Genomic DNA, 56,718 nt, shown 5'->3' with positions numbered 1-56,718 from the left:
CGGTTTGCGCGGGGCAGGCCAGATCACGCTTGATGGTGAACTCAACGCCTGGGGCGGTATTGTCGATATCCGTCAACAGCAGTTCGGCGCGATTGATGTGGCGACGTCCTTGCAAGAGGCCGATCCGACCCCGCACAACCGTTCGATCTGGATCGGTGAACATGCCTTGATCGATGTCGCCGGTCGGGCAGCGACCGCCGTCGATGCGCTGGGCCGCGTCTACGGCCTGGTTGGCAAGGGTGGCTCGATCATCGTCGGTGGCGAGATTGATGTGAAGAAAATCACGGCGACCGCTGCCGATGCTTACGTCATCGTCCGCCAAGGTGCGCGACTGGAAGCGTCCGGTGCGCAAGCCGTGCTCGATAGCGGTGGGCAAGGCCCCGCTCGTGTGGCCACCGATGGCGGACGGATCACCCTGAGTTCCTACAATGGTCTGTTCATCGAGGGCAGTCTGCAGGCCAATGCTGGCGGTGCAGGTGCGGCGGGCGGGCGTCTGGAGATCGCTCTTGATACACCGGCGTACGGTCCCGCGAACTTGAGCAATGCGGTGCGCGTGCCACGTGAAATGATCATTGGCCAAGGGCCCGCGCCGGCACTGCCGCAGCCGCTGCGAGCGGGTGAGGCTTCGCCACTTTTACGCTACGGGCGTACACGCTTGAGTGCCGATCAGCTGATGAGCGGTGGCTTCGACAGCGTGAGTCTGCTGAGCAACGGTCTGATGACGTTCGACGGCGATGTCGACCTGCACATGGGACAGGGCCTGAGCCTGTTCGCCGGTTCTCTTTCATTGGCCGAGTCGGCGAGTGACAGCGCCCGGGTCAACCTCAGCGCACCTTACCTGCGCCTGTCAGGGCTGGGCACCTATTTCAGCTCGGAAGTCAAAGTGCGTCCGCGGGTGATGAGCAATCCGACAGCGCAGTTGTCCGGCGCGCAATTCACCGCCAGCGCGAACCTGCTGGACGTGGGCAACTCGCTTTCATTCGGCACCGAAGGGACTCTCGTGCAATCGGCCGCACCGGCCCTGGCGGTCAGCCGCCGTGGCTTTGGTCTGGTCACGCTGGACAGCCAGGGCGACCTGCGCTTCCTCGCGCCAACCGATGAACAGCAGCGCAGCCGTCTGTGGACTGCGGGTGACATGCACATGCGGGCTGCGCAGATCTACCCGGCCAGTGGCGTCTCGGCTGAGGTGCGAGTGGGCTATCAGAGTATGGCCGGATCGGTGCCGGAGCATACGTTGCGTATCGGCAATCACGGGGCGGCGCCGACCGCTTTGCCTTACTCGGTGTTCGGCAGCCTGACACTCAGTGCGGGACAGATCGAGCAGGGCGGCGTCATTCGTGCGCCTTTGGGGCTGATATCCCTGGGTGATGACGTCATTGTCAAAACTCGCGAACTTCACCTTCTGCCGGGCAGCGTGACTTCAGTCAGCGCCGCCGGACTGGTCATGCCCTATGGAGGAACCACCGACGGTATCGACTATCGGTACAACGGTAAGTCGGTGATGTTGAATGGCGTTGCCGGAGCGACCTCCGGGGTCATCCTTGATGCGCAATACACCAATGTGCAGGCCGGGGCGGTCATCGACCTTTCGGGCGGCGGCGATTTGCGCGGTGCCGGTTTTGTCTCCGGACGAGGTGGCTCCACCGACGCGCGTTTCAATCCGCTGGTACGCAATGCCACCGATGGCACCTTCAGTTTGCCGGGGCTGGCCAGCAACCCCGTGTATGCAATCGTGGCCGGTGACCAGAGCCGCTATGCGCCGATGCTGGCCGAGGCCGGCGCGGTCGACCCGCGTATCGGCCAGCAGATCACCCTCGGGACCGGCGTTGCCGGACTGGCACCCGGCACCTACACCTTGTTGCCATCGACCTTTGCCTTGTTACCGGGCGCCTTCCGGGTCGAAATCAATGGTCAAGCGATTGCGGGGCCGATGGACAGTGCGTTGAAGTTGCGCAATGGCTCGTGGACCACGGCCGGACAGCTGTCGATTGCCAACACCGGTATTCGCGACAGTTTGCCCAGCCAGGTCATCGTGACGTCTGCCGATGTGCTGCGGCGCTATTCACAGTACAACGAAACCGGGTTCAGCCAATTTGTGCTCAACGATGCTGCCCGCCGCGGTCTGCCGCGCGCCCGCACACCGCTGGACGGCAACACGCTGCACCTGCGCATGGTCAGTGGCGGCGAGCACGACTCAGCCCTGGATTTCAACGGGCAGGTGCTGTTCAAACCTGCCAGCGGCGGGGTCATTGGTACGGCGGTCGTTCAGGGCGGTTATACCGGCGCAGAGTTTGAAATTCTCGGTGCCGGGCATACGCGAACGCCAGGGTTCGACGGTGTATCGCTGTACGCCGACACCCTCAACCGCTTGAATGCCGGACGTTTGACCATCGGTGGCACCCCAACCGTGTATTACGGTTCGGAGGGCGGCTCGATCAAGGTGATCGGCAATACCTCGGCGATTCGTCTGCGCGAAGGCGCGATCCTCTCGGCGCCAGAGGTTGTGCTGAGCAGTAACAGCGCCAATGGTGGCATCACCATCGATGCGGGAGCGGGCGTCAATACCTTGGGGCGAGGTAACGTTCCGTATGATGCCGCAGCCGGTTTCGTCTACGAACCGGGGCGCTCCAGCCTGCTGGTGGTGTCCAACGGCTGGACGCCGGTGCTTGCGCCCACCGAAGGCGGGGGCGGGAGCATTCGTATCGGCAACTGTCCGACGGCCGATTGCACCGCTGCGGCGTTGCTGTACTCCAACGGCAGCATCATCGCCGCCACTGACAAAGACTTCGAACTGGGCGAAAGCGTGCGCTTTGGCACTCGCCAACTCGGGCTTTCGGTAGGTGTGGTCAATGCCGGCAGTCCGCAAGCACTGGCCGCAGCCAGCGGCCGCACACCCGCGGGCCTGACGCTTAACCAGAACGTGCTGGATCGCCTGTTGCAGGGCGACACGCAATCTGGCGCCCCCGCCCTGGAAACCCTGAGTCTGGCGGCCCGCGATGCGTTCAACTTTTTCGGCAGCGTGACCCTCGACACCATTGATCCGCAGACCGGCCAGAGTCGTTTGCAGAATCTGGTGTTGGGTAGCCCGGCCATCTACGGCTCGGGCGCTGCCACCGATGTCGCGACGATCCGCACCCGCAATCTGATCTGGAACGGGGCGACTCAGGCCCCGGGTACGGTGGTCAAGGACGGCGCCGGCAACGGGCACGGCACGCTGGATATTCAGGCACAGCGGATCGAATTGGGTTATGGCCCGAACCCGCAGCCCAATGGCCTGGATCGCAATAACCGACTGGCCCTGGGGTTTGCCAACGTCAACTTCAACGCCAGCGAGCGCATCACCGCCAACCACAAGGGCAGTCTGGCGGTGTACGAATCCCAAGGAGCTTATGACGCGGTCAAGGGGTTCAGCTACAGCGGCGGCAATCTCAATCTGCGCACGCCATTGCTGACCGGCGAGGCCGCCTCGGTCAGTGAACTCAAGGCGGGCAACAACCTGACGCTGAGTGGTAGCGCCACAACGGCTGCCGCGGATGCCCTCGGTGCGCAACTGAGCCTGACGGCACGCAGTGTTGTGCTCGACAGTCGCATCGTCCTCGCCAGCGGCAAGCTGCTGGTCAATGCCGAGGATGATCTGCTGCTTGGCAGCGGCGCGCAGGTGGACATGGCGGGCCGGGTTCTGCCGTTCAATGATGTGCAGAAATACAGCTGGGGCGGCGACGTGTCGTTGCAGAGCAACAACGGCAATATTCGTCAGTTGGCGGGCTCGCGAATCGATCTGTCCGCCGTCAACAATCAGGCCGGCCAATTGAGCGTTGTGGCCCTGGCCACTGACGCTGGACAGGTTGATCTGCAAGGGCAGATTGGCGGCAGCAGCAGTGGCTATTACGACGCGGGCGGCACGTGGGTGCCGTACAAGGCCGGTGGCGTGGACATTCGCGCCCAGCGCCTGGCGGGTGATTTGAGCCAGGCCTTTGCCAGCCTTAACCTGCGCTTGAATGCCGGCGGGGTAGTGGGCAGTCGAAGCTTCCAGTTCAAGCAGGGCGATCTGCGTATCGGTAACGAACTCAAAGCGGGCGAAGTCAATGTCTCGGTGGACAACGGCAACCTGACCGTGGACGGGGTGATCGATGCCAGTGGTGAACGGGTCGGCAGCATTCGCCTTGCCGGCAAAAACGGTTTGAGCCTGACGGGCAACGCGCTGCTCGATGCCCATGGCCGCGTACTGCGCGTCGACAGCTACGGCAAAATCATCGACGCACCGAACCGCGCCATGGTTGAACTCAGTTCAGGTGACGGCGTGCTGACGCTGGCCGCTGGTGCACGGATTGATCTGCGTCACGGCACCGATGCAGCGCCTGGAAACCAGGCGGGACAACGCGATGACGTGTTGCGTGGGACGCTGGAGCTGAATGCACCGCGCCTGGGCGGCGGTGACATTGCGGTGGATGCCAGCGGTACGTTGAGTATTCAAGGTGCCCGCTCCATCGGGCTGAATGCCGTGCGAAGTTACAGTGACGCTGCCGATGGCACCGATCCGGCGGCCAGCGGTCGCCCGTATCAAGTGATCGATCAAGCCTACCTGGATCGCATTCACTCAGACAGCAGCGGCTTTATCGATGCGGCGCTGGGTAACAGTGATCTGCTTCAACGCAAACTGGCCGGCCTCAACAATGCGACCTATGCCGATGCGTTTCATCTGCGCCCGGGGGTGGAAATCGTCAGCAAAACCGCTGACGGCGATCTGGTGGTGCAGGGCGATCTCGACTTGTCCGGCTACCGTTACGCCAGCCTCAACCCACACACTCGCCGGACCTCGGTGTATGGCAGCGGGGAAGCGGGCAGCCTGTTGATCCGTGCCGGTGGCAACCTCGATATCTACGGCAGCATCAACGACGGTTTCGCACCGCCGCCGGAAACCGTGGACGACGCTGGCTGGAAACTGTTGCCGGGGATACAGCCTTTCGGCGGTGACCTGATCGTACCGGGCAGTGGTGTCAGCCTTGCCGAAGGGACGCTCTTTCCGGTTGGCGCCACCTTGAATTACGACCTGCCGATTCAAGCCGCCACACTGGCTGCGGGCACGGTGTTGCCGGTTCAGAGCACTTTGGCCGCACCTTACGTGTTACAGGGTGGAACGGTGCTGGCCGGCGATGTGCATGACGCGGCGGGTAACCTGATGTATGCCGCCGGCACGTTGCTCGACAACGCTGTGACCCTGCCGACCGGCAGTCGTTTGGGTGCAGGTATTCGCTTGAACAACGCCACCGCACTGCAGGCCCTGCTCTGGCCCAAAGGCGTGCCGCTGCCGGGTGCGGTTGATGCCGACAATAAAACGGTGGGTGTTGTGTTGAACGGAACGTTGGCGCTGTTGCGGGGTTCGCTGATCCCCTCCATGACCAACGTGAAGCTCGCCGATGGCACGGTATTGCTCGACCTGCGTCCTGCCAATGGCAACCAGCAAGGTCGAAACTGGGCGATCGCCAGCATGCTGCCGGCGGGCAGTGCGTCGTGGTCGATGCGCATGGTGGCAGGGGCCGATCTGACTGCGGCCGACAGCCGTAGCGTGAAACCTCAGGCCAGCGTTGGCAACTTGCAGATGGCCGACACTCACTATGGTGTGAGCATGATCGAGGTGGCCGGCAAACTGGTCTGGGCGGTGGATAACGAGTATGGCTTTACACCGTACGAACCGGTTCCCGAGGAATACCTTGTGCTCTGTGATATCGCTCCCGGTTCTTGCGCGCCCATGGCGCGCAGTGTGTGGGCGCCTGGCAACTGGATGGGCATGCCGGATTACACACCGATGAACGATGACGAATTGTTCTGGTGCTCCATCGACCCGGCACTGTGCATTGAAAACAATCCGAGCAAGAGCGCCCAGGCCCACACGCAGATGTTCAGCGTTTTGCGTACTGGCACCGGCGACCTGGATTTGATGGCGGCCGGTAACCTCAGCATGGCCTCACCTTTCGGCGTCTACACCGCCGGCACCCAATCGGCAGACGTCGACGCGCTTTATAACCAGCCCCGCGGAAGGCTGTCGGCTGATGGCTCGGTATTGGGCAGTGCTGGCAGCGATTACGAAAAATGGGTCGATGGCGGCAGTGCCAACCTCTATCAGGCCTGGTATCCGCAGATGGGCGGTAACCTGACGATCAATGCCGGCGGGTCTGTGTCGGGTGACGTGCTTGGCCGTCGCTCGGTCGCCACGGGCGACGGTACGCGGGAGCAGGTGCCGAGTGTGGCGGTGGGCAATTGGCTCTGGCGCCAGGGCACCGCCAACAACGATGTACCGACTGCCTGGTGGATCAATTTCGGCAGCTACGCCGCGCAGCCATTGCCAGCGCTGGGCGAGGAAACCAGACCTTATCTGGTGGGCTTTACCGGGTTCGGTACGCTGGGCGGCGGCAACATCAGTCTGAGCGCCGGCGGGGATGCCGGCATGCTCAAGGCCATGGGCGACGACAGGTATGCGTCGTACCCTCGCAGTCAGGGGTTGATCGTGGCTGTCGGCAGTACGGGCCGCGTGGACAGTGACGGGAACTTGCAACTGACCGGTGGCGGAGACCTGGATATTCGTCTGGGCGGTGTCCTTAATCCGTCTCTGCAGGCACGTGCCGGCCTGGCGGGTACCGGCACGCCGACGCACGACTTGCAGGGCGCGCTCATCAACCTGCGCGGTGCGGCGCAACTGACGGGCGCCGCGTTGGGCGGTATCAATCTGCAGTACGGCGCCTCGGCGCTGTTTCATGACCCACGGGAAACGCGCGCCTTCGACCCGTTCAACTCGACGGCCAGTAATGCCAGTGGTGGGCTGGTGCTGATTCCCGGTGACTCCGGCATGCGCCTCAACACCCGCGGCGATCTGGTGTTGGGTGGCGCCGCCGATCCGGGCCGCGTGAGGTTGCAGAACTCCACACCGTTTACCACGGCCGATGGCATTTACCATGCCGGTGGCGGTTTGAGTGGTTTCTCGCTGTGGACCGATCACACGGCCATCGATTTGTTCTCGGCCGGCGGCAACCTGACGCCCAGCACCCAGTTGATGGAAACCACCGGGCAGGACCCCGTCGCCGGGCTTAACGGGTCACCGACCGATGACCGCTTCGTCTTTCCTTCGATATTGCGTGCCGTGGCCGGCCAGGGCTCGATTTATGCGGGACCATCAGCGGCCTACGGCATAGGCAACCCGGCGCCGGCTCTGGCCTGGTCATTGCTGTTGGCACCTTCCAGCGCGGGGCAGCTTGAACTGATCGCTGGGGATTCGATCTATGCCGGCGGCTACGCCATCAACCAGTCAGGGGCCAGCCCGGCGGCGCTCGCCACACCGTTTGCACCCGCGTTCAATGGCTACGGCAACAACCAGTCCGCTCGGCCGATCACGACCAACGCCGGCAGCGATGGTGTGCTGGCGCAAACCAATTCGCGCTATCCACTGTTTGCCTTTGGTCCCGATAGCTACTCGGGGTTGAGCAGTGTTCAGGGGCCGGCGCGCTTCTATGCACTGACCGGTGACCTGGTAGGAATTCGAACGGGCGAAACGCTGGCGTTCGCGACCACGAAGCGCACCTGGTATGAATCGGCAGGCCCGGTGTGGATGGTGGCGGGGCGTGACATCGTGGCGTCCGGTACCAATTTGGGGCAACCCACGTTTGCGCCCGTTGGGGGCATGAGTCGCAATAACGAACAGATCGCGTCTACCGGCAATCTGTTCGTGCATAACGATGCGCGCGACATTTCGCGGGTTTCGGCCGGGCGAGACATTCTCTACAGCAGCTTCGACATTGCCGGCCCGGGTGTTCTGGACGTCAATGCCGGGCGCAATATCCTGATGGAGGATCGCGCCAGCATCACCAGCCTCGGCCCTGTCGTGGCAGGTGATCAGCGCCCCGGTGCGAGCATCGTGATGCAAGCGGGTGCGGGCGCGCAGGGGCCGGATTACTCACGGTTCATTGCGCGTTATCTGAACCCGCAAAACGTCGCGGATTCAGCGGTGGCCCTCAGCGCGCAGCCGGGCAAAGTGGTCAAGACCTACGTCGAAGAACTGCAGAGCTGGCTGAGCCTGGGTTATGGCTTCAAGGGTAGCGACGAACAGGCGCAAGCGTTCTTCGCCGCACTGCCGAGTACCGAGCAGGCGATCTTCGCCCGCCAGGTGTACTTCGCCGAATTGCGTGCCGGCGGCCTGGAATACACCGATGCCGACGGCCCGCGCACTGGCAGTTACCTGCGCGGTCGCAACGCCATTGCGGCACTGTTCCCGACCACTGATGTCGCCGGCAATCCGATTCGCTACGACGGCGATATCACGATGTACGGCGGCGCCGGGGTCAAGACGCTGTTTGGCGGCGATATCCAGATGCTCACACCGGGCGGTGGTCAGGTGTTCGGCATCGAAGGCGCGGCGCCGCCGTCGACGGCGGGGATCATTACTCAGGGTTCGGGCGACATTCAGCTGTATTCGCAAGGCAGCATCCTGCTCGGCCAGAGCCGGATCATGACCACCTTCGGCGGCTCGATTCTCGGCTGGTCCGCCGAGGGCGATATCAACGCCGGTCGCGGCTCGAAAACCACCGTGGTCTACACACCGCCAAAACGTGTCTACGACACCTGGGGCAACGTCACGCTGTCGCCATCGGTGCCGAGTACCGGCGCCGGTATCGCCACGCTCAACCCGATCGCCGAAGTGGCACCGGGCAACATCGACCTGATTGCGCCACTGGGCACCATCGATGCCGGCGAGGCGGGGATTCGCGTGTCGGGCAACGTCAACATCGCCGCGCTGACGGTGGTCAACGCCGCGAACATTTCGGTGCAGGGCAAAGCGACCGGCGTGCCGGTGGTGTCGGCGGTGAATACCGGCGCGATCACCTCGGCGAGCTCGGCAGCTTCATCCGCTACGCAAGCGGCGGAAGACGTCGCCCGGCAGCAACAGGCAGCGGCGCGGCAGAACCAGGCCTCGGTGTTCACCGTGCAGGTACTCAGCTTCGGCAACGAGCAACTGGCGCCGTCGCGTGATGGTGCCAGTCGCACGCCGGCGACGGGTTATAACCCGGACAGCCCGGTGCAAGTGCTCGGCGCCGGGGCATTGGATGAACAGGCGAAGCAGCAGCTGACAGAGGAGGAGCGCGGGCAGCTGACGTTGTAAAAGACTCTCGTGCAGTACGTTTGGGCGGCCGGTTGGCCGCCTTTTTTATGAGTGGTTATGGATATTTTTTACGGGCGTGCAACAAGGTCAGAATTTTGATGTGGTCTGTCACCCGATAGACCAGTAAATAATTCGAGTTAATGACCATTTCGCGAGTGCCCGGTATTCGGCCGGAGCGGAAACCATGCGGTATCCAGGAAAGCCTTCGCGCTGCGGCGCTGATCTTTTGGTGCAGTGCAACTGAAGCGACAGTGTTGCGTTGTTCTACGTAGTCGATGATGTCAGCCAGATCTCCAAGAGCCGGTTTACTCCAGCTAACCGGCAGCGCGTCGATTCTTGCGTCTCTCTTCCAGCATCTGACCTAGCAGCACCATTGCCTCATCATGGGGGATAGGCGGGCGTGGATCATCAAGTGCGGCTTGTACCTTGGCGCGATACCAAAGGTCGTATTCCGCAGCCTCTTCTTCGGTTTCGAAGTCTGAAACGATAAGTGAAAGTTCAGCGCTCATCATGACCTCCATGATCAATGTGAAGCAGTCTAAGGGGATGTGGGCTCGTTGTCGTCACTGGCGGGACGAGGGAGACATCATCCGCAAACAGACGATGCAAATCTGTCAGACGCTTCGCTTGTGATACACGTGAAGTCGATCAGCTCTGTAGTTCGATTCTGTAGGAAATCAGCTTTTGGTCATCGGGCTGACAGCCGCCGCTCAAAGCCGCGGCCACAGCCACGCTGCACTCAGTTACCGTCTGCAACCTTGCGCTCGATCTCATCGACTTTGCGCTGCAGCTCTTCAGCTTCCTGCTCTTTGACCCGAGTGGAAGACGGCGTGATGACTTTGTCTACGCCCTCGGTGGTGTTGTCGCGGTCTTGCAGGTCGCGCTCGACCACGTTCACCGGTTTGCCGCTGGCATCGGTGGGTGGGGCGTTGGGAGTTTTGTCGTCGTTGGGGTTCATGGCGCTGGCCTCCTGTGGGTGTACACATTGGAGACAGCGCGGCGGCAGACGTTCGAAATTTTTCAGCCGCGAGGCCCTCTCCCGCAGGAGAGGGCACAGCGGTTGTTTCAGTCCTTGAGAATGTCGCGATCCTTGGTTTCCGGGAGGAAGAAGGTGCCGAGTATCGCCGTCGCCACAGCAATGACAATCGGGTACCAGAGACCGTAGTAGATATCGCCAGTAGCGGCGACCATGGCGAACGCCACGGTCGGCAGGAAGCCGCCGAACCAGCCGTTGCCGATGTGGTAGGGCAGCGACATCGAGGTGTAGCGGATGCGCGTCGGGAACAGTTCGACCAGCCACGCGGCGATCGGGCCATAAACCATGGTCACGTAGATCACCAGCACGGTGAGCAGGAGCAGCATCATCGGGTAATTGATTTTCGCCGGATCGGCTTTTTCCGGATAACCGGCGTCTTTCAACGCCGCGCCGAGGTTGGCGGTGAAGGCGTCGTTGCGGGCCTTGAAGTCGGCGGCGGGGAGGGCGCTGCCTTCGAAACTTTCGATGACGCGATCACCGATGCGCACCTGCGCCACCGTGTTCGGTTCGGCAGCGACGTTCTCGTACGGGATCGCGCGTTTCGCCAGCAAGGTTTTGGCCAAGTCACAGGAACTGGTGAATCTGGCCTTGCCCACCGGATCGAACTGGAACGAGCACTGCTCGGGGCTGGCGATCACCTTGACCGGATTTTTCTCCTGAGCGACGAACACGTCCGGGTTGCCGTACTGGGTCAGCGCAGTAAAGATCGGGAAGTAGGTCAAAGCAGCCAGGATGCACCCGGCCATGATGATCGGTTTGCGCCCGATGCGATCGGACAGGCTGCCGAAAATCACGAAGAACGGTGTGCCGATCAGCAGCGATCCGGCGATCAGCAGATTGGCGGTCTGCGCGTCGATCTTCAATGTTTGCAACAGGAAGAACAGCGCATAGAACTGCCCGGTGTACCAGACCACTGCTTGCCCGGCCGTGCCGCCCAGCAGCGACATGATCACCACTTTGAGGTTGTCCCAGCGTGCAAAGGATTCGGTCAGCGGCGCTTTCGAGGCCTTGCCTTCATCCTTCATTTTCTGGAATACCGGCGACTCGCTCAGTTGCAGGCGGATGTACACCGACACGGCCAGCAGAATGATCGACAGCAGAAACGGAATCCGCCAGCCCCATGCCTCGAACGCCTCGTTACCCAGCGCCGTGCGGCAGGCGAGAATCACCAGCAAGGACATGAACAGACCGAGGGTGGCGGTGGTTTGAATCCAGGAAGTGAAAAAGCCACGGCGGTTGCGTGGCGCGTGCTCCGCTACGTAGGTTGCCGCGCCGCCGTATTCACCACCCAGCGCCAGACCCTGGAGCAGACGCAGGGTGATCAGAATCACCGGGGCGGCGACGCCGATGGTGGCGTAGCCGGGCAGGAGACCGACGATTGCCGTCGACACGCCCATGATCACGATGGTGATCAGAAACGTGTGCTTGCGCCCGATCATGTCACCCAGGCGTCCGAAGACGATGGCGCCGAACGGCCGCACCGCAAACCCGGCGGCGAAGGCCAGCAGGGCAAAGATGAACGCGGTGGTTTCGTTGACGCCGGCGAAGAAGTGCTTGGCGATGATCGCCGCCAGTGAGCCGTAGAGGTAAAAGTCGTACCACTCGAAAACCGTGCCCAGTGAGGAAGCGAAGATGACCTTGCGCTCCTCCTTGGTGATGCCGCCGCTGCGCGGTGGCGTGCCGGTGGATGCTGTGTCGATTGTGGCCATGGGTGTTCTCCGTCGTGCTTATTGTTGTAGGCCGGAGTCCCCCGTTACTGCCTGTCGCACTCTGGCCCGTTGGCATCTGCCGCCGTTGCTCTAGCGTGAAGCTTGCACAGTCTGACCGCCTCGCAGGGCTGCAAGGTTTCCTGAAGCATAATCAGCTTTTGCCAGATATCCACTCGGCCTACGCTTTGACCCAACGCTGCCGGCTCCAGGCGCTCAACCAATCAACCAGAAACACCAGCAACAGCATCGCCAGAATCACCGTACTGGCCTGGGCTTCCTGGAACAGGCTGAGGCTGACATACAGCATCTGGCCCAGGCCGCCGGCGCCGACGAAACCGAGCACGCTGGCCATGCGGATGTTGTTTTCCCAGCGATACAGGCAGTAGGCGAGCAGTTGCGGGGCGAGGTTCGGCAGGGTGCCGTAGCAGAACGCGAGAAGCGGATTGCCGCCCTGCAAGCGAATCGCCTCGGCGGGTTGCGGCGGGGTGTTTTCCAGCGCTTCGGCGAACAGCCGACCGAGTACGCCGGTGGTGTGCAGAGCGAGGGCGAGGGTGCCGGCGTTCGGTCCGAGTCCGGCGGCGAGCACCATCAGCGCCGCCCAGACCAGCTCCGGAATCGCCCGCAAGCCGTTGAGCAGCAGACGCGCCGCACTTTGCAGCGGCCAGCCGAAACGCCCGGCAGCGGGCAGCGCCAGAACAATGCCGAACAGCGCCGCAAGCAGGGTGCCCAACGCGGACATGGCCAGTGTTTCCAGCGAACCGTGAGCGATGGCTTTCAGATACCCGGCGCTCAAGTCGGGACTGAGGAAACGCTGCACATAGCTGCCCATCTGCTTGAGGCTGTTGGCGCTGCCGAGTTCGGCAAGATCCAGTTCCAGATAGGCAAAAGAGGCGACCACCGCGACCGCAATGGCGGCGAGCAGCAGCAGGTTGATCAGGCGCCTCATGTCAGCCTCCAGCGCAGCAAGCGGCTGAGTTGATCGGCGCACAGCACCAGCAGCAGGAATGTCAGCAACATGCTGGCGACTTCACCGCCGGCGAACATGCGGATCGACAGGTCGATCTGTTGCCCCAGGCCACCGGCTCCGACAAAGCCCATCACCACCGAGGCACGGATCGCGCACTCCCAGCGGTAGACGGTGTAGGAGAGCAATTCGGCGGCGACATTCGGCAGCGTGCCGTAGGCAAACGCCGCCAGTCGACCGCTGCCGGCCTGCAACAATGCGTGCGCAGGGCGTTGGTCGGTGGATTCGAAAATTTCTGCGTAGACCTTGCCGAGCATGCCGCTGTAGGTAATGGCGATGGCTAGCACGCCCGCCGCCGGGCCGAGGCCGACCGCGCGCACAAACAACAGCGCCCAGACGATTTCCGGCACGCTGCGCAGAAAGATCAGCAAGCCGCGCACCGGCCAGCGCAGCAAACGCCCGGGCAGGCTCGGCACGCCGCCCCGTGACGCCGCCGAGAGCGACAGCGCGCGACTGGCGATCAGGCTTGCCGGTACCGCCAGCAGCAGGGCCAGGGCCATGCCCGCTGTGGCAATCGCCAGGGTTTGCAGGGTGGCTTTGAGCAGCAGTTGCAGAAACGCCTGATCATGCGCGGGTGGCCAGAACGCCGAAACGAAACGGCCCATTTCGTTCTGGCTGTCGGCCTGAAACAGCACGCCCAGGTCCAGTTCGCTGAGCTGAATGCCCGGCCACAGCACGGCCAGCGCCAGCAGCGTCAGCAACAATCGCGGCCACGCCGCCGGGTCCCGTGAATCGGCCTTCAGCATCGCGGAATCTGCACAATCAGAGGCGCGACCGCTGGCGCTGGCGATTGCAGTTGTTCATTGGCGTACAGCGCATCGAGCTTGTCGCGGCTGACTTCATCAGAAGAACAGTCGAAAAGAATCTGCCCGTCGCGCAGGCCGATGATCCGTGGAAAGTGCGCCAGCGCCAGATCCACCGCGTGCAGGCTCGCCACCAGCGTGACGTTGTGCTCGCGAGCATGGCGCGACAGGATCGACAGCGTGTGGCCGGCGAGGACCGGGTCCATTGCTGAAACCGGCTCGTCGGCGAGCATTATTTCCGGCGCCTGATACAGCACCCGCGCAATGCCGACGCGCTGCAATTGCCCGCCGGACAATTGCTGGCAATGGGCGAACAGCTTGTCGCCCAGATCCAGTCGCGCCAACGCCGCGCGGGCGCCCGCCACATCCAGCGGATGCAGCAGGTTCAGCAGACTTTTGCCCAGACTCCACTGACCGAGCTTGCCGGCCAGCACCGCCGTAATCACCCGCTGACGCGGCGGAATCGGCGGCGCCTGATGCACCAGACCGATGCGCGCACGCAGGCGCTGACGCTGGCGAGCCGACAAGTGCCAGGCGCGTTCGCCGAGCACTTCGATGTCGCCACTGCTGGGCTTGAGCGCGGTGGCCAGCAGATTGAGCAGGCTCGACTTGCCCGCGCCGGAGGGGCCGATGATTGCGACCTGTTCGCCGGCACCAATCTGCACGTCGATGTTGCGAAGGGCATCGACGCCATTGGCGTGGCGCAGGCTGCCCTGGGTGAGGCGTAGGGTCATTTCAGCAGTTCGGCGGCGCGGGCGGCTTCCTCGATGCCCTTGTAGTTCTCGGGCTTGGTCTCGATGAAACGGCTGGCGGCCTGCAGATCGAGGATCTTCTTCTGCTCAGGATTGGCCGGGTCGAGGTCGAGGAAGGCTTTCTTGATTTTCGCGGCCAGCTTCGGATCAAGGGTGCCGCGCACGGTCCAGTTGTAATCGAAGTAGGTCGGGGTGGTGGCGAAGACTTTGACCTTGTTGGTGTCGACCTTGCCGGCGTCGACCAGTTTCTGCCAGACGCTGGCGTTCAACACCCCGGCATCGACCTTGCCGGCCTGCACCCAGGCAACGGTGGCGTCATGCGCGCCGGAGTAGGCGACGCGGCTGAAATAGCCTTCAGGCTTGATGCCGTCGTTCTTCAGCATGAAGTAACGCGGCATCAGGCTGCCGGAGGTGGACGACACCGAACCGAAGGCGAAGGTCTTGCCCTTGAGGTCGGCGAGGCTTTCCACGTTCGGGTCGGCGGTGATGAATTTGCTGGTGAACTGCGCGTCCTGCTCGCGCTGCACCAGCGGGATCACTGGGGTGGTGGCGTCGGTCTTCAAACGTGCCTGCACAAAAGTGAAACCGCCGAGCCAGGCCATGTCGAGGCGATCGGTGGCCAGCGCTTCAACCACGGCTGGATAGTCGGCGACAGGCACAAACTGCACCTTCATGCCCAACTGCTGTTCAAGATAGGCGCCCAGCGGTTCGAACTTGCGCAGCAGCTCGGTCGGGGCTTCGTCGGGAATCGCGCTGACGCGCAACACATCAGCGGCTTGCGTCATCAGGGCAGAAAAGGACAGCGCCAGACCGGCGGTGAGGGCGAGGGTACGCTTGAACATAGAATTCTCCGTTTCGTAAGCGTCAACATTCGAAGGGCCACCGGTAGTCAACGGCGCGCCACGTCAGGGTAGACGAAACGGCGAGGTTATACGCATTCGCGAGGAGATTGGCCAGCCTCCGTGCCGGCGCGGTGTGTCTGTTTGTGTAAGGTTGCAATCAAGCCGCCTCGGGCAGTTTGGCAATCACCTTGATCTCGAAATCGAAACCTGCCAGCCAAGTCACGCCGACAGCGGTGATGGTCGGAAACGGCGCTTCGCCCCAGAACTCCGGTACCACAGTCCAGATCGTTTCGAACCTCGAGTGCGGATCGACCATGAACACGGTGACATCCACCGCATCATCGAAGCTGCAACCGGCCGCAGCGAGGATCGCGTTGAGGTTGTGGAAGGCGGTGCGCACCTGATCGCGCAGATCGGCCTCGGGCGAGCCATCCTCACGGCTGCCGACTTGTCCGGAGACAAACAGGAAACCGTTGGAGCGAATCGCCGGAGAGTAACGGTGACGCTCATACAAGGCATGGCGGGCGGGTGGGAAAACTACATCGCGCTTGGACATGGGGCTGACTCCATCAGTGGGTTGATGGAACGACTTTAGGTATTTGCAGTGCGCGGATAAACGCGCAAGCTTGGCGTTCACTGTTTGCAAATCCCAAACAATCGAGGGGCGCGGATGGACCGGTTCGATGCGATGCAGGCCTTTGCCAGGGTGGTCGAGGCGGGCAGTTTCACCAAAGCTGCCGAAACCTTGCACATGAGCAAGACCACGGTGACGCAACTGGTGCAGCAACTGGAGGCGCGGCTGCGGGTCAAGCTGCTCAACCGCACCACACGCAAGGTCAACGTCACCGCTGATGGCGCGGCGTATTACGAGCGGGTGATCAAGCTGCTCGCCGATATGGACGACGCCGAAACCAGCCTGCCCGGTGCCGCCGCACGGCCGCGCGGGCGTTTGCGCATCGACGTGCCGAGCCCGTTCGCGCGGCACATTCTGGTGCCAGCCTTGCCGGATTTTCACGCGCGCTACCCGGACATTCAGATCGACATGGGCGTCAGTGACCGCATCGTCGACATCATCGATGAGAACGTCGATTGCGTGGTGCGCGGCGGCGAGCTGCTCGATCAATCGTTGATGGCGCGCAAGCTAGCAGATCTGCCCTTGGGTGTTTTCGCCGCGCCGGCTTATCTGGCCCGAGAAGGCACGCCTGAGCATCCGCTGGAACTGCAAGACTCCCATCACCGCGTCGTCGCTTTTCTCTGGGCTCGCACTGGTAAACCTCTTCCGTACACATTGCACAACGGCACCGAGCGCCTGCTGATCAAAGGCCGGCATGTGCTTGCGGTGGATGATGGCAATGCCTATCTGGCGGCGGGACTGGCCGGCATGGGGGTGTTGTGGTTGCCGACGTATATGTCTGATGCGCATGTGGCGCGGGGCGAGTTGGTGCAGTTGTTTGAAGGCTGGCAGCTTGAGCCGATGCCGCTTTATATGGCCTATCCGCCGAACCGGCATGTCAGCCTGAAGTTGCGGGTTTTTATTGATTGGGTGGTTGGGCTGATGGCGGCGGCAGCACCAATCGTGACGCACCAGTCACGGCCATGATTGACTCTTGAGCAGAACCGGCCAACTATCGCTCGCATAACAACGACCGATGGACCCGACCTTGATTGAACGACGTCAATTCAGCGGTGGCATGAAGGGCAAGAACCTTCGCTATCTGAATGAACAGAACCCCGATAACACCGGAGTGACCCGCACCGGTTTCCTCTTGCTCGAACATTTCTCGCTGCCAGCTTTTACCCAGGCGCTGGACACGGTAGTCACCACCAACCTGTTGCGCCCGGGACTGTTCTCGTCGCGCACCTTCGGCCTCGGCGATGGCGAGGTGATCAGCGATCTGGGCCTGGTCATCCGCCCCGATGCGCGCCTGGATTCTGCTGCGCTTAACGAGCTGGATCTGCTGGTGGTGTGCGGTGGTTATCGCACCGAACTGCGCGCCAGCGACGAATTCATCGGCTTGCTCAAGGCTGCAGCGGAGCGGGGCGTGAGCCTGGCGGGATTGTGGAATGGTTCGTGGTTTCTCGGCCGCGCCGGTTTGCTCGACGGCTATCGCTGCTCGATCCACCCGGAACATCGCCCGGCACTGACCGAAATCGCCAAGAGCACCCATGTCAGCAGCGAACCCTACGTCATTGATCGCGACCGCCTTACCGCCTCCAGCCCGTCCGGGGCCTTCCACATGGCGCTGGACTGGATCAAGGGCTTGCACGGCAAGGCGTTGGTCGAGGGCATCGAAGACATCCTCGCCTTCGAAGAGTCGCGCTACCGGCGCATCAAACCGGATGAAAACATCTGCGTCAGCGCGCCGTTGCGGGAAGTGATCAAGCTGATGGACGCCAACCTCGAAGAACCGCTGGAGCTGGAACAACTGGCGGTCTACGCCGGCCGCTCACGGCGCCAGCTCGAGCGCTTGTTCAAGGAACAACTGGGCACCACGCCGCAGCGCTATTACCTGGAACTGCGCATCACCGAAGCACGGCGCCTGCTGCAACACACCGAGCTGTCGCAGGTGGAAGTGCTGGTGGCTTGCGGTTTTGTATCACCGAGCCATTTCAGCAAGTGCTATAGCTCGTACTTCGGTTATAGGCCTTCGAAGGAAAAACGGCTGGTCAAATAGGACCAGCCGTTAATCACGCTGACTCCGGTCAAGAACGAAGCGCAAAAAAAGGGCGCCTTGTCGGGCGCCCTGTTTTATTTATGCTTGCGTGCTTGATCTACAGCCGATCAACGGGATTTCTTTGCGTTCGACGTTGCGGCGTTGCTCAGTCCTTTGGAATTGTGCTCCCCAGGCGTCGAGCTGGAGATGGCAGCAGCTTTGGTCACGCCGCGAGTATCTCGGGACTGGGCGATGCCCGAAGTCGTTGAGCCGTGCCCGCTGTCGTCATTGCGAACGCTGCCGTAGTGATTGCCGCTTTCACCGCGGTCGCGGACAGCCTTGCCGGCATGATCGCTGCTGAGTCCATTGCCTCGGCCGTTGCTGTTGGCGCTGCCGTGATCCGATCCGCTGTGACCGCCGCCTGTGCCACCACCGTGACCACCGCCGTTCCCGCCATTTCCACCGCCGCCGCCATTACCGCCACCGCCGCCATTACCACCGCCACCGCCGTCCTTTGCATAGGCAGAATTCATGATCGAGAGGTCAGCAGGGAGAAGTGGGGCGGCTGCGAGCATCATGGCGCAGGACATGACAGCAACGAGACTCTTGTTTTTTAAAAGCATGATAGCTTCCGTAGGGGGGATTGATATCGCATCAGTTCAGACTCGATCGCCCCCCTCTGGTTCAAATCCTGCGACAGACGGAGCGGCAGCCGGGCTGCGCCTATAAGTGATCCGCATCAACCACAGCCTGCGCAAACGCCGTCGGATCCTCCTGCGGCAAATTGTGCCCAATCCCACCCTCAATCAACCTGAATTGATATTTCCCGGTAAAACGCTTGGCATAGTCCTCAGGCTTGGGATGTGGCGCTCCATTGGCATCGCCTTCCAGGGTAATCGTCGGCACGCTGATCGAAGGCGCAGTAGCCAATTTTTCTTCCAGCGCGGCATATTTCGCCTCGCCCTGCACCAGGCCCAGCCGCCAGCGATAGTTGAACACGGTGATCTCGACGTGATCGGGGTTCTGCAACGCTTGGGCGCTGCGGTCGAAAGTGGCGTCGTCGAACTTCCACTGCGGCGAAGCCAGTTGCCAGATCAGTTTGGCGAAGTCGTGGGTGTTCTTTTCATAGCCGGCGCGGCCGCGTTCGGTGGCGAAGTAGAACTGGTACCACCACTGCAATTCGGCTTTCGGCGGCAGTGGATTCTGCCCGGCGGCTTGATTGCCGATCAGATAGCCGCTGACCGCCACCAGCGCCTTGACGCGCTCTGGCCACAGCGCTGCGACGATGCCCGCTGAACGTGCGCCCCAGTCGTAGCCGCCAAGCACTGCTTGCTTGATCTTTAGCGCATCCATGAAGTCGATGATGTCGCTGGCCAATGCCGCCGGTTGGCCGTTGCGTAGAGTGGCTTTGGACAGGAACTGCGTATCGCCATAACCCCGTGCATACGGCATCAGCACGCGGTAACCCTTGGCCGCGAGCAGTGGTGCGACTTCGTCATAGCTGTGAATGTCGTAGGGCCAGCCGTGCAGCAGGATCACCACCGGGCCATCGGCAGGACCGGTTTCGGCGTAGGCCACGTCGAGCAAGCCAGCCTTGATGTGCTTCAGCGGGCCGAAAGGAGAGGGCGCGGAATAGCTGACGGCGGCCGGTTCAGTGGTTTGCGCCTGAGCGCTGCCGACGGCGCCGAGCAGTGACAGCGCCAAGACCGACAAACCGAGTGCGGCTTTGATTTTAGAGGTATGCAGAGCCTGTTTCATGCTGACGTCTCCTTTGCGAACCTGTGGCCAAGGGGCTGGATGAACCTTGAAACCCTGGGTGCATTGAAGCGTAGCGAGGTATCCGATCTGTGTCCCCGGACGGCAGTTTTGCAAGGGCGTGTATGGCGGCGGGGCGCGTACACAGTGTGATACACGGAGGCGAAACCCATTGTTTTCGCGCGAAAATAATAAGTCGCTGTTTTAAAACAAAAAATATTTCATCTCGGGCTTCCCAAACGAAATGAATGTTGTTAAATTGCGCCCCGTTCTCACAGCGATCCTAACGGAGCCGCTGACCAGAGCTACAGGGGCGTCGCCAAGCGGTAAGGCAGCAGGTTTTGATCCTGCCATGCGTTGGTTCGAATCCAGCCGCCCCTGCCATCTACGAAAAAACGCCAACTTCGCAAGAAGTTGGCGTTTTTTTATGCCTGCGATTTACCGCATTTGGAGCCAAGCAGGCGTGCGCGTTGCCGAAGCACCGCGCACGCCGGTCACTCAGTGCGGTGCGCGCGGGATGGTTTTCATCAGGTCTTCAGGGCTGATGTGGCCGACCACGCTGCCCGGCTGCGGCAGGTTGAGGATGTGGCCTTTCATCTTACCGATGATGTGCATCTCGCATGGCTTGCAATCGAACTTCAGCGTCAGCACTTCATCGCCGTGGATCAACTGCATCGGCGCGACCTTGGTACGCACACCAGTCACGCCTTTGGCCTGTTTCGGGCACAGGTTGAAGGAGAACCGCAGGCAGTGCTTGGTGATCATCACCGGCACTTCGCCCGGCTCTTCGTGAGCTTCGTACGCCGCGTCGATCAGCTTGACGCCGTGACGGTGGTAGAAGTCGCGCGCCTTCTGGTTGTAGACGTTGGCGAGGAAGGTCAGGTGCGAATCGGGGTACACCGGCGGCGGCGTGGTTTCGGCCTTGCGGCTGCCACGCGGATGCGCGGCGACACGTGCCGCAGTCAGCGCTTCGATGACTTCGCGGCGCAGGGACTTGAGCTGCGAGTTGGGAATGAAGAACGCTTGCGGCGCATCCAGCTTGATGTCAGTGGCGTGATACTGCGTGGTGCCGAGCTGGCCGAGCAGGTCGCGGAGTTGCTCCAGCGCCTGTTCCGGCTTGTTGGCGACACCAAACGGCCCGTTGAGGGTGACGCTGGCGCTGATACCTTCTTCGCTGGTCGCGGTCACTTCCAGCTGTTCTTCGCGCAAACGGGCGAACCAGCTCAGGGCCACGCGACGTTCCGAAGAAGTTTTCTGCAACGCCTGCTGCCAGTTGTGATCGAGGTTGCGATTCAACGGGTGGCTCGGACGCAGCTTGAACAGGCCTTCGGGCATTTCGTTCGGCTCGACGCGGTAGCGGTAGCGCTTCTCGCCGTCTTCTTCGAACTCGCCTTTGGCCTCGGCGATGTTGGCGCGGAAACCGACCACTTCGCGTTTGACCAGTACGTTCAGACCGTCACCGTTGGACAGCGGCTCATGGGTGACGACCTGCATGTCACGCTTGCCGACTTTTTCCACTGTACCGACCGGCAGGCCGGTGAAGGTTGGCGAATCGAAGGCGCCGATGTCGATCTTGCGATCGGTGACGAAATAATCGGTGCTGCCACGGTGGAAGGTCTTTTCCGGATCGGGCAGGAAAAAATGCACAGTACGGCCGCTGGAAGCGCGGGCCAGGTCCGGGCGATCCTCGAGCACGTCGTCGAGGCGCTGGCGGTAATAAGCAGTGATGTTTTTCACATAGCCCATGTCCTTGTAGCGACCTTCGATCTTGAACGAACGCACGCCGGCCTCGACCAGTGCGCGGATGTTGGCGCTCTGGTTGTTGTCTTTCATCGACAGCAGGTGTTTTTCGTAGGCGATCACGCCACCCTTTTCATCTTTGAGGGTGTAGGGCAAGCGGCACGCCTGGGAGCAGTCGCCACGGTTGGCGCTGCGGCCGGTTTGCGCATGAGAGATGTTGCACTGGCCGGAGAAGGCCACGCACAGCGCGCCGTGGATGAAGAACTCGATGGCGGCATCGGTTTCATCGGCGATGGCGCGGATTTCTTTCAGGTTCAGCTCACGGGCCAGTACCAACTGGGAGAAACCGGCCTGATCGAGGAACTTCGCTCGCTCGAGGGTGCGGATGTCGGTCTGGGTCGAGGCGTGCAGCTCGATCGGCGGAATGTCCAGCTCCATCACGCCCAGATCCTGGACGATCAGCGCATCGACACCGACGTCGTACAACTGATGGATCAGCTTGCGCGCCGGCTCCAGCTCGTTGTCGTGCAGGATGGTATTGATGGTGGTGAAAATACGCGCGTGGTAACGGCGGGCGAACTCGACCAGTTCGGCGATTTCGCTGACTTCGTTGCAGGCGTTGTGGCGTGCGCCGAAGCTCGGGCCGCCGATGTACACGGCGTCAGCGCCATGCAGGATGGCCTCGCGGGCAATGGCGACATCGCGGGCAGGGCTGAGCAATTCCAGGTGATGCTTGGGCAAGGACATAGTTTTTTTAGTCAGGCGGTCACGGGCAAGGGGCGCATTCTACCCGTGAAACGCTTGGTGGGCACGTGTGTGCTGCCCGATGGTGGCTGGCGATTGGCAAAGATCGGCAAGCTATTGTGTTGAATGTGCCGGCCTCTTCGCGAGCAGGCTCGCTCCCACAGGGTTAGCTACGGGGCGGAATACATCCATTGTGGGAGCGAGCCTGCTCGCGAAAGCGGTGTGTCATCCGAAAATCATTGAGTGACATCCGCAAATTCGATCAGCCCTTGGCTGCCATCGCCGTCACTTCTACACGCATCCCTTCAACCGCCAGCGAGGCCACGCCTACCGCCGCCCGCACCGGCCAAGGCTTGGCGAAATAGCGTTTGTACACTTCATTGAAAGCCCCGCGATCGCCCATGTCGGTCAGGTAAATGGTCAGGTGCAGCACCCGGTCCATCGAACTGCCGGCACGTTCCAGTGCGACTTTCAGTGCTTGCAGGGTGCACTCGCTTTGCTCGGTGATGCCGCCGAGTTCCAGGCTGCCATCGGCGCGGGTTGGAATCTGCGTGGAAACCATGATGCCGCCGAAGGTGGCAACGTCGGAAGAAATCGAATCGGTGTCGGGATCCGGCGTGAAGATGATGTCTTGATTGGCCATGGGCATCTCTTGTTTGAGTGAATGAAGATTGCGGCAGTTTACAGATTCCCTCCGGCCATGGCCCGGTCAGGTACCGCAACACGTTTGTATAAGCATGTATCAACCCCCAGCCGATACACATGGCAACACCAAACTGCGCCTTCGAGACACATCCGCCCTACATGCCGAGCCCAAAGTAGCCCTCACACCAACACTACGCTCAAGAGGGCATCACCATGTACCGTCCACTGTTTCTGGCTTCTGCCGTTGTCTTCGCCTCCCTGACCGGCTTCGCCCATGCGGCGGATGCGCCGGCAACGAGCTGGCAGAAAGGTCTGAGCCGCACCGATCTGGTTCGTCAGGATCTCGGCGCTGACAATCGCGAAGTGATTCAGGCGCGTATCGATTTCGACGCTGGCGTCACCTCGCCTCGGCATGCTCATCCCGGCGTGGAAGTCGCCTATGTCATCAGCGGCACGTTCGAGTATCAGCTCGAAGGGCGGGCGCCGGTGATACTCAAGGCCGGCGATTCGTTGTTCATTCCGGCGGGCGTTGCGCATGTGGCCAAAAACGTCGGCAACGAGAAAGGCGTCGAACTGGCCACTTACGTTGTCCCGAAAGGCGAGCCCCTGCTTATCCTCAAGCCATGAGGCGCCAGTCCGCTATTTCGAGCGCGGCTTGCTCATCGCGCGCTTGATGCGCATCCAGTCCTGATAGGCCGCCGTTCGTTTGGCGTCGGCCATAGCCTTGGCTTCGCTGAAACGGGCCCAGGCTTCAGGATTGTCCGTGTCGTTCTCGATGATTCTGTAAGCCGCTTCTTCGAGCAGATCGGCCTCGCGGAACATCGAGGCATTCTCCGCCATCTCGTCATCCCACGAGCGGCCGAAACCGAATTTCAATGTGCGTTCTGTCATTTCACGTGATCCTCCTCCCAGACCAAAGGTACTGATTCTCGCCATTGCACCTCGGTCACGCCAAAGCGTTCCGCCATCGGCTTGGAAAAACGTTTCAACGGAGGTCGGCCGGGGCGGGGGATGGGCGCGATACCCGCGTCACAACTTGCCCATTGCCACGCTTCGGCATTGTTCATGGTTTTTGTGCGAATGACGAATGACCTGGGCTTCCCGTGAAGCAGGTAATCAATCACGTACAAATCCTCTCCGCTCATACATTTCCTCCGGCTGTTAAGAAGAGGGATATCTGGCGAAATGAATAATTCAGAGAAATTGAAACGGGCGTGATGACCGGCTGATTGGGCGATTTGTAAGTCTGTACGGCAAATTGAATCTGTACAACTTCGTCTGGAATTTTTGGCTGAATTGCCGGCTGTTAAGACAGGAACGCGCCCGCTACGACGCGTTATCAATTGGGACGAGTCAGGAGTAGATGCACGAGCAGACAAAGTCCGCGTGAACCTCGGTGTTTTCAATCGCCGTGATAAGGCCTGAATGCATGGCTTCTTCAGGATTGATGATGCGCGGCGCTGCTGTCAGATATTTCTCTGTCTCCAGCGCATTTTTTCCGTTGCTCGTACGCTCGGCGACAATCTGGGCGTAGAGGTGCAAGTCGTAATCCAGGCTCATGGCGTATTCCGACATGCGCGAGTGATCGACCGAACCTTGCAGGTGCCAATGAAATGGGTGAAACAGAAACTTGCTGTGGGTACAGGCGGTGCGGCGCTGGCCGGCCAGAAAGACAATGTTGCCCATCGATTCGACTGTTCCCAAATTGTGGGTGTGCACCGGAATAGGTAGGGCCAGCAGGAAGTTATACATGGTGAAACCGTAACTGCATTCGCCGCCCATGGTGGCGATGTTGACGATCAGTCGCGGTGCATCTTCCTTTACGGCGAGCGAGGCTTTATCGATCAATTGGCCGCACGTCGAGGCATTGATCGGGCCGGTGAAGTTGATGACATGAACAGGCATGGCGATTCCCTCGGCTGGTCAGGACTCCTAAGCAATAGCTGTAATTTCGCTTGAATGAAAGTGGGCAGGGGAGCCGCGCTCCCCTGCACCCGACGCATCAACTGTTGCGCCCGCCACCATGGCTGTTTTGACCACCTTTGTGTCCAGCTTCAGAGGCTTTTTCCCGATCGTTGGCAAAGTTGCGCCGCTGCTCTGGCCGCCCTTGCTGCCAGCTTCGGACGCTCTGTTCCGATCATTGGCAAAATTGCCACCGCTGTTCTGGCCACCTTTGCTCCCGGCTTCGGAGGCGCGCTCAGGATCATTCTTGAAGTTGCCGCCACTGTTCTGGCCGCCTTTACTGCCGATTTCCTGATAGAACTCTTTATCGTGCGAAGCCGAAGTGGCATCACCACCTTTCTTGCCTGCTTCGTTAACCGACATGCTGCCTTGTTGTTTATCTTGTGCCATTTCAAACTTCCTCATTTTCTCTATATAGGCACTCGGCCAATCAAGGATACACAAACTACGTGCCGTCGTTGTTCGCGAATGCTCATAAAGTTTACTGATGTCGTTTGCTTTAGTTGGTCTGGCTTGTCTTGTGACTACAAGTTAGACCTTTGTGCTAAGAGGAGCGCTCATAAGTCGGCGTTGTATCCGGTGTCCGGGAGTTTTCAGAATTTACTGCAAGTTCCCGGCGTTCATAACATTCCTGCTGAACACTTTCCCGGTGCCTTGGACTGATTTGCTGTCGTTCGACACAAGGTGACACCGACGGACTGTCCGACCTGGTCACGTGCGAACTGCGCGCTGCTTCGGGATACACTTCCGCTCCCTTGTTTCGTTGCACTTCGCCTCGTGCAAAAGCCGGTACCGTTCTCATGATTACGCTCCATCAGCTGATTTCAAAGGGCAGCGAGGCTGCCCTTGTACCGCTTGCTCAGGACTTGCGACCGCCGCCGTGGCTGTTCTGCCCGCCTTTGCGGCCAGCCTCGGATGCTTTTTCACGATCATTGGCAAAGTTGCCGCCCGACGACTGACCGCCTTTCTTGCCGGCTTCAGATGCCTTTTCACGATCGTTTGCGAAGTTACCTGGATTTTTATTTCCTGTGGTCATGATAGCTCTCCGATATCAATTAACGTTTCGCTAGTTATGTCCGTTGTCGCACCGGACATCTACTCCGATTACGAGCCGGCGAAAAATGTTTTGAAAATTTTTCCTCAGGCCGATGAACGGTAACTTTGTGATGAAACTTATACAGCCTGCGGTTTTCTGCGCCGCTTCGTATAACTTTTCAAGTTGCTGGTTGATGTGCAAGAGAGGTTGAAGCTTGTTACCGCTTCGCTTCGGATTTCTGACCATTTGTCGGTGCGAAGTTGAACTGTAATCGGCTGAAACTAGAGTCTGTTAAGTGTATGTATATAATTATTCTGAGGACATTGAGATGACCAATCATCACAAGGATCAACCGTTCGCTGAAGACCCACAGAAAATCAAGGAAGCGGGCAAGAAAGGCGAGAGTTCAGTCAGCGTGAAAGTTGATCGGGCCGAGAAGGCACGCGTCGGCGGGCAGCACAGCCATGGAGGCGGCCGTACCGGCAAGGGCGACTGAGTCGGTCGGAAAAGTACCAATCGGCGTCCTCTCTGCGCCGATGCAGAGAGGACCTCTACGCTTAGGCCTATCTGAACCGTGGCAACGGCCGGTCGATCGGTTTGAGCGTCGAGAGCGTATCGCGAATCAGCGGCGCATCTTTTTCGATGTCGTGCAGCCGGTCGCGAATGCGCAACGCTGTCGGATGCCCGCCCTGATGATCGACCCAGTCGGCAATCTCTTTGCAGGCGGCTGCGAGGCGCGCCTGGCGGGCGTCGAGCAGGGTGAGGAGGGTGGTGATGGACTCTTTTTCGGACATGAAACACCTCCGTTCGCTGAAACGGCTGAGTTGCAACAAAAAGTCCGCGTGGCGCGAACCTTCAGATCAACTATAGAAGACCTGTGTGATCGTGCAAAAAATACCCAGTTCAACTCGTCGGCGAAACCTTTGGAGCGAGCGTTACGCTGGAGATCAAGACGCCTCGCTTACCTCGCACATCCGCTCGAGAAACATCGCCAAGGCTACTTCCTCGGCGCGCAGGCCTTTGCGTACGCGCGGTCGGGGCAGTTCGGCAAGTGCGCCGAGCATGAAATGTTCGACCACTGCGGGGTGGATGTAGCACTTGCGGCACACCGCCGGCGTGTTGCCCAGCTGTTTGGCGACGTTCTTCACCGCTTCTACCACATGGCGCTTGGCTTCGGTTTCCGACTCATGCTGCAACTCGCGCAGCACCGACAACGCCAGGGCGCTGCCCGCCCAGGTGCGATAGTCCTTGGCGGTGAACGCCGCGCCGGTGAGCTTTTGCAGATAGGCATTGACGTCGGAGGAGGTGACGGTGTGCCGTTCGCCGTGTTCATCAAGGTACTGAAACAGGTTTTGCCCGGGAATTTCCAGACAGCGCTTGATGATTCGCGCCAGACGGCGGTCCTTAACGGTGATCTGATGCTCGATGCCGCTCTTGCCACGGAACTGGAACAGGATCGCGCTGCCGTTGACCTCGACATGCCGACTGCGCAACGTGGTCAAACCGTAAGAGCGATTGTCCCGTGCGTATTGGGTATTGCCGACGCGGATCAGCGTGGCGTCGAGCAAGGTAATCACCGTGGCCATGACCTTGTCGCGGCTGAAGCCCGGCTCATCGAGCAGCGCCTCGAGCTTGCGCCGCAGTTTGGGCAGGGCCATGCCGAAGTCGCGCAGGCGCGAGTATTTGTCGGCGTCGCGCACTTCGCGCCAGCGGGCGTGATAACGGTACTGTTTACGCCCGCGTGCATCACGGCCGGTGGCCTGCAAATGGCCGCACGGGTCGGCGCAGATCCACACATCGGTGTAGGCCGGTGGCACCGCGAGAGCATTGATGCGTTTGATTTCGTCCGGGTCGGTGATGCGCTGGCCCGACGGTTCGAAATAGACGAACTTGCCGCGCAGTTTTTTCCGGGTGATACCAGGCTGAGTGTCATCGACATAATGCAGATCGGCGGGCAGAGCATCTGTCAGCACGGTATCGGGCATGGCGGTTTCCTTCGGTCATACGGCAGTCTGTAACTGATTGACCGCAGGCGCTGGCCGTCGTGCCGAATGATTTACGCGAGCACCGCCACCGCCTTGATCTGCGCCCACAGCCGCTGGCCCGGATGCACGCTCAGTTGATCACGCGAGAAGCGGGTGATCCGCGCCAGCAGCGGCGTGCCGCCGGCATCGAGGCGGATCAGCACATGGGCACTGTTGTCAGCGGCCTGTTCGCTGACGACCGTAACGGGCAGACGATTGAGAATGCTGCTGGCTGCATCGTTGTTCAGCGCCAGGCTGATGTCGCGCGCGTGCACTTTGCAGCGCAGAGCCTGGCCCACGGCCATCGGCGCATGGGTGACGCGAATGTTCATTGCAGTGGCCGGCAGTTGCAGGCTGAGCAATTGATAGGTGGCGTCGTAGGCGCTGACCTGGCCTTCGATGATCACCCCGGCGTCATCGCCCAGCGCCAAGGGCAGATCCAGGCGTGCGAGGGTCTCGCCGATCGGGCCGCTGGCGAGGGCTTTGCCATCACGGAGCAATACCAAATGATCGGCCAGACGCGCGACTTCGTCCTGGGCATGGCTGACGTACAGCAGCGGAATATCCAGTTCGTCGTGCAGGCGTTGCAGGTACGGCAAGATTTCGCTTTTGCGCCGGCTGTCGAGAGCCGCCAGTGGCTCGTCCATGAGCAGCAGTTTCGGGCTGGTCAGCAGAGCGCGGGCGATGCCGACGCGCTGCCGTTCGCCGCCGGACAGATGCTGTGGATGACGCTCGAGCAAATGGCTGATGCCGAGCAGTTCTGTGGCCTGGTTCATATCGACCCGGCGTTGCGACTTGGCGATGCGTTTGAGACCAAACTCCAGATTGGCCAGCACCGACAGATGCGGGAACAGGCTGGCTTCCTGAAACACATAGCCAAGCGCACGTTTATGCGGCGGGACGAAAATGCCCTTGGCACTGTCCTGCCAGATCTCGTCGTTGATCTGCACAAAACCCTGCTCGGCGCGCTCCAGCCCGGCGATGCAGCGCAGACAGGTGGTTTTGCCCGAGCCGGAATCACCAAACAGCGCGGTGACGCCGCGGCCCGGCACTTGCAGATCGATATCCAGTTCGAACCCCGGATAGGTGCGTTTCAGGCGTACATCAATCATCGATCAGCTCCAGCCTGCGCGGGTCTTGCGGCTGGAGTACAGCGCCAGCAACACCAGAAACGAAAACACCAGCATCGCCGCAGACAGCCAGTGCGCCTGGGCATACTCCAGCGCTTCGACATGGTCGTAAATCTGCACCGAAACCACGCGGGTCTTGTCGGGAATGTTGCCGCCGATCATCAGCACCACGCCGAATTCACCCACGGTGTGGGCGAAGCCGAGGATCGCTGCGGTGATGAAGCCGGGGCGCGCCAGTGGCAGGATCACGCTGAAGAACGTGTCCCAGGGATTGGCGCGCAAGGTCGCCGCGACTTCGAGCGGGCGGGTGCCAATTGCCGAGAAAGCGTTTTGCAGCGGTTGCACCACGAACGGCATGGAGTAGATCACCGAACCGATGACCAGCCCGGTGAAACTGAACGTCAACGTGCCCAGCCCCAGCCATTGAGTGAACTGACCGAGAAAACCGTGCGGCCCTAGCGCCAGTAGCAGGTAAAAACCGATCACCGTCGGCGGCAGCACCAGCGGCAGGGCAACGATGGCGCCGATCGGCCCGCGCAACCACGACGAAGTGCGCGACAGCCATAACGCGATCGGCGTGCCGATCAGCAGCAGGATCACTGTGGTCAGCGACGCCAGTTTCAGGGTCAGCCAGATCGCGGCGAAGTCGGCACTGGTCAGCGACATTTACAGTTCATATCCGAAGGATTTGATCACCGCAGCGGCTTTCGGGCCCTTGAGGTAATCGACCAGAGCCTTGGCAGCAGCGCTGTCCTTGCCTTTGTTCAAGATCACCGCGTCCTGTTTGATCGGATCATGCAGAGCGGCCGGGACAATCCATGCCGAGCCGCTGCTCACCTTGCCGTCCTTGTAGATTTGCGACAGGGCGACGAAGCCCAGTTCGGCGTTGCCGGTGGAGACAAACTGGTAGGCCTGCGTGATGTTCTGGCCTTCGACGATTTTGCTGTTCGTGGCTTCGCTCAACTGGAGTTTTTCCAGCACTTGGGTGGCGGCGAGACCGTATGGCGCAGCTTTTGGATTGGCGATCGCAAGGTGTTGATACTGGTTGGTTTTCAACACTTCGCCCTGCGCATCTACGTAGCCTTCTTTCGCTGACCACAGCGCTAGCGTGCCGATGGCGTAGGTGAAGCGCGAACCTTTGACGGTTTCGCCTTCCTGCTCAAGCTTTGCCGGGGTCGCGTCGTCAGCAGCGAGAAACACTTGGAACGGTGCGCCATTCTTGATCTGGGTGTAGAACTGGCCGGTGGCGCCGTAAGCGGCGATCAGTTTGTGGCCGGTGTCTTTTTCGAAGCCGGCAGCGATGGCCTGGATTGGCGCGGTGAAGTTGGCGGCGACCGCCACTTGCACTTCATCAGCCTGCGCGGCGCCCATGCTGAACATTGCGAGGAGTGAAGCGAAGCAGGCAGGGGCGAGGCGTGTGGCAGCAAGTGTCATGTAAAGGCTCCGTGATCGGCGGTAAATGCTTTGCTTTGGATAACGCCGATACACGGGCGCAATCGCTGTATACGGAAATATATAGCGATACGCCGCCAAGTGGCGAGGGAATAAATCCGCTCGCCGCTTAAATTCAATGACGGTTGAGTTTCGCCAAGGCGCCCTCGGCGAGTTGCCGGGTCAGTTCAGCGCTGCCGATATCCTTGCCGAGCGTCAGCGCCTGTCCGGCCCAGAGGTTGGCAAAATCGGCGTCATCCTTGGCCCGCAGCGGCATCAGCGCACCGCCAGCCAACGGGAAGGCCGGCGCCTGCGCTGACATCGGGCCGAGTTCACGCATCGCCCGATTGACTATGCCCCGCGCCGGACGTCCGGTAAAAATGTTGGTGATGGCGGTCTGGCTTTCCTTGGCGGTGCGCAGGGCCTTGTGGTGTGAGGCGCTGACTTTGGCTTCCGGCGTGAACAGGTACGCCGTGCCGACTTGCACCGCCGATGCGCCGAGCATGAAAGCTGCGGCAACGCCTCGCGCATCGCTGATCGCACCCGCCGCGATCACCGGCACTTTCACCGCGTCGACCACCTGCGGCACCAGGGCGAAGGTGCCGACCTGGGTGCTCAGATCATCGCTGAGAAACATCCCGCGATGGCCACCGGCCTCATAACCCATGGCGATGATCGCATCGCAGCCGTGTTGCTCCAGCCAGATCGCTTCTTCGACTGTGGTGGCAGACGAAAGGATTTTCGCCCCGGTTGCCTTGACCCGATCAAGCAGATTTTTCTCCGGCAGCCCGAAATGAAAACTCACCACTTCGGGGCGGAATTCTTCGAGCACGACACACGCGGCCTCGTCAAACGGTGCGCGATTGGACACCGGCGTCGGCGCGTCGAAATCGGCACCCAGTTCGCGGTAGTAAGGTTCGAGCAGATTTTTCCAGTCACGGGCCCGCTGTTCATCAGGTGCCGGGGGCTGGTGGCAGAAGAAATTGACGTTGAACGGCTTGGTGGTGTGCTGGCGAATCGTCTTCAGTTCTTCGCGCAGTTGCTCGCTGCTCAGCATCGCTGCCGGCATTGAACCGAGGCCGCCGGCATTGCACACGGCAATCACCATCGAAGAGTTGGTCGCACCGGCCATCGGGCCCTGGATGATCGGCAGTTCGATACCGAGAAGATCAAGGATGCGGGTGTCTGGCCACTGGCTCATATAGCAATTCTCCGAACGATGAAACGGGCAGGGACGGCACGCGGTTTTTAACAGCAAAACCGGATGCGGGGCCAGTCTGAAATTCTGAACATTACGTGCAGTTTTTTAGCGTCGGTGCAATCCGCCGCCACCGCCAAACGAACGGTTCATCATTTGTGAAGAATGGTTGAAGTTGTGCGTGCGCTGATTGCCGAGACTGCGTGCGGCGGATTCGCGGTTGAGATTCTGCAATTGCGCATTGTTGTTCGCGGGTCTGGTCCGGTTGGCACCGCTGCCGGCCACGGACTGCCAGCCGTTGTCGGTTTTCTTGTAAACGTTGCCGTCGCGCCCGGCATAAACGTTGTCGCCGACGCGCGCAGCGCCGCCGTCGCGGCCATGAATGCCACCGTATTGCGTGGTGTTGCCGGTATTGGGGTTGTAAACGGCGCCGCGATTGGCACTGACGTGAGTGCCGCTGCGGACGTTGCCAGCGCTAACCCGTTCTCCGGCGATGGCGCCGCCGTTCGGGCCGACTGCCACGCCGCTGCGCCCGGCAGCGTAGTTGCCGGTGTAGGCGTTGTGCACCGCGCCACGTTGCCCGGCGGCGGCAATGCCGGTACGCGAGTTGTACGAGGCGCCAACCTGGCCGGCCCAGCGATTGCCGGTCCAGGCGTTGTAACCGGCGCCATAACGGCTGACCGTCGCGCGATCACCCCACTGATGATAAAGATTGCCGGTGGTTCCGGCCCAGCCACCCGGACCCCACGCCACCGCGCCGCCGCGATAACCGTATGCTGCGCCACCCCAGGCCAGCGGCGCCGGGTACAGACGCGGACCCCACGCATAGCCCCAGCCGTAATTTCCCCACCACGGATAGGCGCCCCAGCCCCAGCCCATGGCGACGGTGTTGCCGCCCCAGCTCCAGCCGAATCCAAAGCCGAAAGTCCAGCCAGTCCACGGCGTGTAACGAATCGCGACGCCGAAACCATAGGTCACCGGCGGCCCGTACCAGACGCTACCGACCCACGGCGTATACGGATAACCGGTGCCGTACACCACAACGCCAGTCGCCGGGTCCAGCGTCGAGCCTTGATAGCCCGGCGTGTAGCCGACCACCACGGTATCGCCGCTGGATTCGTAAACCTTCACGTACGTGAGGTAGTGCATCGGCGAGCTGGGCGGAATCGAATAAATCACCGCTGGCACTGAAGTGGCCACGCTCCACGGTCCGTTTAGCGAGGTGGCGCTGAACCAGATGCCGTTCTCCACCGCCCACCAACTGTCGTTGCCGACTCGAATAATCGGTGTAGCGCTGTTGATCACGTATTGCAGCGGCGTATTGCTGATCGCTTTGAGCTGCGGCTCACCGTCAAATTGCGGTGTCGTCATCTTCACCGCGCTCTTGTTGATCGCCGACGTCTGCGGGATGGCCGCCGCAATGGCCGCCTCCTGCGCCTGTGGCGTGCCGGCTACCGAGGCCTTGACGTTCTCTTTGGCGCTGTCGTCAGGAATATTGGCAAAGTCGGCCGGCAGTTTGTCTGCCGGGACAAAGGTCCATGGCCCGCTCATGTCGCTGGCGCGGAACCAGCGCCCGGAGATCAGCACGTAACTGTTCTGGTCGCCGATTTCCTTGAAAATGTGCCCGGTGGTGTTGCTCACGTACAACAGGCTGGTGCCCTGAATCGGTTGCCATTGCGCGGCGCCGTCGGTCACCAACAGTTCCGTTGGCGTGGTGGCGAGGAAGATTTTCGGCTGCGGCGGCTTGGCCAGGCTGGGAATCTTGTCCTTCGGATCGCTTTGCCCGGTGAGCAGGTCCACCTGGCGGCTCTTGATCGCCGCCTGTTTGGCTTTTTCCAGACTGGCCGGCGGTGCGGCGAGGCGCGTGTAATCGCCGGCCAATTGATCGGCAACCATCCAGCCGTCGAATACGTGCAGGTAATGTCTGCCTTGGGCATCCTTGAGCAGCAGTGGGCGCGTGTTGATCACCCGTTGCAGCTCCGTTCCTTCAACCGACCGATAGGCCGCCTCGCCGTCGATGTATACGAGGATTGCCGGACGGTCGGAACTGATGATGGTCGGCGGCGTGTTTTCCAAGGGCGCGCTGTCGGCTTTCTGTTCAGCGTTGAGCACCCCAACCGCTGCTTCCAGCTGATCCAGTGAAATGGTTTTCTTGCGGCTCTCGGCATCTTTTTTCAGGATGGCGAGCCACGTGTCGGCCTGTTTTGCGTCGGCGGGGAAATCGGCCTTGATAATGTTGTACTGATCGAGCGCGACCCAGCGGGTGGCCTTGTCGACGAGGGTATGAGCGCTGAACTGGACGATGCCGTAGGTGGACTTGCCATCGGCAGCCGTGGCTTCGACCGCCGCGCGGGCATTGAGCGTATAGCCGTCCCAGCTGTCGAGCTGCGGCTGATACACCGTCAGCTTGCTCTTGGCGCTGCTGATCACCTGCGGCCATGTCGGCTCGCTTGGCGCCGCGTTCGGCTTTGCCGCCGGTGCGGCTGCCCAGGCATTGCCAAGTGTCAGCAGACATAACATCAGCAGCGAGGGTAAAGCGCTCAGGAAAGGCATCGTCAGCTCCATCGACACACCGGTTTGCAAGGCGCAACCGGGAAAACACAACCGTCGAAAAAGCATAGCCGCCTGCCGGGGATTTACCCGGCTGATCGAGCCGTTAGCGCAAAGTCGAGTGTGGCAATGTGTTGCGATGTGCTATTTCAAGGCATGCTTGTTTCAAATCATTTTCGAGAGGCCGTCATGTTCAACGCCATCCTGATCGACAAAGACGACAGCGGTTATCGCGCCAATCTTCAGCAAATTGATGAGCAGCAACTGCCCGAAGGCAATGTCAGCGTGAACGTCGCGTACAGCACCCTGAATTTCAAAGACGGCCTGGCGATCACCGGCAGCAGCCCGGTAGTACGCAAGTTTCCCATGGTGCCGGGGATCGATCTGGCGGGGACTGTCGAGTCCAGTTCCCATGCTGATTTCAAGGCGGGCGATCGGGTGCTGCTCAACGGTTGGGGCGTCGGTGAAAGCCACTGGGGCGGACTGGCGCAAAAGGCCCGGCTCAACGGTGACTGGCTGATTCCACTGCCCGAAGCTTTCACCCCGGCGCAAGCCATGGCCATCGGCACCGCCGGCTACACGGCGATGCTGTGCATTCTGGCGCTGGAGCGCCATGGCGTGACGCCGGATCACGGTGAAGTGTTGGTCACTGGCGCCAACGGCGGGGTCGGCAGCTTTGCCATCGCCTTGCTCAGCAAGTTGGGATACCGCGTGGTGGCATCCACCGGCCGCGTGTCCGAGCATGAATATCTGGAGCAATTGGGCGCTGCCGAAATCATCGATCGAGCCAGCTTGTCCGAACCGGGCAAGCCATTGGCGAAGGAGCGTTGGGCGGCGGTGGTCGATTCGGTCGGCAGCCATACATTGGCCAACGCTTGCGCCAGCACGCGTTCGGAAGGCGTGGTTGCGGCATGCGGGTTGGCGCAAGGCATGGATTTCCCGGCCTCGGTAGCGCCGTTCATTCTGCGCGGCGTGACGCTGGCTGGAATCAACAGCGTGACCCAGCCCAAAGCACGCCGTATCGAGGCCTGGGACCGACTGGCCAGGGATCTGGATTTCTCTTTATTGCAACTGATCAGTCAAGAAATCAGTTTGAGCGAAGCCCTTGAGGCTGCGCCCAAACTGCTCGCCGGGAAACTGCGGGGCAGGGTGGTGGTCGACGTCAATCGTTGAGTTCGCGCTCAAGCAGTTGGCGTTTGCGCTCGACGCCCCAGCGGTAGCCGGAAAGGTTGCCATCGCTGCGCACCACGCGGTGGCAGGGAATCGCCACCGCCAGGCGGTTGGCCCCGCAAGCCTGGGCCACGGCGCGCATCGAAGTCGGCGCGCCGATGCGTTGTGCGATTTCGGCATAACTGGCGGTGCGGCCTGCGGGAATCTCCCGCAGCGCCTGCCAGACGCGCTCCTGAAACGCCGTGCCGCGTATATCCAGCGGCAAGTTCAGGCCTTTCGCCGGTGCTTCGACAAAGCCGACGACGCTGGCTATCAACTGTTCAAATTCGCGGTCGGCGCCGATCAGGTTGGCCTTGCGAAACTGATCCTGCAGGTTGCAGACCAGTTGATGCGGATCGTCTCCCAGCAGAATCGCGCAGATCCCACGTTCGCTTTGCGCCACCAGAATCGCCCCCAGCGAGCATTGGCCAACGGCAAAGCGGATGTCGTTGTTCTGCCCGGCGGCGCGGTAATCGGTGGGTGTCATGCCGAGCAGTTGATCGGCTGATTCGTAGAAACGGCTGTTGGAATTGAATCCGGCGTCATACAGCGCGTCGGTCACCGAGCCGCCGTCCGCCAGGCGCGCACGCAGCTTGCGTGAACGATGCGCCATGGCGTAAGCCTTGGGCGTCAGGCCTGTCGCAGCTTTGAATACTCGATGGAAATGAAAAGGGCTGAGGCCCGCGCTGGCGGCGAGGCTGTCGAGCGCGGGCAACGTCTCGGACGCTTCGATTTGCCGGCAGGCCGCTGCGATGATCGCCGCGTGCTGCGCGTCATTCTGGTCCTTGCTGGCGCGTTTGCTTGCCCGGTATCCCGCTGCTTCGGCCATTTCGGCGGTGTCGAAAAACTCGACATTCTGCGGTTTGGGCAGGCGCGCAAGGCTGCTCGGTCGGCAATAAACGCCGGTGGTTTTTACTGCGTAGACAAACTGCCCGTCCGCACGCGGATCGCGCGCCACCACGGCGGCCCAGCGTGGATCGTCTTCAGTTCTGATCGTCTTCGAAAGCGTGTCCATGAGAGGGAATCCGTTGACCTGTTTGAGTCAGGTTAACCAGCATCGTAACCCGCGACACTCCGCGCCTTGCGGTCAAACTTTTACTGATCGCCAGCAACGCGGAAGGTGATGTTGATGCGCCGTTCGCCCAAGAGCGGGTGCTGGCCGGGTTTGATTGGCAGCACGCCGTGATAGCGCAGACGGTCCACGCCGCCCCAGACCACCATGTCGCCATGCAGCAGCGGGATGCGCCGGGTTTTATCGCTGCGTTCGAAACCGCCGAACAGAAACATTGCCGGCAACCCCAGCGACAACGAAACGATGGGCGCGGCATAACCCTTTTCGTCCTTGTCCTGATGCAGCGACATCTTGGCGCCGGGGACGTATTGGTTGATCAGGCAGGAGTCGGCCTGAAAACCCGGGAAGCCGGCGCGTTTCGCCGCCTCGTGGGCCAAATCGGCAAACACCGCCGGCATCGATGGCCAGGGCAAGCCGCTGAGTGGATCGACGCTGGAATAGCGGTAACCGCTGCGATCAGTGATCCAGCCCAACTGCCCGCAACTGCTGGTGCCGACCGACATGCTGAAACCGCCGGGCGTGACCATGTGGCGTAGCGGGGCGGCGGCAAGAATGGCTTCGAGCTCGGTCAGCAGTTGCTCGACCTGCGGCAAGGCGAATCCGCGCAGCACCCACGATTGTTCGCCGATCTGCTCGGCGCGGGCTTGCTGTACGGGTTCGTTGTCGGCGAACAGGTCAAACGTGGTCGGTTGCATGATTCAGTTACAGCGCTTTGCTGACCTTGATGTCACTGAGTTCTTCGTCAGCGTGCATTTTCTTCAGCGCCGCTTTCGCTTCCTCGTCAGTGCCGGTTTCCAGCTCGGCGAATTCGAAACGCTGTTCACCGTCCAGTTTGTACTTGATCACGTATTTGGTTTTTTGCGCCACGGTCATGTTTCCCTTTCAGAATAGGCTGTGCGTCTCAGCTCAGTTTAGTGCTGGAGCGACGGATGATCTTGATCGAGTGGGTCAGCGTCGGCTTGCGAGTCACGCTGATTGCGCGGCGGTTGACGGTGTCGATGGTGATGTTCCAGAAGCCGGTGCTCGGTGCGGTGATGCGTGCCGGAAACGTGTCGAACGCGCCACCGTGGTAAGTGTGACGGCCGCCGTTTTTGAAGCTGCGGAAGTTGGCGTCGTTCATCAAACGGATGTTGCACATCTGCGAGCATTGGATGACGACGATGTCGTCTTCGTTGAGGTGCTCGCGCTGGTGAATGAATTTCATGGGCGCCTCCAGAAGGGCTTTTTCTACTAAATCAAAACGATAGCTTGTCGATGGGCGCAGTTTATCAGCCCGCACGGGTTATTATCTGGCCGTCGGGCGTTGCTTTGACAAATTTTGAACAGAACTTCGCCATGGCAGGCGGGTTAAATGCACAAGACCCCGGAGAAAAGCGGCATTTGTGCTGTCGGACGGTCTTTGACGGAGGATTCATATGAAGTGGGGTGTGGTGTGTGTGCCGTTGATTCTGGCGATGGCCGGTTGTGCAAATGTTTCCGAAATCAATGAAACACTGCCAACCATGAGCGTGATCTCCGGCAAAAAGCCTCAGGAGTATGCGCAATGCCTGACCGACAAGCTCGCTGACAGTCGCGGCGCGTTGCAGGTGCAGCCGCAGAAGGACGGAGTACGAGTCATCGTCCCGGGCAAGCTTTCTTCAGGCCCGGCAGCCGTGTTTGATATCGAAGATCGCGCCGGCGGCAGCAGCATCAAGCTGCATGAGCGCATGTCCAATGTGCCGGTTCGCCCTCACGATGTACAGAAAGCCGCGAACGCCTGTATTTCCGGCTGATAGACTAGCGAACATCAGCACCCGATGCCGTCACAGTCCTGCTGTGGCGGCATTGTCATTTATGGAGTCGTGATGAAGCGAGAGCATGTGCGGGAGCGCCACGCAGAGGGCCTTATCTCTGCCACCCATGTCATCCAGAACCCGGCGAATCCCGGTGAATGGATCGTGTTTTTCAAGAAGAGTGCAGGTCGCAGCTACTTTTTGGTGGATGACAATGACGAAGTCGAGTCCTTCAATCGGCTCGATGATCTGATCGAGGTCGTCCGTGGCCTCGGGATCAAGTTCGCCGAAATCCACATGTAAGGCTTACTTGCAGACGACCACGACGTTGCGGGTCTTGTAATTGCCAACGTCAACGCCGAGGGTTTTGTCATCTTCCTTGGGCGCCGGCGTGCCATCGGTGCCGACGATGCGATAACCGGTGCCAGCGCAGGAGGCATCGGCCTTTTCGTAGCACATGGCCCAGGAGTTGGCTTCGCCGGAACAGTCGATGCTCAAACCCTGTTCGCCATTGTTCAGATAGGTGGGCTGCGAAGTGGCACAGCCGCTCAATACCAATACCGCGAGAAGCGGCTGCAGTTTGTTCAGGTTCATGGTTACGTGATCTTCAGTTGGGGGACTGGATGCTCTGACAGCGCCGCGATGAAAAGGTTATAGCGATTGGCCACTTGTTTGCCAACAAGGCACAAAAAAGCCCTGCGTTCTGGCAGGGCTTGGCGCAAGTGCTGGCAGGATCAGTCCTGATCTTTGCCGCGGCGCTTGGAAGAAGCAGGTGTATCGGTGAACACCGAGGCTACATCCGTCGCCATCTGCTCGCTGTCGAAAGGCCCGGCGATATGTTCGCCATTAGTGGTTGTCAGCGTCCACTTGCCGTCTTTCTTGTCGATCACATACCCGTTGATGATTTTTACCGCAGCCATCTGGTCATTCTCGTTCGGTGGTTCAAAGGCGCCATGATAGCGGCAAATGCTCGCATTGGGGGCTGATAAGCGTATGGTGATCCTGTTTGCCCGGATCTTGAGCTACGCTGACTCCGCCGCTGAAATACCCGGATGGAACTATCCGCGCGAATATTTCTCTATGTTGGCATTGGTTAGCCAGCGCGGGGCATTGTAAGGCGCACGCCGCCTGATTAGACTGCCTCGAAACTCGTACACACAGCCTTTTCAAGGACTTATATGATCAAGAAATGCTTGTTTCCAGCAGCCGGTTACGGCACTCGCTTCCTCCCAGCGACCAAAGCCATGCCTAAAGAAATGCTGCCGGTGGTAAACAAGCCACTGATCCAGTACGGCGTTGAAGAAGCACTGGACGCGGGCCTGACTGAGATTTCCATCGTCACCGGCCGTGGCAAGCGTGCTCTGGAAGACCACTTCGACATCAGTTACGAGCTGGAAAACCAGATCAAGGGCACCGACAAGGAAAAGTACCTGGTCGGTATCCGCAAGCTGTTGGACGAGTGCTCGTTCTCCTACACCCGTCAGACCGAAATGAAAGGTCTGGGCCACGCAATCCTGACTGGCCGCCCGCTGATCGGTGACGAACCGTTCGCCGTGGTTCTGGCGGACGACCTGTGCGTCAACATCGATGGCGACGGCGTGCTGACCCAGATGGTCAAGCTGTACAAGCAGTTCCGTTGCTCGATCGTCGCCATCCAGGAAGTCGATCCGCAGGAAACCAACAAGTACGGCGTAATCGCTGGCGAAATGATCCGCGACGACATCTACCGCGTACACAGCATGGTCGAGAAGCCTAAGCCGGAAGACGCGCCGTCGAACCTGGCGATCATCGGTCGCTACATCCTGACCCCGGACATCTTCGACCTGATCGAACAGACCGAGCCAGGCAAGGGCGGCGAAATCCAGATCACCGACGCCCTGATGAAGCAGGCCCAGAACGGCTGCGTGATGGCCTACAAGTTCAAGGGCAAGCGTTTCGACTGCGGTGGCGCTGAAGGCTACATCGACGCGACCAACTTCTGCTTCGAAAACTTCTACAAGACTGGCAAAGCTTACTGATAGCGTTTGCCTCGTCTGCAAAAGAAAGCCACCTCCGGGTGGCTTTTTCATTTTCCGCCCTTATATGGATGGCAGTGCTTGCCCAATGGATGACTGCGGGTATGCTGATGGCCTGCCGAGGAGATAGAAATGGCCTACGATTTTGACCTTTATGTGATTGGTGCCGGTTCCGGCGGTGTGCGGGCTGCGCGGTTTGCCGCCGGCTTCGGGGCGAAAGTGGCGGTGGCCGAGAGCCGTTACCTGGGTGGCACCTGTGTCAACGTCGGTTGCGTGCCGAAAAAGCTGCTGGTCTACGGCGCGCACTTTGCCGAGGACTTCGAACAGGCGTCCGGTTTCGGCTGGAACCTGGGCGAGGCCAACTTCGACTGGGCCACGCTGATCGCCAACAAGGATCGCGAGATCAATCGCCTCAACGGCATTTATCGCAATCTGTTGGTCAACAGCGGTGTGACCCTGCACGAGGCGCACGCGAAAATCGTCGGGCCGCACGAGGTTGAGGTCAATGGCGAGCGCTACACGGCAAAGAACATTCTGATTGCCACCGGCGGCTGGCCGCAGATCCCTGAAATCCCGGGGCATGAGCATGCGATCGGTTCGAACGAGGCGTTCTTCCTGAAAGAGTTGCCCAAGCGTGTGCTGGTGGTTGGCGGCGGTTATATCGCGGTCGAGTTCGCCGGGATTTTCCATGGCCTCGGTGCCAACACCACGCTGCTGTATCGCGGCGATCTGTTCCTGCGTGGTTTCGATGGGGCGGTGCGCAAACACCTGCAAGAAGAATTGACCAAGCGCGGCCTCGACCTGCAATTCAATGCCGACATCGCACGCATCGACAAACAGGCTGACGGTAGCTTGAAAGCAACGCTCAAGGATGGTCGTGTACTCGAAGCCGACTGCGTGTTCTACGCCACCGGCCGGCGTCCGATGCTGGACAATCTGGGCTTGGAAAATACCGATGTGCAACTGGACGACAAGGGCTTCATCAAAGTCGACGACGAGTACCAGACCACCGAGCCGTCGATTCTGGCGCTGGGCGACGTCATTGGTCGCGTGCAATTGACACCGGTCGCGCTAGCCGAAGGCATGGCCGTGGCGCGGCGTCTGTTCAAGCCGGAGCAATACCGCCCGGTGGACTACAAGATGATTCCGACCGCCGTGTTCAGCCTGCCGAACATCGGCACAGTCGGTTTGAGCGAAGAAGAAGCGCGCGATTGTGGCCACGAAGTGGTCATTTTCGAAAGTCGCTTCCGGCCGATGAAGCTGACCCTGACTGACTGTCAGGAAAAAACCCTGATGAAGCTGGTGGTCGACGCCAAGACCGACAAGGTGCTTGGCTGCCACATGGTCGGCCCGGACGCTGGCGAGATCGTGCAAGGTCTGGCGATCGCCTTGAAAGCCGGCGCGACCAAGCGCGACTTCGACGACACCATCGGGGTGCACCCGACGGCTGCCGAAGAGTTTGTGACCATGCGCACGCCGGTCAGCGCTTAAGCGTCCTTCGCTTTGGTCGAATCTGGCGCTGCCGCAACGGCAGCCGCCAGACGCTGGCTCTCTTCCAAGCTCGCCTGAGCCTTGAGCAACTCCTTTTCCAATGACTGATTGAGCTGCGTCTGTTCGTCGACGCTCTGCTTGAGCGCCTGGCTTTCCAGCGTCGCGACGCGCAGACGTTCCTGGAGGAGGGTGCGCTCGCTATCCGTGCGCGTCGCCTGCTCGAGCAATTGATCCTGCCGCTGATTGCTCTGCTTGAGCTGATCCTGCAACAAGTTCAGCTCGCGCTGGGTGCCACGGTTCTCGGTGAGCAGACGTTCGTTGTCGCGGTGCAACTGTGTGATCTCATCCTGACGCACCAGTGCACTCTGCTGAGCTTGACGCAGTTCCGCCTGAATCTGCTGAAGCTGCCCTTCATGGCGGGACTGTTCCTGCTCGCGCTGTTCCTTGGTGGCGTTACGGTAATGCTCCAGCGCATCGCGGGCGTGCAGGTGTTTTTCTTCCAGTGAGCGGATCTGCTCGTCCTTGTCCTGCAAGCGCAATTCAAAATCGGCCAGTGCCTGGTTGAGACCGGCGTTGCGCGTCTGTTCGGTTTGCAGCATCGAGCGGGTGTTACTCAGCGCCTCGGATTCGCGTTGCAGTGCGGCGCCTTGAATGTCGTGATCGTGCTCGAGTTTTTCCAGCGCCTGGCGAACCTGTTGCAGCTCGGTCTCCAGTGCTTCGCGTTGCTCTTCGAACTGTTCGCGGGCTTGCTCGATGGGCTCCTGCGCCTGTTCTTTCAGGCGCTGGGCGAGGCGAGAGACGAGGGCGGTCAGCTCATCATCGATCGGTTCTGCTGACGTTTCTGCTGGTTGTGCGCCGTCATCCAGTTCTTTCAGGTAGCGATGGATCGTGGTTTTCGAGCCGGTGTTGCCCATTTCGATGCGTACTGCATCGATGCTTGGGTGTTCGCCGCGAGCCAGGATCGCTGTGCGCGCGATTTGCACCAGTGCTTTGGTAATGCCGCCACGGGCCATGTGAACTCCTACGATTACGTACTGTGGTACATGCCACTACAGTACGCAGTGTACCATGCTGAAAATATAGGTAAATATTTGAATTAAAACACACGGGATATACTGGTATTACCCAATGTCAGGCGGCAAAATGCGCAACTGCATGAGTGAACCCGTACGCCAGCGAGAAAACTGCCATGAGCGACATCGATCGATATCTGCAAGCCGCCACCCGCGACAACACTCGCCGCAGCTATCGCATGGCGATCGAGCACTTCGAGGTGACGTGGGGCGGATTTCTGCCGGCTACTGCCGACAGCGTTGCGCGCTATCTGGTGGAGCACGCTGGCGTGCTGTCGATCAACACTCTGAAGCTGCGTCTGTCGGCACTGGCGCAGTGGCACAACAGTCAGGGTTTTGCCGATCCGACCAAGGCGCCAGTAGTGCGCAAGGTGTTCAAGGGCATTCGTGCTTTGCACCCGGCGCAGGAAAAACAGGCTGAGCCGCTGCAACTGCAGGATCTGCAGCGCGTGATCGATTGTTTGGAGCAGGAGGCGCAGACCGCCCGCCAGGATCAGGACCGCCCGACGTTGCTCAAGGCTTATCGGGATCGTGCGCTGATTTTGCTGGGCTTCTGGCGCGGCTTTCGCAGCGATGAGTTGTGCCGCCTGCAGATCGAGCATGTGCAGGCGAGCGCTGGCAAGGGCATCACTTTGTATCTGCCGCGCAGCAAGGGCGACCGGGAAAACCTCGGGCAGACCTACCAGGCCCCGGCGCTGCTCAAGCTGTGCCCAGTGCAGGCCTATATCGATTGGATTACAGAGGCTGCGCTGGTACGCGGCGCGGTGTTCCGCAGCATTGATCGGTGGGGCAATCTGAGCGAGGAGGGCCTGCACGCCAACAGCATCATTCCGCTGCTGCGCCAGGCGTTGCAGCGCGCCGGGATTGCCGCCGCCAACTACACCAGCCATTCACTGCGGCGTGGCTTTGCCACATGGGCGCATCAAAGCGGCTGGGATCTAAAATCACTGATGAGTTACGTTGGCTGGAAGGACATGAAATCCGCCATGCGCTATGTTGAGGTAAGCCCATTCCAGGGAATGGCTCGGATTATGGATAAGCCGGATCAAGCGTAGAGATCGTTTTCTTCTATTAATACAGTCAGCTAATAGCGAAAACAAATCAGCAGCATCAGGTTTGCCAATGAGCCTTCCGTCGAGTGAGTGGGTAGGATTCACCCATCAACTTCATAACCCCTGACGGAGAGTCATCGATGCCTATCATCAACAGCCAAGTAAAACCGTTCAAAGCTACCGCGTTCAAAAACGGCGACTTCGTTCAAGTCTCGGATGCTGACTTGAAAGGCAAGTGGTCCGTAGTGTTCTTCTACCCAGCCGACTTCACTTTCGTTTGCCCAACCGAGCTGGAAGACCTGGCCGACAACTACGCTGAGTTCAAGAAGCTGGGCGTGGAAATCTACAGCGTTTCGACCGACACCCACTTTGCTCACGCTGCCTGGCACAACACTTCGCCAGCCATCGGCAAAATCGAATACACCATGATCGGCGACCCGACCCACGTCATCTCGCGCAACTTCGACGTGCTGATCGAAGAAGCTGGTCTGGCTGACCGTGGTACCTTCGTGATCAACCCTGAAGGCCAGATCAAAATCGTTGAACTGAACGATGGCGGCGTTGGCCGTGACGCTTCCGAGCTGCTGCGCAAGATCAAGGCTGCTCAGTACGTCGCTGCACACCCAGGCGAAGTTTGCCCGGCCAAGTGGAAAGAAGGCGAGGCCACTCTGGCTCCGTCGCTGGACCTGGTCGGCAAGATCTAAGTCTGTGACATGCAACGCAGGGCGGCACGCCGCACCTTCTTAAGTTAGCTGCACCGCCCAATAAAAATGCCCGGGCGAGATTCGCTCGGGCTTTTTTTCGCCTCAAATAAAGGAAATCGCCCGTATGTTGGACGCCAATCTTAAAGCCCAGTTGAAATCGTACCTGGAACGGGTCACCCAACCGATCGAGATCGTTGCATCCCTCGACGACGGTGCGAAATCCCGTGAAATGCTGGACCTGCTGAAAGACGTTGCCAGTCTTTCGAGCCTAATTACCCTGATCGACAGCGGTGACGATGCCCGCAAGCCATCGTTCTCGATCAATCGCCCTGGAGCCGACATCAGCCTGCGTTTCGCCGGCATTCCAATGGGCCACGAATTCACCTCCCTGGTGCTGGCCCTGCTGCAAGTCGGCGGCCACCCGTCGAAGGCCAGCGTTGAAGTGATCGAGCAGATCCGCTCGCTCAAAGGCGAGCTCAGCTTCGAGACTTACTTCTCGCTGTCTTGCCAGAATTGCCCCGACGTCGTTCAGGCGCTCAACTTGATGGCCGTGCTCAATCCGAACATCCGCCATGTCGCCATCGACGGCGCGCTGTTCCAGGACGAAGTCAACGATCGCAAGATCATGGCCGTGCCGAGCATTTACCTCAACGGCGAGAACTTCGGCCAGGGCCGCATGGGCCTGGAGGAAATCCTCGCCAAACTCGACACTGGCGCGATTGAGCGTCAGGCCGAGAAAATCAGCGCCAAGGAAGCCTTTGACGTGCTGGTTGTTGGTGGCGGCCCCGCTGGTGCTTCGGCGGCCATTTATGCTGCGCGTAAAGGCATCCGCACCGGTGTCGCGGCTGAGCGCTTTGGCGGTCAGGTGCTCGACACCATGGCCATCGAGAACTTCATTTCCGTGCAGGAAACCGAAGGGCCGAAACTGGCCACGGCGCTGGAAGAACACGTCAAGCAGTACGACGTCGACATCATGAACCTGCAACGCGCCGACAAGCTGATCCCGGGCAAGAACGGTGAGCTGCATGAAGTCCACTTCGCCAGCGGTGCAACTTTGAAAGCCAAGAGCGTGATCCTGGCGACCGGCGCGCGCTGGCGCGAAATGAACGTTCCGGGCGAGCAGGAATACCGCAACAAGGGCGTGGCGTACTGCCCGCACTGCGACGGCCCGTTGTTCAAAGGCAAGCGCGTGGCGGTGATCGGCGGCGGTAACTCCGGCGTTGAAGCGGCCATCGATCTGGCCGGTATCGTGTCGCACGTAACGTTGCTGGAATTCGACGTGCAACTGCGTGCCGATGCCGTGCTGCAACGCAAGCTGCACAGCCTGCCGAACGTTACCGTGATCACCAGTGCGCAAACCACTGAAGTCACCGGCAATGGCGAGAAGGTCAACGGCCTGCGTTACAAGGACCGCACTACGGATGAACTGCGCACGGTAGAGCTGGAAGGCATCTTCGTGCAGATCGGTCTGCTGCCGAACACCGATTGGCTGAAGGGCACCATCGAGCTGTCGCCGCGTGGCGAGATCATTGTCGATAATCGTGGCGAGACTTCGATCTCGGGGATCTTTGCAGCGGGTGACGTGACGACTGTGCCGTACAAGCAGATCGTGATCGCAGTGGGCGAGGGCGCCAAGGCTTCGCTGAGTGCGTTCGATCACTTGATCCGGACTTCGGCCCCGGCGTAACTGCCAGGTCGAAAACGAAAAAACCCATGAGCGATCATGGGTTTTTTATTGCGCGTGGAAAGCCACCCCTCACCCCAGCCCTCTCCCGAGGGAGAGGGAGCCGACCGAGGTGTCTGAAGTCATCCATCGACCTGAGAGAGCCGGTCGATTATGGATTCACCGCCAATCGTTCAAGTCGGCGTGATTCTCCAATATCCCGCAATCAGTCCCCTCTCCCTCTGGGAGAGGGCTAGGGTGAGGGGCTTTCAGCTTTTACAGCGGCGCAGGCTGAATGATTTCGACCCAGTAGCCATCCGGATCCTTGATGAACGCCAGGCTCTTCATCCGGCCATCGGTCAGACGCTTCTGGAAATCGCAACCCAGCTCTTCAAACCGTGCACACGCAGCGACGATATCCGGCACTGAGATGCAGATGTGACCGAAACCGCGCGGGTCGGTGTTGCCGTTGTGATAGGCGAAGTCGGCATCGTTTTCGGTGCCGTGGTTGTGGGTCAGTTCGAGAATGCCCGGGATCGATTTCATCCATTCGGTACGCGCAGCAGCGTCGGCCGGGATCTGTGATTTATCGACCAGCGCGAGGAAGTACAGGCTGAACTCGGCTTCCGGGAAATCACGCTTCTCGACCAGCGAGAAACCCAGTACGCGGGTGTAGAAATCCAGCGACTTAGTGATGTCCTTCACGCGCAGCATGGTGTGGTTGAACACGAAGTTGCGGGTTGCGCTGTCTGGCGTGGCAGTCACGCCGGGGAAAGTGTTCAGTTCGTTGAGGCTCATGGGCCCTCCAATAACAATGGGCGAGTGAATGGGCGCAATGATACGCATGCCGGCCGGCATCGCCAAATGCAAGGCGGGCTTGCCCTGCGCGAAGGCGGGGCTCAGACTTTGCTTTCTATCCATGAGTGCGTCCGGCAATGATCCGACTGTTGAAATCCGTGTTTGTTTTTTTTGCTTTGTCGTCGGCTGTGGTTTTACCCGTAATGGCCGAACCAAGTATCACTTGGCCGACGGGCTGGGAGGTTGAAGCATTGCCGGAAACCGCGCCGCCAGTCTCGCGGCAACGGGCGGTGAAGCTCGATGCTGATGGCAATCAGGTGATGGTGATGGAGTTGACGATGACGCAAGTGGAGGCGGGGCATCAGGTCAATTTGCAAGGCGTGCTGCTGGAAATGCGCAAATCGATCCAGAAGGATTTCTTCCGCAGTGGTTATCAGAGCGTCTGCAACAGAATTCATCCGGCTGCGCTCGGCTCATTGTCCGGGCTGGAGACGACCTGCACGGTCACCGAGAACGGTCGACACGTATTATCACAAACGTTGGTGGCAGCTGTGGAAACAGACAAGGCTTACGTACTTTCATATGCCGGACAGGCCGAGGTTTATAAGGCGAGCGTCGACGATATAGAAGCGGCGCGCAACAGCCTGAAATTATAAACGTTCGTACTAACTCGCAGCAGTCCGCTTACCGGAAAGGATTAAGCACATAGTTTGATCAAGCGCTCGAGGTAACATCGCGCAGCAAAATGTTTAGCCTGATGATTCAGAAGCGTTACACAAATTTCCAACTTGTTCGATGAAAATCATTTCATTTGTTAGATATTGTCAATAAAAAAGCCCTGCATCAGGCAGGGCTTTTTGTTGGCGTCAGATTAACCGCGCAACCATGAATCCACGGTGGCTGCACCGTACTGCTCTTTCCAGGCTTTCAGACCGCGATGGTTGCCGCCCTTGGTTTCGATCAGCTCGCCCGTGTGCGGGTTCTGATAAACCTTGACCACGCGGGCGCGGCGGGTCTTGGGCGCTGCGGACTGCTGCAGACCGGACTTTGCCGGGTTTGGATCAAGGATGGCGATGATGTCTTTCAGGCCTTTGCCGTAGGTTTTCATCAGTCCCTGGAGCTTTTCTTCGAATTCGATTTCTTTCTTCAGCCCGGCATCGTTCTTCAGCGATTCCAGCTGTTTGAGCTGTTCCTGAAGGGCCTTTTCAGCTGCGCGAAATTCAGCGAGTCTGGACAATATCTTTACTCCAATAGTGTGTTTGGCTGATACCAACCGCAAACAAAGCTATAAGCCAAGAGCCTGGAAGCGACTCGGTGATAATTGGCTCACCTGCCAGTCTGGCTCAGGTTGAAAAAATTGTAGTAGTTAATGCGACAAGAGTAAATCCTGATGTTGTCGCCATGTAACAACAATGACTTTTTGTATCAATTTGGTGCGGTTGTTCGGCGGGCAGTGTCGGCGATTTAATGATGAGTTAATGCTTCAAGGAAATCAGCGCCAGGCATCGGTCTACCGTACAAATAGCCCTGCAAAAAGTTAACGTTATGCTCGGTCAGGTAATCAGCCTGGGCCTGAGTTTCGACACCTTCGGCAACAATGCCCAAGTCCAGTTTGGCCGACAGTTCAATGATGGAGTCGAGAATATGCCTCGATAACGCGTCTACACCGATCATGGCCACGAAGCTCTGATCGATCTTTAGAAAGTCGACGTTGAAGGTGCGCAGATAACCAAGGCTCGAGTGCCCGGTACCAAAGTCGTCGATCGCGATTTTTACTCCCAGTGCATGCAATTGCTCAAACAGCTTAAGCGTGATGTCGCTCGGCTCGATCAGTTCGCGCTCCGTCAATTCCAGCACCAGTTCGACGCTGCCGGGCGCAAACGCCGCCAAGAGGTCACGACAATCCTCGACCAGATCCAGATCCTGGCAGTGGCTGGCGCTGATGTTGATGCCGATATGGAAAGGCTTGGCGAAGTTCACAGAGTGCGGTCCCAGCAGGGCCGCAGTCTGTTGCATCAGCGCGCGGGTCATCGGCACGATCAGACCTGAGTGCTCGGCAAATGGAATGAACAGATCCGGGCGTACCAGCCCCTCTTTCGGGTGATTCCAGCGCATCAGCACTTCGGCACCCGACCATCGCTTGCTGTCGCCGTGAACCACGGGCTGGAAGTACGGAATGAATTCCCCGGCCTCGAGTGCGCGCATCATTTCGTGGCTGGGCGAGGTCGATCGCTTCTGAACGAAGTGGCCAATGGCTCCGGAGATTGCGCCGAAGAAAATCAACAGACTGAACAGCGGAGGATATTCAGCCGCCATGTAACGCCGGACTTCGCCCTTGGGGAAACCCGCCGACACTTTGAAACCGTAACGCTCGGAATCCAGCAGGCTGTGCGCGACCGGCGGGGCAGGCAGTGATCCCTGATGAACTTTGCCGTCGGCGGACAGCCAGTTATCGCCGACTTGCAACGTCAGTAATGTCTGGCGGCCGATCAGGCGCAGGATGTTGCTCAAGTGATAGCCATCCAGTGTGGTCAGCGCGCCACCACGACCGTCGCTGAGACGGTAGATCAACAATGCCGTATCAGGCGTCACCGGATTGCCGTTCATCAACCACAGTTTGCCTTGATGATAGTCCCCGGCATTGACGGCTTCCTGGAACGCCCCGAAGAGTGAGCTGCAGTAGAGATTGTTGTCCCAGACCAGATTGGTCGAGCGTACGAAGGGGCGGCGGGTCACTTGTTCGCGCAGGGCCAGTTTCACCTCTTCGCAATTTTTCCCGGCAAGCGGCAGCAGGACCCGAGCGGCTTCTGCCGTGTTATCGAGCATCAAATCGAACTGTCGCAGCGCTTGTTCGGCCGTTTCCCCGGCACTTTGCTGCAGTGTGCGTTCTGCCTGCATATAAAGAATCCCACTGCCCAGTACGATCGGCAGCAGACCGCTGAGCACAGTCACGACGATGCGGGTCCTGCGTTTGCGGCGGGGTCTGTGGGTCAGCGGCATGGACACATCCTGTGGCGTCGAAGTCCGGCCCGATAAAAAATTGAGCCAGAGGGGAGAATAGATCGCAGATGGCTCTTGCGCCGTACGAAAAAAAGCGGATTTTATACAGAGGGCAGACAGGTCTCGTTACGCTGTGTAGAATCGATTTACGCATACAATAATAATCGTCTTCTGGCAGCAGAAGCCTCGCCCGCAAGAGCCTTGGGTCGACAATGAAGATATTCGGGTTCCAACTGATCTACGGAGACTTCCTCGCGCGCAGCGTGCGTGGCATCTCCTGTGCGCCTCCCTCTACATCACTTTCCTGACAAATAACCCTGGTTAATTGATAAGAAATGATGAGGCGTCACCATGGCAGATTTATACGAAAACCCAATGGGCCTGATGGGCTTTGAGTTCATCGAGTTCGCAGCGCCGACTCCTGGCACGCTGGAGCCGATCTTCGAGATCATGGGCTTCACCAAAGTCGCGACCCACCGTTCCAAGAACGTGCACCTCTATCGTCAGGGCGCGATCAATCTGATTCTCAACAACGAACCCAACAGCGTCGCCTCGTACTTCGCCGCCGAACACGGCCCGTCCGTTTGCGGCATGGCGTTTCGCGTGAAGGATTCGCAGAAGGCCTATTCCCGCGCACTCGAACTCGGCGCTCAGCCGATCCACATCGAAACCGGTCCGATGGAGCTTAACCTGCCGGCGATCAAAGGCATCGGCGGCGCGCCGCTGTATCTGATCGACCGTTTCGGCGAAGGCAGCTCGATCTACGACATCGACTTCGTGTTCATCGAAGGCGTTGATCGCAATCCGGTCGGTGCCGGCCTGAAGATCATCGATCACCTGACCCACAACGTTTATCGCGGTCGCATGGCCTACTGGGCGAACTTCTACGAGAAGCTGTTCAACTTCCGTGAAATCCGTTACTTCGACATCAAAGGCGAGTACACCGGTCTGACTTCGAAAGCCATGACCGCACCGGATGGCATGATCCGCATCCCGCTCAACGAAGAGTCGTCCAAGGGCGCCGGGCAGATCGAAGAGTTCCTGATGCAGTTCAATGGTGAGGGTATCCAGCACGTCGCGTTCCTCACCGACGACCTGATCAAGACTTGGGATCAGCTGAAGAAAATCGGCATGCGCTTCATGACCGCGCCGCCGGACACCTACTACGAAATGCTTGAAGGTCGCCTGCCGAACCACGGCGAGCCGGTCGATCAGCTGCAATCACGCGGCATCCTGCTCGACGGTGCCTCGGAGCAGGGCGACAAGCGTCTGCTGCTGCAGATCTTCTCGGAAACTCTGATGGGGCCGGTGTTCTTCGAATTCATCCAGCGCAAGGGTGACGACGGTTTCGGCGAGGGCAACTTCAAGGCTCTGTTCGAATCGATCGAGCGTGACCAGGTGCGTCGTGGTGTGTTGACCACCGAGTAATCTGAAATGAAAAAATCCCGGCCTGCAGAAATGCAGCGCCGGGATTTTTTTGCTTCATACGAAACCTGTGGGAGCGAGCCTGCTCGCGAATGCGGACTTTCATTTAACAGTCATGTTGACTGGTCTGACGACTTGGCGAGCAGGCTCGCTCCCACATTTGTCTTGTGTTGCATTCAAGAGCGGCGTTGGCGCGTCAAGTGTTTGAAGCCTTCGAAAACCAGCACCACAACCGCCAGCCAGATCGGGATGTAAGTCAGCCACTCGCCCGACTTGATGCTTTCTCCCAGCAACAACGCCACCGCAAGCAACAACACCGGTTCAACATAACTCAACAAACCAAACAGACTGAACGGCAGCAAGCGGCTGGCGATGATGTACACCACCAGCGCGGAAGCGCTGATCAGGCCGAGCAGCGGAATCAGCCACATCAGTCCAGGATATTGATCGAAAACGGCCAAGCCCTGTTCGCCGCCCTGCACAAACCAGTAAGCGACCGGCAGCATCAGGGTCATGTCGACCCACAGGCCACCGAGGTTGTCGGTTTTCAGGTATTTGCGCAGTACGAAGTACAGCGGATAACCGACCACGACCACCAGTGTCGCCCAGGAAAAACCACCCACCTGATACAACTCGTTCAACACGCCGAGGCTGGCAAAAAATACGGCGATTTTCTGCAGGTAAGACAGGCTCTCGCCATAGGCAATCCGCCCGGTGAGCACCATAGCCAGTGGCAAGAGGAAATAACCCAGCGATACATCCAGGCTGTAGTCATTGAGCGGTGCCCACATGAACAGCCACAGCTGAACGCCGAGGAGGGCGGAAGAAACCAGCAGCCCGGCGATCAGCTTCGGCCTGGCTGCCATCAATCGGAACAGCTCCAGCACCCGCCGCCATTCCCCGGAAACCAGCATGAACACGGTCATGCACGGCACGGTCAGGAGCATGCGCCAGCCGAAGATTTCCACGCCGCTCAGAGGTGTCAGCAGCGACGTGTAGTAATACATGACGGCAAACAGCACCGAGGCTGAAACCGATAGAGCGATACCTTTAGACAAACTGTTCTCGCGACGTGATGGTTGAACGGGGCGCGCAGGATACGTGGTTTCTGTGCTGAATATTGAGCAGATGCTCATTATTCGAAACATATCACGTCCATCCGGTCATGCCAGCCTCGTCAAAAGAGGCTGGCAGATGGAGCATAGATGGCAAATGGACCAGCGTTAATGGACGCCGACTGGACCGCTTTTGAATGGATTGCCGAAGTGCTTGAGGTACAGCTCACCAAATTTGTACGAGGCATAATCGGACACATGGCCAATGTCGCGGTACACCGGCACGCCATTGACGCTGGTCAGGCAAGTACCGTCCGTGCATTGCACTTTTTTTGGATCAAGGACGATCAGTTGTGGATATTCAACCTGCAGTTGGCCGAAAAGTCTGGTCAACAAGGGGTCCTCAAGGCCTGACCATGTCACCGCGGCACATGAACGGCTTTGTTCAGCGCTGCCGAGCATCCCGCGTAACTTGACTTGTCTGAGCAGGCATTCATTGATTCTGGCGGGCATGGGCAATGTGCTCATCAGCACAATCGGCGTGGCACCCGAGTCGACGATGATGTCCAGTGCCTGGCGAACCGCGACCTCAAGTCGTTGCTGCGTCAGTTCCAGGCTGCGTGGGTCATCGAGTTTCGTGACAATCGTGGCTGTGAGATAGGCCTCCCAGAACTGGCCAATGATTACGTACTGGAAATGGCTGTCCGCAATCAGGTGGTAATAGTGTTGTGCAGCCGTATGGCACTTTTCATAAAGCGCGTTTTTGGCCTTGTACCAGTCGTAGAGATAGATGCCGGGCAGGGTCAGACAGGCCGGATAGCCTTGGGCAAGAACCGACAGGCCGGCATCCTTGGCCAGCGTTTCGATAAATCCCCAGTAGTGATTCGAATAGGAATCTCCGATCAGCAAAGCTTGCGGCTTGGCCAGCGGCGCGCCCAGGACGCAGTCAGGATCAACCTTTTCGCTGTTACCCAGGCAGTCCTCACGATGGCTCGGTACGAATGCCTTCAGCGTGCTGAACATCGCGATCGAATCGTCACCAAAACGGTTCGGCCATCCGTCATGATTCCTGCCGGCGGAGTGCAGCAGCGACAGGCCGATGGCGGGAAGCAGTATCAACAGCAGTACGGTCTTGCCGAACCCGGCCCGAACCTTGCGAAACCTGTTTTCGATAAGCCAGAAGGAGAGGTAGCCCATCGCGAACGTGGCGGCGAAATAGCCGACTGTCACCGCTGGGCTTAGATCGACGCCGAGGTAGGCCAGCACCGCCAGAATCGGCCAATGCCACAGATACAGCGAATAGGAAAGGGTGCCAATGAACACCAGCGGTTTGAATGCAAGGACATCCGAGGTGATGCTCACATTACCTATGCCGCGAACCAGCAGCAGGGCCGTGGCGACGCATGCCGCGACCGCGTGATAGTTGGGGAATCCGCTGAGGATATCGTCCTGGACCGCACAATAGGCGATCGTGACCAGCGCAACCACGCAGATGAGCGAAGCGCTGATACGACTCAGGCGAAACCTGTCCGCGCTGAACATGACGGCGCACGATCCAATCATCAATTCGAAGATGCGCGCGGTAAAAAAGTAATAGTTCAGGTCGGGAGCGACCTGCGACAGATACAGCGCCAGCGCCGTGGCTGAAAGTGTCAAACCCAGTACCGCGCTGCTCAAAGCCCGTTTCGCCACATAGCGATGCAGCAGCCAGATACCCAACGGTAGCAGAAGGTACCACTGCCATTCGATCGCCAGTGACCAGGTGTGCAACAGCGGAAGACTCGCGGCATCGGGCGTGGCGTAACCGGAAGTCACCTTGGAAAAATACTGGTTGGAGATCAGTAATGAGGTGTACTTCTCGCTTTTCAGGAAGTCGACGTAGTCATCGGGCAGATAAAGCAGCGTGGTAACCAGCAAGGTCACAACCAACAGCGCAACAACGGCCGGTTGCAAGCGCCAGATGCGCCTGACGTAAAAACCCGTGAAGCTGAACGTGCCGTTCTCCAGCGACTTCATGATGATAGAAGTGGTGAGATACCCGGAGATCACGAAGAAGATATCCACGCCGATAAAACCGGACGGGAATAACGTCATCCCAGCGTGAAATATCAGCACCAGCAGGACAGCGACAGCCCGCAGGCCATCGATGTCGGCACGATATCGGAGACCTGCCCTGTGCGATTCACAGCTGGCGGCCTCCAGGGACCGCGAGGTGTCGAATGCTTCCTTGTTATCGAACGCGTTAAACATCGCGCGCAATGGTTTGCGGACAAAATCGATGGGCCGATTGAACATTGACTATCCTTGGCAGACTTATTCGAGCGAGCGACCATTAGGCGCGGCTGCGTAAGCACGGTTCCATGGAACGGCAAAGTATAGAGATTTTGTTACAACGGCTCTGATCGGCTTCGACGCTGGTCTGCTCGCCGAACATCATCGTGCGAGTGAAACCGAATAAAAAAACGGCCCGTGAGGGCCGTTTTGGTCATGCACGCGAGCTCAAGCCCGCAACGTCCGCGTCATCCGCAACGCTAGCAGACTCCCGCCAACGATCACCGCCGCCAGCACATACAACGCCGCGTCCGTCGAGCCAGTGCTGTCCTTGACCCAACCCACCAGATACGGGCTGAGGAACCCGGCCATCTGCCCCATCGAGTTGATCAGCGCCAGACCACCAGCCGCCGCGCCCGCACTCAGCATGGCGGTCGGCACTGGCCAGAACATCGGCAGGCCGGTCAGTGCGCCCATGGTCGCAATGGTCAGGCCGAGAATCGCAATCGCCGGATTGGCCGCAAAGTTCACCGCGATCACCAGCCCGACAGCGCCCATCAGCATCGGCACCACCAAGTGCCAGCGGCGCTCCTTGCGCAAGTCCGCCGAGCGGCCGACGACCAGCATGAACACCGCCGCGAGCAGGTACGGAATCGCACTCAGCCAGCCGATCACCAGGTTATCGCTGAATCCCAGATTCTTGATGATCGACGGCAGCCAGAAGTTGATCGCGTACACGCCGCTCTGGATGCAGAAATAGATCAGGCCGAAGGCCCAGATCGCTGGGTTCTTGAACACCGCGAGCAGTGAGTCGGTGGCGGTTTTCGGTTTGTTGGCGAGGTCTTCGGCGTGGTCGGCTTCGAGCACCGAACGTTCGTGGGCGGTCAGCCATTTGGCGTTGGCAAAGCTGTCGCTCAACAGGAAATATGCCAGCGCACCAAGGATCACGGTCGGAATGCCTTGCAGCAGGAACATCCACTGCCAACCGGCCAGGCCACCTTGGCCGGCGGCGAAGTGGTTAAGGATCCAGCCGGAAAACGGGCTGCCGAGCAGACCGGAGACGGGGATCGCCGACATGAACAACGCCATGATCCGGCCACGGCGGAAGGTCGGGAACCACTGCGAGAGGTACAGCACGACGCCCGGGAAGAAACCCGCCTCAGCCGCACCGGTGAAAAAGCGCAGGGTGTAGAACTCGGTCGGGGTAGTGACGAACAACAGGCAGGTCGACAGCGTGCCCCAGGTGATCATCATCAGGGCAATCCAGCGCCGTGGACCGAAGCGGGTCAGTGCGAGGTTGCTCGGCACGCCGCACAGCACGTAACCGATGAAGAAGATGCCGGCGCCGAGGCCGTACACGGTTTCGCTGAATTTCAGTGCGTCGAGCATCTGCAGTTTGGCGAAGCCAACGTTGACCCGGTCGAGGTAGTTGAACAGATAGCAGATGAAAATGAAGGGAATCAAACGCAGGGTGATGCGTTTGTAGACGGCGTTTTTACCGTCGTCGATGGTCTGGGTAGCTGCGGCGCTCTGCGACATAGCGGCTCTCTCTTTATTATGATTTTTTGCGATGCAAAGGGTAACGTTGATCGCCCTGAGAGTCTCGGCCACCTTTGGCCGGATTGTCTTTGTGCCTGAGCACAGGGTTTGCCGCCAGACCCTGTGCGGCTGAACAACCGTCCGTGCCTGAAATGAAGGATTGCCGCCGCTATGTTCGAACTCGATCACGACCTTGCCCAGGACATCGTCGACCGGGCCATGGCCATTTTGCCGTACAACGTCAATGTCATGGACAGTCAGGGCCTGATCCTCGGCAGCGGCGAACCGGAACGCATCAACACCCGGCATGAAGGCGCGCAACTGGTGCTGGCCAACGGGCGCGTGGTGGAAATCGATGCGCAGACGGCGGTGCACCTCAAAGGCGTGCAACCGGGC

At 59.7% G+C, this 56,718-nt stretch carries 53 protein-coding genes, 1 tRNA gene and 1 pseudogene (2 of these 55 running past the window's edge); 17 read left to right on the top strand and 38 right to left on the bottom strand.

What is annotated here, in order from left to right; all coding sequences use genetic code 11:
* Positions 1–9,148 carry the 3' portion of a filamentous haemagglutinin family protein gene (locus J5M66_RS13130; protein WP_207809751.1) on the top strand. Its footprint begins 3,338 nt before the window's first position, so 9,148 of the gene's 12,486 nt are visible here — the last part of the coding sequence; its start codon lies off the left edge, out of view; it ends in the stop codon at positions 9,146–9,148.
* 55 nt (positions 9,149–9,203) lie between these two features.
* Here the strand turns inward: J5M66_RS13130 and J5M66_RS13125 are convergent, their stop codons facing one another.
* The 9 genes from J5M66_RS13125 to J5M66_RS13085 form a co-directional block, all read right to left on the bottom strand.
* Positions 9,204–9,425, bottom strand: a complete 222-nt coding sequence (locus J5M66_RS13125; protein ID WP_240995584.1) for a type II toxin-antitoxin system RelE/ParE family toxin — start codon at positions 9,423–9,425, stop codon at positions 9,204–9,206.
* Positions 9,426–9,462: 37 nt separating this feature from the next.
* Positions 9,463–9,657 (bottom strand): stability determinant, encoded by a 195-nt coding sequence (locus J5M66_RS13120; protein WP_110645437.1) that lies wholly within the window; start codon positions 9,655–9,657, stop codon positions 9,463–9,465.
* Between the two features lie 230 nt (positions 9,658–9,887).
* Positions 9,888–10,106 carry a hypothetical protein gene (locus tag J5M66_RS13115; protein WP_024013150.1) on the bottom strand — a complete coding sequence of 73 codons (219 nt, stop codon included), beginning with the start codon at positions 10,104–10,106 and terminating at the stop codon, positions 9,888–9,890.
* 107 nt (positions 10,107–10,213) lie between these two features.
* Complete coding sequence (locus J5M66_RS13110) at positions 10,214–11,893, bottom strand: MFS transporter (protein WP_130886949.1); 1,680 nt, start codon at positions 11,891–11,893, stop codon at positions 10,214–10,216.
* Positions 11,894–12,071: 178 nt separating this feature from the next.
* Positions 12,072–12,839, bottom strand: coding sequence for a phosphonate ABC transporter, permease protein PhnE (gene phnE / locus J5M66_RS13105; protein ID WP_136492558.1), 768 nt, complete (start codon positions 12,837–12,839; stop codon positions 12,072–12,074).
* Positions 12,836–13,663, bottom strand: a complete 828-nt coding sequence (locus J5M66_RS13100; RefSeq protein ID WP_207809753.1) for an ABC transporter permease — start codon at positions 13,661–13,663, stop codon at positions 12,836–12,838. Before J5M66_RS13100 ends, phnE begins: the two co-directional genes overlap by 4 nt.
* Entirely contained in the window at positions 13,657–14,454 is a 798-nt protein-coding gene (locus tag J5M66_RS13095) for an ATP-binding cassette domain-containing protein (protein WP_207809755.1), read from the bottom strand. Before J5M66_RS13095 ends, J5M66_RS13100 begins: the two co-directional genes overlap by 7 nt.
* The gene (locus tag J5M66_RS13090; protein WP_207809757.1) at positions 14,451–15,314 is read right to left on the bottom strand and encodes a putative selenate ABC transporter substrate-binding protein; all 864 of its coding nucleotides are present in this window, start codon (positions 15,312–15,314) and stop codon (positions 14,451–14,453) included. Before J5M66_RS13090 ends, J5M66_RS13095 begins: the two co-directional genes overlap by 4 nt.
* Before the next feature lie 157 nt (positions 15,315–15,471).
* On the bottom strand, positions 15,472–15,870 hold the full coding sequence (locus J5M66_RS13085) for a RidA family protein (RefSeq protein ID WP_207809759.1): 399 nt from the start codon (positions 15,868–15,870) through the stop codon (positions 15,472–15,474).
* 114 nt (positions 15,871–15,984) lie between these two features.
* Here J5M66_RS13085 and J5M66_RS13080 point away from each other — a divergent pair, with 114 nt between their 5' ends.
* Together J5M66_RS13080 and J5M66_RS13075 are read left to right on the top strand one after the other, a co-directional pair.
* Entirely contained in the window at positions 15,985–16,914 is a 930-nt protein-coding gene (locus J5M66_RS13080) for a LysR family transcriptional regulator (RefSeq protein ID WP_123442324.1), read from the top strand.
* A 49-nt stretch (positions 16,915–16,963) separates the two neighbouring features.
* Complete coding sequence (locus tag J5M66_RS13075) at positions 16,964–17,989, top strand: GlxA family transcriptional regulator (protein WP_125918618.1); 1,026 nt, start codon at positions 16,964–16,966, stop codon at positions 17,987–17,989.
* A 107-nt stretch (positions 17,990–18,096) separates the two neighbouring features.
* Here J5M66_RS13075 and J5M66_RS13070 read toward each other — a convergent pair whose 3' ends face one another.
* Both J5M66_RS13070 and J5M66_RS13065 read right to left on the bottom strand, forming a co-directional pair.
* A complete protein-coding gene (locus J5M66_RS13070) occupies positions 18,097–18,591 on the bottom strand; it encodes a hypothetical protein (RefSeq protein ID WP_185015356.1) in 495 nt (164 codons plus the stop codon).
* A 100-nt stretch (positions 18,592–18,691) separates the two neighbouring features.
* Positions 18,692–19,726, bottom strand: coding sequence for an alpha/beta hydrolase (locus J5M66_RS13065; RefSeq protein WP_123442326.1), 1,035 nt, complete (start codon positions 19,724–19,726; stop codon positions 18,692–18,694).
* 306 nt (positions 19,727–20,032) lie between these two features.
* Here J5M66_RS13065 and J5M66_RS13060 point away from each other — a divergent pair.
* A tRNA-Gln gene (locus J5M66_RS13060) sits at positions 20,033–20,107 on the top strand.
* 114 nt (positions 20,108–20,221) lie between these two features.
* On the opposite strand, the gene J5M66_RS13055 is transcribed toward J5M66_RS13060, so the two are convergent.
* Both J5M66_RS13055 and J5M66_RS13050 read right to left on the bottom strand, forming a co-directional pair.
* On the bottom strand, positions 20,222–22,210 hold the full coding sequence (locus J5M66_RS13055; protein WP_207809762.1) for a U32 family peptidase: 1,989 nt from the start codon (positions 22,208–22,210) through the stop codon (positions 20,222–20,224).
* Positions 22,211–22,469: 259 nt separating this feature from the next.
* Positions 22,470–22,850 carry a RidA family protein gene (locus J5M66_RS13050; protein ID WP_024013136.1) on the bottom strand — a complete coding sequence of 127 codons (381 nt, stop codon included), beginning with the start codon at positions 22,848–22,850 and terminating at the stop codon, positions 22,470–22,472.
* Between the two features lie 215 nt (positions 22,851–23,065).
* Here J5M66_RS13050 and J5M66_RS13045 point away from each other — a divergent pair, with 215 nt between their 5' ends.
* A complete protein-coding gene (locus J5M66_RS13045) occupies positions 23,066–23,479 on the top strand; it encodes a cupin domain-containing protein (RefSeq protein WP_016774943.1) in 414 nt (137 codons plus the stop codon).
* Between the two features lie 12 nt (positions 23,480–23,491).
* Here J5M66_RS13045 and J5M66_RS13040 read toward each other — a convergent pair whose 3' ends face one another.
* From J5M66_RS13040 to J5M66_RS13020, 5 genes and pseudogenes are all read right to left on the bottom strand, one after another.
* The gene (locus tag J5M66_RS13040) at positions 23,492–23,743 is read right to left on the bottom strand and encodes a hypothetical protein (RefSeq protein ID WP_024013135.1); all 252 of its coding nucleotides are present in this window, start codon (positions 23,741–23,743) and stop codon (positions 23,492–23,494) included.
* The gene (locus J5M66_RS13035) at positions 23,740–23,997 is read right to left on the bottom strand and encodes a DUF6555 family protein (RefSeq protein WP_016774941.1); all 258 of its coding nucleotides are present in this window, start codon (positions 23,995–23,997) and stop codon (positions 23,740–23,742) included. Before J5M66_RS13035 ends, J5M66_RS13040 begins: the two co-directional genes overlap by 4 nt.
* 208 nt (positions 23,998–24,205) lie before the next feature.
* Entirely contained in the window at positions 24,206–24,757 is a 552-nt protein-coding gene (locus J5M66_RS13030; protein WP_016774940.1) for an ATP-dependent Clp protease proteolytic subunit, read from the bottom strand.
* A 97-nt stretch (positions 24,758–24,854) separates the two neighbouring features.
* Positions 24,855–25,204: pseudogene (locus J5M66_RS13025) on the bottom strand (general stress protein).
* 469 nt (positions 25,205–25,673) lie between these two features.
* Positions 25,674–25,850, bottom strand: coding sequence for a general stress protein (locus tag J5M66_RS13020; protein WP_016774938.1), 177 nt, complete (start codon positions 25,848–25,850; stop codon positions 25,674–25,676).
* A gap of 328 nt (positions 25,851–26,178) precedes the next feature.
* Here J5M66_RS13020 and J5M66_RS13015 point away from each other — a divergent pair, with 328 nt between their 5' ends.
* Complete coding sequence (locus J5M66_RS13015) at positions 26,179–26,346, top strand: general stress protein (protein WP_207809764.1); 168 nt, start codon at positions 26,179–26,181, stop codon at positions 26,344–26,346.
* A 67-nt stretch (positions 26,347–26,413) separates the two neighbouring features.
* Here J5M66_RS13015 and J5M66_RS13010 read toward each other — a convergent pair whose 3' ends face one another.
* From J5M66_RS13010 to J5M66_RS12980, 7 genes are all read right to left on the bottom strand, one after another.
* Complete coding sequence (locus J5M66_RS13010) at positions 26,414–26,644, bottom strand: hypothetical protein (protein WP_016774936.1); 231 nt, start codon at positions 26,642–26,644, stop codon at positions 26,414–26,416.
* A gap of 153 nt (positions 26,645–26,797) precedes the next feature.
* On the bottom strand, positions 26,798–27,835 hold the full coding sequence (locus J5M66_RS13005) for a DNA topoisomerase IB (protein WP_207809766.1): 1,038 nt from the start codon (positions 27,833–27,835) through the stop codon (positions 26,798–26,800).
* 71 nt (positions 27,836–27,906) lie between these two features.
* A complete protein-coding gene (gene modC, locus J5M66_RS13000; RefSeq protein WP_207809768.1) occupies positions 27,907–28,986 on the bottom strand; it encodes a molybdenum ABC transporter ATP-binding protein in 1,080 nt (359 codons plus the stop codon).
* A gap of 3 nt (positions 28,987–28,989) precedes the next feature.
* Entirely contained in the window at positions 28,990–29,670 is a 681-nt protein-coding gene (gene modB, locus J5M66_RS12995; RefSeq protein ID WP_151551697.1) for a molybdate ABC transporter permease subunit, read from the bottom strand.
* Positions 29,671–30,384, bottom strand: a complete 714-nt coding sequence (gene modA, locus J5M66_RS12990; protein ID WP_243432994.1) for a molybdate ABC transporter substrate-binding protein — start codon at positions 30,382–30,384, stop codon at positions 29,671–29,673.
* Between the two features lie 187 nt (positions 30,385–30,571).
* A complete protein-coding gene (locus J5M66_RS12985) occupies positions 30,572–31,636 on the bottom strand; it encodes a nitronate monooxygenase family protein (protein ID WP_024013130.1) in 1,065 nt (354 codons plus the stop codon).
* 105 nt (positions 31,637–31,741) lie between these two features.
* On the bottom strand, positions 31,742–34,186 hold the full coding sequence (locus tag J5M66_RS12980; protein WP_207817487.1) for an autotransporter: 2,445 nt from the start codon (positions 34,184–34,186) through the stop codon (positions 31,742–31,744).
* Positions 34,187–34,372: 186 nt separating this feature from the next.
* Between J5M66_RS12980 and J5M66_RS12975 the strand changes: the two genes are divergently transcribed.
* Entirely contained in the window at positions 34,373–35,356 is a 984-nt protein-coding gene (locus J5M66_RS12975; protein WP_207808926.1) for an MDR family oxidoreductase, read from the top strand.
* Here J5M66_RS12975 and ada read toward each other — a convergent pair.
* From ada to J5M66_RS12955, 4 genes are all read right to left on the bottom strand, one after another.
* Positions 35,346–36,407 carry a bifunctional DNA-binding transcriptional regulator/O6-methylguanine-DNA methyltransferase Ada gene (gene ada, locus J5M66_RS12970; RefSeq protein WP_207808924.1) on the bottom strand — a complete coding sequence of 354 codons (1,062 nt, stop codon included), beginning with the start codon at positions 36,405–36,407 and terminating at the stop codon, positions 35,346–35,348. The genes J5M66_RS12975 and ada overlap by 11 nt on opposite strands.
* Before the next feature lie 80 nt (positions 36,408–36,487).
* Positions 36,488–37,159, bottom strand: a complete 672-nt coding sequence (gene alkB, locus J5M66_RS12965) for a DNA oxidative demethylase AlkB (RefSeq protein ID WP_122704144.1) — start codon at positions 37,157–37,159, stop codon at positions 36,488–36,490.
* A 7-nt stretch (positions 37,160–37,166) separates the two neighbouring features.
* Complete coding sequence (locus J5M66_RS12960) at positions 37,167–37,337, bottom strand: hypothetical protein (protein WP_016774926.1); 171 nt, start codon at positions 37,335–37,337, stop codon at positions 37,167–37,169.
* A 28-nt stretch (positions 37,338–37,365) separates the two neighbouring features.
* Complete coding sequence (locus J5M66_RS12955; protein ID WP_007912251.1) at positions 37,366–37,668, bottom strand: DUF1883 domain-containing protein; 303 nt, start codon at positions 37,666–37,668, stop codon at positions 37,366–37,368.
* A gap of 211 nt (positions 37,669–37,879) precedes the next feature.
* On the opposite strand from J5M66_RS12955, the gene J5M66_RS12950 reads away from it, so the two are divergent.
* Together J5M66_RS12950 and J5M66_RS12945 are read left to right on the top strand one after the other, a co-directional pair.
* Positions 37,880–38,236, top strand: a complete 357-nt coding sequence (locus tag J5M66_RS12950) for a hypothetical protein (protein ID WP_071172600.1) — start codon at positions 37,880–37,882, stop codon at positions 38,234–38,236.
* A 72-nt stretch (positions 38,237–38,308) separates the two neighbouring features.
* Positions 38,309–38,539, top strand: coding sequence for a hypothetical protein (locus J5M66_RS12945; RefSeq protein WP_016774924.1), 231 nt, complete (start codon positions 38,309–38,311; stop codon positions 38,537–38,539).
* Positions 38,540–38,542: 3 nt separating this feature from the next.
* On the opposite strand, the gene J5M66_RS12940 is transcribed toward J5M66_RS12945, so the two are convergent.
* Both J5M66_RS12940 and J5M66_RS12935 read right to left on the bottom strand, forming a co-directional pair.
* Positions 38,543–38,830, bottom strand: a complete 288-nt coding sequence (locus J5M66_RS12940; RefSeq protein WP_071172599.1) for a hypothetical protein — start codon at positions 38,828–38,830, stop codon at positions 38,543–38,545.
* Between the two features lie 140 nt (positions 38,831–38,970).
* Positions 38,971–39,156, bottom strand: a complete 186-nt coding sequence (locus tag J5M66_RS12935) for a hypothetical protein (RefSeq protein WP_016774922.1) — start codon at positions 39,154–39,156, stop codon at positions 38,971–38,973.
* A gap of 258 nt (positions 39,157–39,414) precedes the next feature.
* Between J5M66_RS12935 and galU the strand changes: the two genes are divergently transcribed.
* Both galU and gorA read left to right on the top strand, forming a co-directional pair.
* On the top strand, positions 39,415–40,254 hold the full coding sequence (gene galU / locus J5M66_RS12930; protein ID WP_024013124.1) for a UTP--glucose-1-phosphate uridylyltransferase GalU: 840 nt from the start codon (positions 39,415–39,417) through the stop codon (positions 40,252–40,254).
* A gap of 129 nt (positions 40,255–40,383) precedes the next feature.
* A complete protein-coding gene (gorA, locus tag J5M66_RS12925) occupies positions 40,384–41,742 on the top strand; it encodes a glutathione-disulfide reductase (RefSeq protein WP_206422078.1) in 1,359 nt (452 codons plus the stop codon).
* On the opposite strand, the gene J5M66_RS12920 is transcribed toward gorA, so the two are convergent.
* The gene (locus J5M66_RS12920; protein WP_207808922.1) at positions 41,739–42,755 is read right to left on the bottom strand and encodes a DNA-binding protein; all 1,017 of its coding nucleotides are present in this window, start codon (positions 42,753–42,755) and stop codon (positions 41,739–41,741) included. The two genes, gorA and J5M66_RS12920, sit on opposite strands and share 4 nt — an antisense overlap.
* 176 nt (positions 42,756–42,931) lie before the next feature.
* Between J5M66_RS12920 and J5M66_RS12915 the strand changes: the two genes are divergently transcribed.
* The 3 genes from J5M66_RS12915 (at position 42,932) to ahpF (ending at position 46,258) form a co-directional block, all read left to right on the top strand.
* On the top strand, positions 42,932–43,870 hold the full coding sequence (locus tag J5M66_RS12915; RefSeq protein ID WP_130901588.1) for a site-specific integrase: 939 nt from the start codon (positions 42,932–42,934) through the stop codon (positions 43,868–43,870).
* 137 nt (positions 43,871–44,007) lie between these two features.
* On the top strand, positions 44,008–44,571 hold the full coding sequence (gene ahpC / locus J5M66_RS12910) for an alkyl hydroperoxide reductase subunit C (RefSeq protein WP_016774916.1): 564 nt from the start codon (positions 44,008–44,010) through the stop codon (positions 44,569–44,571).
* Between the two features lie 124 nt (positions 44,572–44,695).
* Positions 44,696–46,258: an alkyl hydroperoxide reductase subunit F gene (gene ahpF / locus J5M66_RS12905; protein ID WP_207808919.1), complete on the top strand. Its 1,563-nt coding sequence runs from the start codon at positions 44,696–44,698 to the stop codon at positions 46,256–46,258.
* 252 nt (positions 46,259–46,510) lie between these two features.
* Here ahpF and gloA read toward each other — a convergent pair whose 3' ends face one another.
* Positions 46,511–47,032, bottom strand: coding sequence for a lactoylglutathione lyase (gloA, locus tag J5M66_RS12900; protein WP_207808916.1), 522 nt, complete (start codon positions 47,030–47,032; stop codon positions 46,511–46,513).
* 137 nt (positions 47,033–47,169) lie between these two features.
* Between gloA and J5M66_RS12895 the strand changes: the two genes are divergently transcribed.
* Positions 47,170–47,688, top strand: coding sequence for a DUF4946 domain-containing protein (locus tag J5M66_RS12895; protein WP_136492573.1), 519 nt, complete (start codon positions 47,170–47,172; stop codon positions 47,686–47,688).
* 215 nt (positions 47,689–47,903) lie between these two features.
* Here the strand turns inward: J5M66_RS12895 and J5M66_RS12890 are convergent, their stop codons facing one another.
* A complete protein-coding gene (locus tag J5M66_RS12890) occupies positions 47,904–48,269 on the bottom strand; it encodes a histone-like nucleoid-structuring protein, MvaT/MvaU family (protein ID WP_016774912.1) in 366 nt (121 codons plus the stop codon).
* Between the two features lie 227 nt (positions 48,270–48,496).
* Positions 48,497–50,032 (bottom strand): EAL domain-containing protein, encoded by a 1,536-nt coding sequence (locus J5M66_RS12885; RefSeq protein ID WP_207808915.1) that lies wholly within the window; start codon positions 50,030–50,032, stop codon positions 48,497–48,499.
* 351 nt (positions 50,033–50,383) lie between these two features.
* On the opposite strand from J5M66_RS12885, the gene hppD reads away from it, so the two are divergent.
* Positions 50,384–51,460, top strand: a complete 1,077-nt coding sequence (gene hppD, locus J5M66_RS12880) for a 4-hydroxyphenylpyruvate dioxygenase (RefSeq protein WP_016774910.1) — start codon at positions 50,384–50,386, stop codon at positions 51,458–51,460.
* 173 nt (positions 51,461–51,633) lie between these two features.
* On the opposite strand, the gene rarD is transcribed toward hppD, so the two are convergent.
* The 3 genes from rarD to J5M66_RS12865 form a co-directional block, all read right to left on the bottom strand.
* On the bottom strand, positions 51,634–52,515 hold the full coding sequence (gene rarD, locus J5M66_RS12875; RefSeq protein WP_071172591.1) for an EamA family transporter RarD: 882 nt from the start codon (positions 52,513–52,515) through the stop codon (positions 51,634–51,636).
* A gap of 165 nt (positions 52,516–52,680) precedes the next feature.
* Entirely contained in the window at positions 52,681–54,807 is a 2,127-nt protein-coding gene (locus J5M66_RS12870) for an acyltransferase family protein (RefSeq protein WP_123442346.1), read from the bottom strand.
* Positions 54,808–55,011: 204 nt separating this feature from the next.
* Positions 55,012–56,322 (bottom strand): MFS transporter, encoded by a 1,311-nt coding sequence (locus J5M66_RS12865; RefSeq protein ID WP_039762752.1) that lies wholly within the window; start codon positions 56,320–56,322, stop codon positions 55,012–55,014.
* Positions 56,323–56,493: 171 nt separating this feature from the next.
* Here J5M66_RS12865 and J5M66_RS12860 point away from each other — a divergent pair, with 171 nt between their 5' ends.
* Positions 56,494–56,718, top strand: the beginning of a protein-coding gene (locus tag J5M66_RS12860; RefSeq protein ID WP_206422082.1) for a sugar diacid recognition domain-containing protein. The gene runs 894 nt beyond the window's last position; only the first 225 of its 1,119 coding nucleotides appear in the window; its start codon is at positions 56,494–56,496; the stop codon falls past the right edge of the window.

The sequence above is a fragment of the Pseudomonas sp. 67(2021) genome, assembly GCF_017491835.1.
GTDB classification, from domain to species: domain Bacteria; phylum Pseudomonadota; class Gammaproteobacteria; order Pseudomonadales; family Pseudomonadaceae; genus Aquipseudomonas; species Aquipseudomonas atacamensis.
This window is presented reverse-complemented; position numbering and strand designations above follow the sequence as displayed.

Bases quoted from the DNA above. Each gene is read 5' to 3' on its own strand.
- J5M66_RS13080 (WP_123442324.1), top strand. From the start codon at position 15,985: ATGGACCGGTTCGATGCGATGCAGGCCTTTGCCAGGGTGGTCGAGGCG.
- gorA (WP_206422078.1), top strand. From the start codon at position 40,384: ATGGCCTACGATTTTGACCTTTATGTGATTGGTGCCGGTTCCGGCGGT.
- J5M66_RS13040 (WP_024013135.1), bottom strand. From the start codon at position 23,743: ATGACAGAACGCACATTGAAATTCGGTTTCGGCCGCTCGTGGGATGAC.
- J5M66_RS12985 (WP_024013130.1), bottom strand. From the start codon at position 31,636: ATGAGCCAGTGGCCAGACACCCGCATCCTTGATCTTCTCGGTATCGAA.
- ahpC (WP_016774916.1), top strand. From the start codon at position 44,008: ATGCCTATCATCAACAGCCAAGTAAAACCGTTCAAAGCTACCGCGTTC.
- galU (WP_024013124.1), top strand. From the start codon at position 39,415: ATGATCAAGAAATGCTTGTTTCCAGCAGCCGGTTACGGCACTCGCTTC.
- J5M66_RS12915 (WP_130901588.1), top strand. From the start codon at position 42,932: ATGAGCGACATCGATCGATATCTGCAAGCCGCCACCCGCGACAACACT.
- J5M66_RS12865 (WP_039762752.1), bottom strand. From the start codon at position 56,322: ATGTCGCAGAGCGCCGCAGCTACCCAGACCATCGACGACGGTAAAAAC.
- J5M66_RS12960 (WP_016774926.1), bottom strand. From the start codon at position 37,337: ATGACCGTGGCGCAAAAAACCAAATACGTGATCAAGTACAAACTGGAC.
- J5M66_RS13020 (WP_016774938.1), bottom strand. From the start codon at position 25,850: ATGACCACAGGAAATAAAAATCCAGGTAACTTCGCAAACGATCGTGAA.
- J5M66_RS13120 (WP_110645437.1), bottom strand. From the start codon at position 9,657: ATGAGCGCTGAACTTTCACTTATCGTTTCAGACTTCGAAACCGAAGAA.
- ahpF (WP_207808919.1), top strand. From the start codon at position 44,696: ATGTTGGACGCCAATCTTAAAGCCCAGTTGAAATCGTACCTGGAACGG.
- J5M66_RS12940 (WP_071172599.1), bottom strand. From the start codon at position 38,830: ATGAACCTGAACAAACTGCAGCCGCTTCTCGCGGTATTGGTATTGAGC.
- J5M66_RS13100 (WP_207809753.1), bottom strand. From the start codon at position 13,663: ATGCTGAAGGCCGATTCACGGGACCCGGCGGCGTGGCCGCGATTGTTG.
- J5M66_RS13070 (WP_185015356.1), bottom strand. From the start codon at position 18,591: ATGCTTTTAAAAAACAAGAGTCTCGTTGCTGTCATGTCCTGCGCCATG.
- J5M66_RS13050 (WP_024013136.1), bottom strand. From the start codon at position 22,850: ATGGCCAATCAAGACATCATCTTCACGCCGGATCCCGACACCGATTCG.
- gloA (WP_207808916.1), bottom strand. From the start codon at position 47,032: ATGAGCCTCAACGAACTGAACACTTTCCCCGGCGTGACTGCCACGCCA.
- J5M66_RS13110 (WP_130886949.1), bottom strand. From the start codon at position 11,893: ATGGCCACAATCGACACAGCATCCACCGGCACGCCACCGCGCAGCGGC.
- hppD (WP_016774910.1), top strand. From the start codon at position 50,384: ATGGCAGATTTATACGAAAACCCAATGGGCCTGATGGGCTTTGAGTTC.
- J5M66_RS12920 (WP_207808922.1), bottom strand. From the start codon at position 42,755: ATGGCCCGTGGCGGCATTACCAAAGCACTGGTGCAAATCGCGCGCACA.
- phnE (WP_136492558.1), bottom strand. From the start codon at position 12,839: ATGAGGCGCCTGATCAACCTGCTGCTGCTCGCCGCCATTGCGGTCGCG.
- J5M66_RS13010 (WP_016774936.1), bottom strand. From the start codon at position 26,644: ATGTCCGAAAAAGAGTCCATCACCACCCTCCTCACCCTGCTCGACGCC.
- ada (WP_207808924.1), bottom strand. From the start codon at position 36,407: ATGGACACGCTTTCGAAGACGATCAGAACTGAAGACGATCCACGCTGG.
- J5M66_RS13015 (WP_207809764.1), top strand. From the start codon at position 26,179: ATGACCAATCATCACAAGGATCAACCGTTCGCTGAAGACCCACAGAAA.
- J5M66_RS12945 (WP_016774924.1), top strand. From the start codon at position 38,309: ATGAAGCGAGAGCATGTGCGGGAGCGCCACGCAGAGGGCCTTATCTCT.
- J5M66_RS13085 (WP_207809759.1), bottom strand. From the start codon at position 15,870: ATGTCCAAGCGCGATGTAGTTTTCCCACCCGCCCGCCATGCCTTGTAT.
- J5M66_RS12870 (WP_123442346.1), bottom strand. From the start codon at position 54,807: ATGTTCAATCGGCCCATCGATTTTGTCCGCAAACCATTGCGCGCGATG.
- J5M66_RS13005 (WP_207809766.1), bottom strand. From the start codon at position 27,835: ATGCCCGATACCGTGCTGACAGATGCTCTGCCCGCCGATCTGCATTAT.
- J5M66_RS13035 (WP_016774941.1), bottom strand. From the start codon at position 23,997: ATGAGCGGAGAGGATTTGTACGTGATTGATTACCTGCTTCACGGGAAG.
- J5M66_RS13045 (WP_016774943.1), top strand. From the start codon at position 23,066: ATGTACCGTCCACTGTTTCTGGCTTCTGCCGTTGTCTTCGCCTCCCTG.
- J5M66_RS12885 (WP_207808915.1), bottom strand. From the start codon at position 50,032: ATGCCGCTGACCCACAGACCCCGCCGCAAACGCAGGACCCGCATCGTC.
- J5M66_RS12950 (WP_071172600.1), top strand. From the start codon at position 37,880: ATGAAGTGGGGTGTGGTGTGTGTGCCGTTGATTCTGGCGATGGCCGGT.
- modC (WP_207809768.1), bottom strand. From the start codon at position 28,986: ATGATTGATGTACGCCTGAAACGCACCTATCCGGGGTTCGAACTGGAT.
- J5M66_RS13065 (WP_123442326.1), bottom strand. From the start codon at position 19,726: ATGAAACAGGCTCTGCATACCTCTAAAATCAAAGCCGCACTCGGTTTG.
- modB (WP_151551697.1), bottom strand. From the start codon at position 29,670: ATGTCGCTGACCAGTGCCGACTTCGCCGCGATCTGGCTGACCCTGAAA.
- J5M66_RS13095 (WP_207809755.1), bottom strand. From the start codon at position 14,454: ATGACCCTACGCCTCACCCAGGGCAGCCTGCGCCACGCCAATGGCGTC.
- J5M66_RS12955 (WP_007912251.1), bottom strand. From the start codon at position 37,668: ATGAAATTCATTCACCAGCGCGAGCACCTCAACGAAGACGACATCGTC.
- J5M66_RS12895 (WP_136492573.1), top strand. From the start codon at position 47,170: ATGATCCGACTGTTGAAATCCGTGTTTGTTTTTTTTGCTTTGTCGTCG.
- J5M66_RS12935 (WP_016774922.1), bottom strand. From the start codon at position 39,156: ATGGCTGCGGTAAAAATCATCAACGGGTATGTGATCGACAAGAAAGAC.
- J5M66_RS12980 (WP_207817487.1), bottom strand. From the start codon at position 34,186: ATGCCTTTCCTGAGCGCTTTACCCTCGCTGCTGATGTTATGTCTGCTG.
- J5M66_RS12975 (WP_207808926.1), top strand. From the start codon at position 34,373: ATGTTCAACGCCATCCTGATCGACAAAGACGACAGCGGTTATCGCGCC.
- J5M66_RS13115 (WP_024013150.1), bottom strand. From the start codon at position 10,106: ATGAACCCCAACGACGACAAAACTCCCAACGCCCCACCCACCGATGCC.
- modA (WP_243432994.1), bottom strand. From the start codon at position 30,384: ATGTTCAGCATGGGCGCCGCGCAGGCTGATGAAGTGCAAGTGGCGGTC.
- J5M66_RS13090 (WP_207809757.1), bottom strand. From the start codon at position 15,314: ATGTTCAAGCGTACCCTCGCCCTCACCGCCGGTCTGGCGCTGTCCTTT.
- alkB (WP_122704144.1), bottom strand. From the start codon at position 37,159: ATGCAACCGACCACGTTTGACCTGTTCGCCGACAACGAACCCGTACAG.
- J5M66_RS13030 (WP_016774940.1), bottom strand. From the start codon at position 24,757: ATGCCTGTTCATGTCATCAACTTCACCGGCCCGATCAATGCCTCGACG.
- J5M66_RS13055 (WP_207809762.1), bottom strand. From the start codon at position 22,210: ATGTCCTTGCCCAAGCATCACCTGGAATTGCTCAGCCCTGCCCGCGAT.
- J5M66_RS13075 (WP_125918618.1), top strand. From the start codon at position 16,964: ATGGACCCGACCTTGATTGAACGACGTCAATTCAGCGGTGGCATGAAG.